56 protein-coding genes (1 of these 56 running past the window's edge) are annotated in these 57,671 nt (G+C 45.8%); 18 read left to right on the top strand and 38 right to left on the bottom strand.

What is annotated here, in order from left to right; genetic code table 11:
* On the top strand, window positions 1-276 hold the end of the coding sequence (locus ACFFUV_RS14490) for a sensor histidine kinase (RefSeq protein ID WP_390194180.1). 1,371 nt of this gene lie to the left of the window's left edge; the window shows 276 of its 1,647 coding nt (coding positions 1,372-1,647); its start codon lies beyond the left edge, outside the window; its stop codon occupies window positions 274-276.
* On the opposite strand, the gene ACFFUV_RS14485 is transcribed toward ACFFUV_RS14490, so the two are convergent.
* The 7 genes from ACFFUV_RS14485 to ACFFUV_RS14455 are packed head-to-tail and all read right to left on the bottom strand — an operon-like array spanning window position 215 to window position 7,106.
* On the bottom strand, window positions 215-619 hold the full coding sequence (locus tag ACFFUV_RS14485; RefSeq protein ID WP_390194178.1) for a hypothetical protein: 405 nt from the start codon (window positions 617-619) through the stop codon (window positions 215-217). The two genes, ACFFUV_RS14490 and ACFFUV_RS14485, sit on opposite strands and share 62 nt — an antisense overlap.
* Before the next feature lie 16 nt (window positions 620-635).
* Window positions 636-2,021, bottom strand: a complete 1,386-nt coding sequence (gene nosR, locus ACFFUV_RS14480; RefSeq protein WP_390194175.1) for a response regulator c-di-GMP phosphodiesterase, NosR family — start codon at window positions 2,019-2,021, stop codon at window positions 636-638.
* Window positions 2,018-3,646, bottom strand: coding sequence for an EAL domain-containing protein (locus tag ACFFUV_RS14475; RefSeq protein ID WP_390194171.1), 1,629 nt, complete (start codon window positions 3,644-3,646; stop codon window positions 2,018-2,020). Before ACFFUV_RS14475 ends, nosR begins: the two co-directional genes overlap by 4 nt.
* Before the next feature lie 38 nt (window positions 3,647-3,684).
* Window positions 3,685-4,989 carry a PAS domain-containing sensor histidine kinase gene (locus tag ACFFUV_RS14470; protein WP_390194166.1) on the bottom strand — a complete coding sequence of 435 codons (1,305 nt, stop codon included), beginning with the start codon at window positions 4,987-4,989 and terminating at the stop codon, window positions 3,685-3,687.
* A gap of 13 nt (window positions 4,990-5,002) precedes the next feature.
* Window positions 5,003-5,590, bottom strand: coding sequence for a chemotaxis protein CheC (locus ACFFUV_RS14465; protein WP_390194163.1), 588 nt, complete (start codon window positions 5,588-5,590; stop codon window positions 5,003-5,005).
* A complete protein-coding gene (locus ACFFUV_RS14460) occupies window positions 5,587-5,952 on the bottom strand; it encodes a response regulator (protein WP_390194161.1) in 366 nt (121 codons plus the stop codon). Before ACFFUV_RS14460 ends, ACFFUV_RS14465 begins: the two co-directional genes overlap by 4 nt.
* A gap of 23 nt (window positions 5,953-5,975) precedes the next feature.
* Complete coding sequence (locus ACFFUV_RS14455) at window positions 5,976-7,106, bottom strand: HDOD domain-containing protein (protein WP_390194158.1); 1,131 nt, start codon at window positions 7,104-7,106, stop codon at window positions 5,976-5,978.
* Window positions 7,107-7,362: 256 nt separating this feature from the next.
* Between ACFFUV_RS14455 and ACFFUV_RS14450 the strand changes: the two genes are divergently transcribed.
* From ACFFUV_RS14450 to ACFFUV_RS14405, 10 genes are all read left to right on the top strand, one after another.
* Window positions 7,363-8,694 carry a ferredoxin reductase family protein gene (locus ACFFUV_RS14450; protein WP_390194155.1) on the top strand — a complete coding sequence of 444 codons (1,332 nt, stop codon included), beginning with the start codon at window positions 7,363-7,365 and terminating at the stop codon, window positions 8,692-8,694.
* A 357-nt stretch (window positions 8,695-9,051) separates the two neighbouring features.
* On the top strand, window positions 9,052-10,194 hold the full coding sequence (locus ACFFUV_RS14445) for an amine dehydrogenase large subunit (RefSeq protein ID WP_390194152.1): 1,143 nt from the start codon (window positions 9,052-9,054) through the stop codon (window positions 10,192-10,194).
* A 1-nt stretch (window position 10,195) separates the two neighbouring features.
* Window positions 10,196-10,753, top strand: a complete 558-nt coding sequence (locus ACFFUV_RS14440) for a MauE/DoxX family redox-associated membrane protein (protein ID WP_390194151.1) — start codon at window positions 10,196-10,198, stop codon at window positions 10,751-10,753.
* Window positions 10,750-11,355 carry a thioredoxin fold domain-containing protein gene (locus ACFFUV_RS14435; protein ID WP_390194149.1) on the top strand — a complete coding sequence of 202 codons (606 nt, stop codon included), beginning with the start codon at window positions 10,750-10,752 and terminating at the stop codon, window positions 11,353-11,355. Before ACFFUV_RS14440 ends, ACFFUV_RS14435 begins: the two co-directional genes overlap by 4 nt.
* Window positions 11,356-11,375: 20 nt before the next feature.
* A complete protein-coding gene (locus tag ACFFUV_RS14430) occupies window positions 11,376-11,915 on the top strand; it encodes a methylamine dehydrogenase light chain (protein WP_390194148.1) in 540 nt (179 codons plus the stop codon).
* A complete protein-coding gene (locus ACFFUV_RS14425; protein WP_390194147.1) occupies window positions 11,908-12,345 on the top strand; it encodes a c-type cytochrome in 438 nt (145 codons plus the stop codon). The genes ACFFUV_RS14430 and ACFFUV_RS14425 overlap by 8 nt, the downstream gene beginning before the upstream one ends.
* Window positions 12,346-12,348: 3 nt before the next feature.
* Window positions 12,349-12,789, top strand: coding sequence for a c-type cytochrome (locus ACFFUV_RS14420; protein WP_390194145.1), 441 nt, complete (start codon window positions 12,349-12,351; stop codon window positions 12,787-12,789).
* 116 nt (window positions 12,790-12,905) lie between these two features.
* Entirely contained in the window at window positions 12,906-13,262 is a 357-nt protein-coding gene (locus tag ACFFUV_RS14415) for a DnaJ family domain-containing protein (protein WP_390194141.1), read from the top strand.
* Between the two features lie 252 nt (window positions 13,263-13,514).
* Window positions 13,515-14,645: a hypothetical protein gene (locus tag ACFFUV_RS14410; RefSeq protein ID WP_390194139.1), complete on the top strand. Its 1,131-nt coding sequence runs from the start codon at window positions 13,515-13,517 to the stop codon at window positions 14,643-14,645.
* 26 nt (window positions 14,646-14,671) lie between these two features.
* Window positions 14,672-15,781, top strand: a complete 1,110-nt coding sequence (locus tag ACFFUV_RS14405) for a hypothetical protein (RefSeq protein WP_390194138.1) — start codon at window positions 14,672-14,674, stop codon at window positions 15,779-15,781.
* Between the two features lie 134 nt (window positions 15,782-15,915).
* On the opposite strand, the gene ACFFUV_RS14400 is transcribed toward ACFFUV_RS14405, so the two are convergent.
* The 13 genes from ACFFUV_RS14400 to urtA form a co-directional block, all read right to left on the bottom strand.
* Complete coding sequence (locus ACFFUV_RS14400) at window positions 15,916-16,464, bottom strand: HupE/UreJ family protein (protein WP_390194137.1); 549 nt, start codon at window positions 16,462-16,464, stop codon at window positions 15,916-15,918.
* An 11-nt stretch (window positions 16,465-16,475) separates the two neighbouring features.
* Window positions 16,476-17,117 (bottom strand): urease accessory protein UreG, encoded by a 642-nt coding sequence (ureG, locus tag ACFFUV_RS14395; protein WP_390194136.1) that lies wholly within the window; start codon window positions 17,115-17,117, stop codon window positions 16,476-16,478.
* Window positions 17,118-17,119: 2 nt separating this feature from the next.
* Entirely contained in the window at window positions 17,120-17,782 is a 663-nt protein-coding gene (locus tag ACFFUV_RS14390) for an urease accessory protein UreF (protein WP_390194134.1), read from the bottom strand.
* Window positions 17,782-18,267, bottom strand: a complete 486-nt coding sequence (gene ureE / locus ACFFUV_RS14385) for an urease accessory protein UreE (RefSeq protein WP_390194133.1) — start codon at window positions 18,265-18,267, stop codon at window positions 17,782-17,784. The genes ACFFUV_RS14390 and ureE overlap by 1 nt, the downstream gene beginning before the upstream one ends.
* A 31-nt stretch (window positions 18,268-18,298) precedes the next feature.
* On the bottom strand, window positions 18,299-20,005 hold the full coding sequence (gene ureC / locus ACFFUV_RS14380) for an urease subunit alpha (protein ID WP_390194132.1): 1,707 nt from the start codon (window positions 20,003-20,005) through the stop codon (window positions 18,299-18,301).
* A gap of 17 nt (window positions 20,006-20,022) precedes the next feature.
* Window positions 20,023-20,328 (bottom strand): urease subunit beta, encoded by a 306-nt coding sequence (locus ACFFUV_RS14375; protein ID WP_390194131.1) that lies wholly within the window; start codon window positions 20,326-20,328, stop codon window positions 20,023-20,025.
* A 9-nt stretch (window positions 20,329-20,337) separates the two neighbouring features.
* Window positions 20,338-20,640, bottom strand: coding sequence for an urease subunit gamma (ureA, locus tag ACFFUV_RS14370; protein WP_390194130.1), 303 nt, complete (start codon window positions 20,638-20,640; stop codon window positions 20,338-20,340).
* A gap of 17 nt (window positions 20,641-20,657) precedes the next feature.
* Complete coding sequence (locus ACFFUV_RS14365; RefSeq protein ID WP_390194128.1) at window positions 20,658-21,509, bottom strand: urease accessory protein UreD; 852 nt, start codon at window positions 21,507-21,509, stop codon at window positions 20,658-20,660.
* 13 nt (window positions 21,510-21,522) lie between these two features.
* The gene (gene urtE / locus ACFFUV_RS14360) at window positions 21,523-22,218 is read right to left on the bottom strand and encodes an urea ABC transporter ATP-binding subunit UrtE (protein ID WP_390194126.1); all 696 of its coding nucleotides are present in this window, start codon (window positions 22,216-22,218) and stop codon (window positions 21,523-21,525) included.
* Window positions 22,212-23,051, bottom strand: coding sequence for an urea ABC transporter ATP-binding protein UrtD (urtD, locus tag ACFFUV_RS14355; protein WP_390194125.1), 840 nt, complete (start codon window positions 23,049-23,051; stop codon window positions 22,212-22,214). Before urtD ends, urtE begins: the two co-directional genes overlap by 7 nt.
* Window positions 23,048-24,133: an urea ABC transporter permease subunit UrtC gene (gene urtC / locus ACFFUV_RS14350; protein ID WP_390194124.1), complete on the bottom strand. Its 1,086-nt coding sequence runs from the start codon at window positions 24,131-24,133 to the stop codon at window positions 23,048-23,050. The genes urtD and urtC overlap by 4 nt, the downstream gene beginning before the upstream one ends.
* 2 nt (window positions 24,134-24,135) lie before the next feature.
* Window positions 24,136-25,710, bottom strand: coding sequence for an urea ABC transporter permease subunit UrtB (gene urtB, locus ACFFUV_RS14345; RefSeq protein WP_390194419.1), 1,575 nt, complete (start codon window positions 25,708-25,710; stop codon window positions 24,136-24,138).
* A 211-nt stretch (window positions 25,711-25,921) separates the two neighbouring features.
* Complete coding sequence (gene urtA / locus ACFFUV_RS14340; protein ID WP_390194122.1) at window positions 25,922-27,196, bottom strand: urea ABC transporter substrate-binding protein; 1,275 nt, start codon at window positions 27,194-27,196, stop codon at window positions 25,922-25,924.
* 234 nt (window positions 27,197-27,430) lie between these two features.
* Here urtA and ACFFUV_RS14335 point away from each other — a divergent pair, with 234 nt between their 5' ends.
* The 3 genes from ACFFUV_RS14335 (at window position 27,431) to ACFFUV_RS14325 (ending at window position 32,993) form a co-directional block, all read left to right on the top strand.
* Entirely contained in the window at window positions 27,431-30,772 is a 3,342-nt protein-coding gene (locus tag ACFFUV_RS14335; protein ID WP_390194120.1) for a hybrid sensor histidine kinase/response regulator, read from the top strand.
* Window positions 30,765-31,682 carry a response regulator gene (locus tag ACFFUV_RS14330; protein ID WP_390194118.1) on the top strand — a complete coding sequence of 306 codons (918 nt, stop codon included), beginning with the start codon at window positions 30,765-30,767 and terminating at the stop codon, window positions 31,680-31,682. The genes ACFFUV_RS14335 and ACFFUV_RS14330 overlap by 8 nt, the downstream gene beginning before the upstream one ends.
* Before the next feature lie 327 nt (window positions 31,683-32,009).
* Window positions 32,010-32,993 (top strand): hypothetical protein, encoded by a 984-nt coding sequence (locus ACFFUV_RS14325; protein WP_390194116.1) that lies wholly within the window; start codon window positions 32,010-32,012, stop codon window positions 32,991-32,993.
* Window positions 32,994-33,098: 105 nt separating this feature from the next.
* On the opposite strand, the gene ACFFUV_RS14320 is transcribed toward ACFFUV_RS14325, so the two are convergent.
* Window positions 33,099-33,401: a hypothetical protein gene (locus tag ACFFUV_RS14320; RefSeq protein WP_390194114.1), complete on the bottom strand. Its 303-nt coding sequence runs from the start codon at window positions 33,399-33,401 to the stop codon at window positions 33,099-33,101.
* A 173-nt stretch (window positions 33,402-33,574) separates the two neighbouring features.
* On the opposite strand from ACFFUV_RS14320, the gene ACFFUV_RS14315 reads away from it, so the two are divergent.
* Both ACFFUV_RS14315 and ACFFUV_RS14310 read left to right on the top strand, forming a co-directional pair.
* Complete coding sequence (locus ACFFUV_RS14315; RefSeq protein WP_390194112.1) at window positions 33,575-34,300, top strand: response regulator; 726 nt, start codon at window positions 33,575-33,577, stop codon at window positions 34,298-34,300.
* Entirely contained in the window at window positions 34,290-35,729 is a 1,440-nt protein-coding gene (locus tag ACFFUV_RS14310) for a HAMP domain-containing sensor histidine kinase (protein ID WP_390194109.1), read from the top strand. Before ACFFUV_RS14315 ends, ACFFUV_RS14310 begins: the two co-directional genes overlap by 11 nt.
* 73 nt (window positions 35,730-35,802) lie before the next feature.
* Here the strand turns inward: ACFFUV_RS14310 and ACFFUV_RS14305 are convergent, their stop codons facing one another.
* On the bottom strand, window positions 35,803-36,324 hold the full coding sequence (locus tag ACFFUV_RS14305; protein ID WP_390194106.1) for an NAD(P)H-dependent oxidoreductase: 522 nt from the start codon (window positions 36,322-36,324) through the stop codon (window positions 35,803-35,805).
* A 54-nt stretch (window positions 36,325-36,378) separates the two neighbouring features.
* Window positions 36,379-36,687: a DUF1330 domain-containing protein gene (locus ACFFUV_RS14300; RefSeq protein ID WP_390194103.1), complete on the bottom strand. Its 309-nt coding sequence runs from the start codon at window positions 36,685-36,687 to the stop codon at window positions 36,379-36,381.
* A 223-nt stretch (window positions 36,688-36,910) separates the two neighbouring features.
* Between ACFFUV_RS14300 and ACFFUV_RS14295 the strand changes: the two genes are divergently transcribed.
* Complete coding sequence (locus ACFFUV_RS14295) at window positions 36,911-37,870, top strand: LysR family transcriptional regulator (RefSeq protein WP_390194101.1); 960 nt, start codon at window positions 36,911-36,913, stop codon at window positions 37,868-37,870.
* Window positions 37,871-37,902: 32 nt separating this feature from the next.
* Here the strand turns inward: ACFFUV_RS14295 and ACFFUV_RS14290 are convergent, their stop codons facing one another.
* From ACFFUV_RS14290 to ACFFUV_RS14235, 12 genes are all read right to left on the bottom strand, one after another.
* Window positions 37,903-38,739, bottom strand: a complete 837-nt coding sequence (locus ACFFUV_RS14290; protein ID WP_390194099.1) for a helix-turn-helix domain-containing protein — start codon at window positions 38,737-38,739, stop codon at window positions 37,903-37,905.
* Window positions 38,740-38,831: 92 nt separating this feature from the next.
* Complete coding sequence (locus tag ACFFUV_RS14285; RefSeq protein WP_390194097.1) at window positions 38,832-40,265, bottom strand: 6-phospho-beta-glucosidase; 1,434 nt, start codon at window positions 40,263-40,265, stop codon at window positions 38,832-38,834.
* Window positions 40,266-40,295: 30 nt separating this feature from the next.
* Window positions 40,296-40,601, bottom strand: a complete 306-nt coding sequence (locus tag ACFFUV_RS14280) for a PTS lactose/cellobiose transporter subunit IIA (RefSeq protein WP_390194095.1) — start codon at window positions 40,599-40,601, stop codon at window positions 40,296-40,298.
* A gap of 191 nt (window positions 40,602-40,792) precedes the next feature.
* Window positions 40,793-41,098: a PTS sugar transporter subunit IIB gene (locus tag ACFFUV_RS14275; RefSeq protein ID WP_390194091.1), complete on the bottom strand. Its 306-nt coding sequence runs from the start codon at window positions 41,096-41,098 to the stop codon at window positions 40,793-40,795.
* A gap of 316 nt (window positions 41,099-41,414) precedes the next feature.
* Window positions 41,415-42,368: an alpha/beta hydrolase fold domain-containing protein gene (locus ACFFUV_RS14270; RefSeq protein WP_390194090.1), complete on the bottom strand. Its 954-nt coding sequence runs from the start codon at window positions 42,366-42,368 to the stop codon at window positions 41,415-41,417.
* Between the two features lie 94 nt (window positions 42,369-42,462).
* On the bottom strand, window positions 42,463-43,722 hold the full coding sequence (locus ACFFUV_RS14265; protein ID WP_390194087.1) for a carbohydrate porin: 1,260 nt from the start codon (window positions 43,720-43,722) through the stop codon (window positions 42,463-42,465).
* Between the two features lie 357 nt (window positions 43,723-44,079).
* Complete coding sequence (locus tag ACFFUV_RS14260; protein WP_390194084.1) at window positions 44,080-45,048, bottom strand: AraC family transcriptional regulator; 969 nt, start codon at window positions 45,046-45,048, stop codon at window positions 44,080-44,082.
* A gap of 29 nt (window positions 45,049-45,077) precedes the next feature.
* A complete protein-coding gene (locus ACFFUV_RS14255; protein WP_390194081.1) occupies window positions 45,078-47,723 on the bottom strand; it encodes a family 78 glycoside hydrolase catalytic domain in 2,646 nt (881 codons plus the stop codon).
* Between the two features lie 2 nt (window positions 47,724-47,725).
* Window positions 47,726-49,057 (bottom strand): PTS sugar transporter subunit IIC, encoded by a 1,332-nt coding sequence (locus ACFFUV_RS14250; protein ID WP_390194077.1) that lies wholly within the window; start codon window positions 49,055-49,057, stop codon window positions 47,726-47,728.
* A 309-nt stretch (window positions 49,058-49,366) separates the two neighbouring features.
* Window positions 49,367-51,283 carry a methyl-accepting chemotaxis protein gene (locus ACFFUV_RS14245; RefSeq protein WP_390194074.1) on the bottom strand — a complete coding sequence of 639 codons (1,917 nt, stop codon included), beginning with the start codon at window positions 51,281-51,283 and terminating at the stop codon, window positions 49,367-49,369.
* Between the two features lie 215 nt (window positions 51,284-51,498).
* Complete coding sequence (locus ACFFUV_RS14240; RefSeq protein ID WP_390194071.1) at window positions 51,499-52,410, bottom strand: ZIP family metal transporter; 912 nt, start codon at window positions 52,408-52,410, stop codon at window positions 51,499-51,501.
* A gap of 248 nt (window positions 52,411-52,658) precedes the next feature.
* Window positions 52,659-54,455, bottom strand: a complete 1,797-nt coding sequence (locus tag ACFFUV_RS14235; RefSeq protein ID WP_390194068.1) for a family 43 glycosylhydrolase — start codon at window positions 54,453-54,455, stop codon at window positions 52,659-52,661.
* Window positions 54,456-54,965: 510 nt separating this feature from the next.
* Here ACFFUV_RS14235 and ACFFUV_RS14230 point away from each other — a divergent pair.
* Window positions 54,966-55,922 (top strand): DMT family transporter, encoded by a 957-nt coding sequence (locus tag ACFFUV_RS14230; protein ID WP_390194065.1) that lies wholly within the window; start codon window positions 54,966-54,968, stop codon window positions 55,920-55,922.
* Between the two features lie 98 nt (window positions 55,923-56,020).
* On the opposite strand, the gene ACFFUV_RS14225 is transcribed toward ACFFUV_RS14230, so the two are convergent.
* The 3 genes from ACFFUV_RS14225 to ACFFUV_RS14215 all read right to left on the bottom strand — a co-directional run.
* Complete coding sequence (locus ACFFUV_RS14225) at window positions 56,021-56,518, bottom strand: NanQ anomerase/TabA/YiaL family protein (protein WP_390194062.1); 498 nt, start codon at window positions 56,516-56,518, stop codon at window positions 56,021-56,023.
* 185 nt (window positions 56,519-56,703) lie between these two features.
* On the bottom strand, window positions 56,704-57,120 hold the full coding sequence (locus tag ACFFUV_RS14220) for a MarR family winged helix-turn-helix transcriptional regulator (RefSeq protein ID WP_390194059.1): 417 nt from the start codon (window positions 57,118-57,120) through the stop codon (window positions 56,704-56,706).
* 3 nt (window positions 57,121-57,123) lie between these two features.
* Window positions 57,124-57,671, bottom strand: a 548-nt coding sequence (locus tag ACFFUV_RS14215) for a cation diffusion facilitator family transporter (protein ID WP_390194055.1), incomplete at its 5' end; no start/stop codon positions are given.

Below are 57,671 nucleotides of genomic sequence, written 5' to 3'. Positions count from 1 at the left end.
GTAAAAGTCACCGCAAGCCACTCCCAACACTCGGTGAATATTGTTATTGAAGATACCGGGGCTGGTATCCCTCAAGATGCGGCGTCACGCATTTATGACCCTTTTTATACCACGCTTCCCGTAGGTGAAGGGATGGGGCTTGGGCTAACTTATGTCTATGATATTGTGCACCTACATCAAGGTGATATAAACATTCAGTCAAGCCCTGATGGCACTAAGGTGACGATTGTCCTTCCGGTGGCTGAGCGTTATTCAGGTTCGATAAGTACTGGTTAATTTTTTCAATGTTTGAGGCCAAATAGTGCTGGTAAGATTTGAGTTCATCGATCCATTGCTTACTTGGCGCAGTCGCACATTCATTAAAGCGCTTGCAATCACTCTCTAACTTTTCGGCTCGTTGGCCACTCACTTTGGCTCCCACCATATAACTCGCCGCTTTTATGGTATGAAGACATAAGCGTAAGTGGTCATGTTGAGAGGATTCCAATTGTTCTGGAAAATTGACCAAGCTATAAAGGGTATTAATATATTCCTTCATCACTTCGAACAAATAATCCTCTCCGACCATCTCTTCAACTACGGAAGGCGAAAACCCGTACAGTTCTTCACAATCAGGCACGTTCGCCTCCGGTCAATTATATGAATATGGCGATGGGTAATGGCGTTTGCTTTTCAATCTCTTTGAGCTTGGCTATCGCATGAGAGCTCAAAGCTTGCCCAGCTGTTAGCATCAACTTTCCGTTTGGCAGATAGAGATCCTGTTTAAGAACCGTGCCCGCTTTGACGTCTTCCAAACTCACGCACGCGTCTATATCTAAGTTCTCCAAACCAGATTCCACAACTTTAATAAACACTTTGACCACATCTGGGTCATATTGCTCCCCACCTTGTTGACGAATGTACAACAGTGCACTGGCCGGTTTCATGCGTGTTGGGTTATTGGTCGAAGTCACAAAGAAATCGTAATTTTTCACGATTCTAAGGATTCGAGCACCAATGGGGATCGCCTCACCATGAAGGTGATCGGGCTTACCTGTGCCATCAAAATTTTCATCTTGGTGACGAATAATATCGACTAAAGGCTCAAAACGTTTGATACCACCGATAATTTCCGCTCCGACTTCAGGGTTTGATGAAGGCGCTTGGGGAATCGCGGCTTCATCATCGTCAATAACCAACTCTTGTTGCTCTTTGACCTCTCCGATAAGCCCAATTTCATGCATTAATCCCGCTAAATACACTTGTTTCACGTCCGTATCGGGTAACTGCAGCTTTTTAGCAACTTCTCGGGATATTTCAGCAATACGCTCTGCATGATCCGCTTTTAACCCTGTTCGATGCTCAATGATCGCCATCAAGGTATGTAGAATATCGTTAAAAATTGCCGAGCGATTTTTTAGTAAAACCTGCAAGTTACGATTGGCTTTAACAAGCGCTTCGGTGCGCTCTTCAACTTTCACTTCCAACTCATCATTCATCTGCTCGAGCTGCTGATTTTTGGCTGCGAGTTCACCAAGTAATCGCCGTTTTTCACGTTTTAGCTCAAACACTTCTGCCGCTTTCGCCAACGTTTGTTTGATGGCTTCATTGTCCCAGGGTTTTGCCAAATAGGTGTGAATGCCGCCTTCGTTTACGGCTTTTACCGTCGACTCCATATCACTGTACCCAGTGAGAAGGAAACGCAGTGAATCAGGACGGATTTGCCGCGCTAAAGATAAGAACTCAGCGCCATCCATTTCCGGCATACGCATATCAGAAATAATCAGTGGTGCGTCGTTTTCTTGCAAGTACGCCAACGCGTCCGAGCCACTATCAAAACTGACAACATCGTAGTCATAACGCAACACACGTGTTAGCGATTTAAGGATATCTTGCTCATCATCAAGCAGCAGCAAACGTAGCTTTTCCTTTTCAGTAACCGTCTCTTCAGAAGTTTCAAGCACCGATTCGTTGTCAGGATTCTGGTTATCGCTAGGTGGCGACTCCTTTTTGATTTGATCAGGCTGGGCGGAAGTTGTCATAGCGAAACTCCTTTATCATTCTGAGTCATGTAAGAGAGAAAGTCAGATTGGCGTAAAGGCGGGCTGATTAAAAAACCTTGAGCATGAGTACAACCCAACTGCTTTAAATACGTGAGCTGCGATTTATCCTCAACCCACTCCGCCATAATGTCGACATTGAGTGATTTCGCGCTGTCAGTAATCGAGTTAATGATGACGTCACTACTTGCGCTTGTACCAATTGAGCGCACAAAGCGCCCATCAATTTTCACCATATCAAATGGCAAATCACATAAAGACTCAAAGCCAGAAAACCCGGTGCCGAAATCATCCAGTGCCGACATCACACCAAGGTCATGCAAGCGGTCCATTTCGACTCTAACCGCATCAAAATCTTCTATTTTGTCCGTCTCAACCATTTCTATCTTTAACTGCTCAATGTATGGCTTATATTGGTCGATATAGCCAATCAGTAAATTGTGAACGAAGCCTTTTTCCAACTGTTTCGGTGTGACATTAAAACTCACTTTGATATAAATGTTCGCCTCATTAAGGCTTTTCACCAGTAACAGCGCCTGCTCGACAATCGTCACCGTCACCACGTCAACTAAGTCATGCTTAAACAATAAAGGCAGAAAGATATTAGGCCCTTGATAACTGCCGTCTTCTAATCGGCGTCGGACCAACGCTTCACATCCATCAATTTCACTGGTGGTAATATTCAATTGTGGCTGAAAAAACGCTTCAAAATGATAAGCTTCGATATCCGCTATAACATCTTTAAGTGCAATAACGTCGTCAGAGTCATCCCCGTTATCAAGCCAATACATGTTCTCGACAATCGGCCACATATGCTGTTTACGGTCAGCAATATGGAATTGATCAATACTGATGTTCTTCCAAGAACTGACTTCACTCAGCAACAGTTTGACGCGGTAATTGAGCTCTTTCCCAAACAGCAAGTTATTCACCCATGCACGAATACTTTTTAGCAGATAACGCCCATCAGACGAGTACTCAAACAGAGCGATAAATTTGTCCGCAGCCCGATACCATTTCACGGCCTGAAATGTATTCAATTTTGCAGCGCAGTCGCTTAACAACTGATTACCGACCAGTACTGACAACTGATCATTGATGCTCGACATGTCTTCAATGTCTAACATCACCACCAGCCACGGCTTAGGCTCATCCTGGTCAATTTTCGCGATCCGTCTTTCGAGTTCTACCGCCGACCAGCACCCGGTTAATTTGTCACGTTGTGAGATTTCACGATGCTCTTTCAACGTCTGACAAATGGTATCGAACAGCTTGGATTTATCCCAAGGCTTACTGACATACTTGTTCAGTGCACCCGCGTTCAGCGCTTTAGAAACACCAATAATATCAGCTTGACCAGAGAGCATAATGGTCGGGATTTCAGGAAACATGCTATTGACTTTAAGGAGAAATTCCGCGCCATCCATGTGAGGCATTCGATAGTCGGTAATGACTAATCCAATGTGGTTGCGACTTAATATGTCCAACGCCTCACTGGCGGAGGTGGCTGTGTGAATCTGAGCCACTTTATTGCGAAGTTCTCGCTCTATCGCTCTGAGAATGTGGGGCTCGTCATCAACGACCAGAATTTCGGTATAAGCGACCATTTAATGTCCTTTCTCGCTGTCTTTAGATGCACTCAGAATTAAAGATTTTCGCTTTGCTGCGCGTCTGGGTTAGAAATCGGTAATCGAATGATAAAGGTGGTGCCTACGCCAATTTCACTTTCGACTTCAATCGATCCTTTATGGGCGTGAACAATGCCGTAAGACACCGAAAGTCCGAGACCAGTCCCTGAGCCCACCGGCTTTGTGGTAAAAAACGGCTCAAAAATCGAGGAAAGGTGCTGCTCTGAAATCCCAGAACCATTGTCGGATATGCGAATTTCAACTTGGTCATCAGCAAAAGGAGCCACATATATCTTAATGATTCCTTCTTCATCAATAGCCTGACTCGCGTTAAGTAAAATGTTTAAAAACACTTGATTGAGCTGCATCGGCTGGCAAACAATTTTGGGCGTATTGGGATCGTAGTGGCACTCAACCTCAATGTGGTATTTGATTTCATTATTAATAATGCGCAGCGTCGAATCGATACCGTCAGTGATATTCACTTCAGCCCAATTAGCACTGTCGATATGTGAAAATTCCTTCAAGTTTTTGACGATCGACATCACCCGCGACGAGCCTTCTAATGATTCACTAATCAGGTCCCCCACATCCTCAACCACAAACTCCAACTGTGCACTGGCATAATGCTGCTCAAGGGTTTTCTTAAGCTCGGCATCGCTGGTGTTAGTCAGTTCACTGTTCACCAAATGAATAAAGGACATTAACTTTTTAAAGTAATCATCGAGTGTCTGCATATTAGAGGTAATAAACCCAATCGGATTATTGATTTCATGAGCTATCCCAGCCGATAACTGGCCGATTGAAGCCATTTTCTCCGATTGAAGAAGCTGTGTTTGCGCCTGCTTCAATTTGTCCATCGCTGTTTTTAATGCTTGATGTTCCGTGCGCAATTGTGCAGTCATTTTTTTGAGGTCTTTTTGCTGACTGGCGGTGATTGTCGAATCATAAACGCACAAACAAAGATGCTCTAAAGCGCCTCCCTCGCTATGAATAGGGATCAACTCCATGTCTTGATACATCGCATCTTCCGAGCCGGAAACGGGCCTAGATGTTTTAAACGGCAACACGTGCGGTGATTGCTCCCAAGAGGAAAAGCTTGGCGATTCAATCGTAAATGCGGTATCAACCTTGCGCTTGAGAAAACGCGCCGAGTCGGGAAAAAGCGTCAGTAAATTCTGTCCCAAAACTTGGTTATCTTCTGTACTCACACGAGACAGAAAGTACTGATTTGCCATCACGATCGTATAATCCCGCCGCACGATACAGAGCGCAAACGACATCTGGTTGAGCAAATCGGAAAGCATGAGTTTCGATTTCATGTTTGCTCCTAGCTCACTCTAGATACGAATCTAGGCGTTCAAGTAACTCCACAAGCCCATTGTCTGCAAAACAAATAATGGTTTCTGATTCAAACTTGACGGCTTCAATTAAAAAGGAAACCTGCAAAACCAGAGATTGTTCCCAGCGATCAAGGGGCAACGGAGTTTGAGAGGGTTGCATGATCACTGGCGGTTGAATGCGAGTATTCATTTCAATTTGCTGGCATAAACCTTTCAAACTGGCACCTGAAAGGATGTTCGACACATCAAGAATGCAGTCCTTGAGCTCACTTTCATTAATCGAGTCACCTTCGCTCACCGAACACATGTCACGGGCTAAAAGCTCACCACCATCTTTATTAAGTAAAGTAATCACCTCACCACATAACTCGCCAAAAAAAGACTGTTGGGTGTAATGAAATGTCGACTCATAATTCATTTGACGACTGAGCTCTTGCGGAGACGCCAGCATGATCTGAGGAATAGACAACGTCACATGCAAGCCAACCAATTCAGCCAGTTTGTTTGCAGCCTTGCCCATCGAGATATTGAGAAATTCTTTTAGAAAATCTTCGTGGTCTTCAGTCAGTGTAATTTTCATAGCAACCCCACCTCTTTCAGTACGTCAAGAAGTTGGTCAGCCTCCAACGGTTTTTGCAAAAAGCGAACAGCGCCAAGCTCCATCACTTTTTGCTGAGAATGGGGCTGAATATCAGCGCTTATGACAAACACAAAATTACGCGCTTGCTTGTCTTTAAGCGCAGCAAGGACATCAAAGCCATCCATCTCAGGCATCGTCAAATCAAGAAACATGACATCGGCTTTACCTTGCTCGTAGAGTTCAAGCGCTTCTTTACCATTTTGCGCTTCATGAAGCTCCTGAGTGAACTCTTCAGGCAACGCTCTAATCACAGCGCGGCGCGACATTTTAGAATCATCAACCACAGTAACCTTTATGCTCATATATTCTCTCCTCGCTCTTTCCATTACTCAGGCCAACCTTGAAAAAACTCCGCAAGTTGGTTGGGTAACGTCATACATAATTGGCGTTGCTCTTCGTGGCTTTTTTGTAACCATTGTCGACATACACAGATAATTTGCCCCGCATCAATGTCGCTGTTGTTATTTGCAACCGTCGTATCACTGGCCAACATCGTAACGGCGATATCAAGTTGATATCCCCAAAGAATCAATACGTAACTTGCAATCACTAAAGCGTCTAAATGATTCTCCTCAATGCTCGAAATCCCGCTGACTTTCTCTCTTTCGACTCCCATCTCAAGCAGGACGAGCTCTCCTAGAGAACCAAAGAGCGCCGCTAAGTAAATACACTCCTGTTGTGACTTGGGAAAGTTGAGTTTTTGACTGAGACTTCGGCATACCCCAGCCAACTGTAAATAGTGATCAACCACCGCTTGGTGACTTTCAACGGAAACATTGTGGAAGACTTTTTGCGACAACATGCAGGTAGCAATTGCACCTGTCACCACCATTCCTAAACGATTGATAGCAACCTCGACTGACATTGTCTGATTTTGAAATCCTAGATACGCTGAATTCGACAGTTGCAGTAATCGAGTCACAAGAGCTGGCTCTTCACTAACCATTCTCGAAAGCTGTTCGATTTCAAATTCAGGGTCTCTCAATGCTTGTAATATCTTACGAATTCTTGATGGCAAAACAGGGACCGACTCTAAGCCGGCCAGCTGACGTTTGGTTGCCTCACTAAATGGCAGTTGGTGTAACCGTTCAACACTGTCTAACACATAAGAAAAATCTTGTTCTGAGAATGGCTTAGGCAAAATAAAGTGCGCATTGGCAATGGCCAACTCTGGAATATTGCGCGTACTATCACCGGTCATCATGGCACGAATGGTCGCAGGGTATTTAACTGCGATTTGTTTTAGGAGTTCATCACCACGCAACTTCGGCATGAGCAAGTCACTGACCACAAGCGACGGTGGCGAACTGGCATCGATATGTTGCTCCCAGTTGATAGGATCAGATGTGACGTTGAGCGTCCAATCAGGCTTCAACCGCCTCACTAAACGGTGAGTTGCTTTGAGCATAAACTCATCATCATCGATACATAAAATTTGAAACTGCGATTGTGTCATTCGCTATTAACCCAGTGTAATCTCATATTTTACTCCAAATTGATAAGCACCTCGTTTCTCTATAACCAATATAGACGAGATTTAAAATTTTGACGTTACACCAAAGTAGTATCATCAGCTGAAAATAGATGAAAACGCAGCAACATAAACACACCAAAACAAAGGTTATTTACGTCGATTTACCTTGCATTTGCGCTACTTTACGTACAGAGACATAAACTCATAGCCAATAAGATTTGGCCTTGAGGTCACTGTCATGCGCAAACAATGGTTGTCGATCGTACTGTGTATCAGCGTACCGACGTTAGTTTGGTGGGTTTCATCTGCAGAATTCGTCACTGCAAACTCTCTCGACGTTTTTCGAATGCGAGCGGTATTGATACAGTTAACGGGCGTATTAGCTCTCACTTTTATCGCGATGTGTATGCTGCTAGCAATGCGCTTTGATTGGCTTGAGCGTGTCACACACGGGCTCGATAAAGCCTACTGTTTGCATAAGTGGATGGGAATCTGTGCGCTCATCGTGACATGCTTCCACTGGTTATTAGTAAAAAGCCCAGGAATACTTATTGGATGGGGAATCATCAGCGCGCCTTCTCGCGGTCACTCTGGTTGGCATATAAATAGTGACGCGCTACAAGCTTGGGTCAGTTCACTACGCGCCAGCGCGTTATTCAGTGGCGAAGTGGCTTTTTACACGTTACTTGTCCTCATCGCGGTCGCCTTATTATCTCGTGTTGGCTATCGCCGATTCAGGCTCACGCATAAACTGATGGCACTTGTTGCACTTTTGGTGGTGTATCACTCAGTACTATTAATCAAACGCACTTACTGGCCTGAGCTTATCACACCTTATATTGTCGTTATTGGCTGTATGATCGTTTGGATGGCACTGAGAAGCTTGTTGGGACGTATCGGAAAAAGCCATTATTACCCAGCACACGTATTGGCCGTGGAATATCATCCAGAGAATAAAACCACGCGCCTTGAGCTTCATGCGGCTAACTGGCCCGGTCACCTTTGTGGTCAATATGCGTACCTTCATTTTGCGCATGAATCGCCACATCCATTTACTATCACGTGTTGTCAGAACACACAGCACAATATTGAATTTCTAATTAAAGACCTTGGAGACTTTACTCATCGTTTGCACCAGTGTGTCCACGTCGGCGATAGACTTTTGGTTGAAGGACCTTATGGTGCGTTTTCCCTTTCCGATTCACAACCCAGTATCTGGATCGCTGGCGGCGTGGGAATTGCTGGGTTCAAAGCCGCTTTAGAACACAGAGCACAAACCCAGTGCCACAATCCGGTCAACCTCTACTACTGCACGCTAACGCCTGAACATGAGCTCATCGAAGAACTCACAGCACTTTCCGAGCAGGCAAACGTGACTTTTCAGCTTGTCGATAATCGTTCGCAACCTTTGCTCAATGTTAAAAAGCTCATTCGAGACGTGCCTGATATACGCCAATATTCCATTTGGTATTGCGGGCCTCAAGCTTTTGCCAATAGCCTAAAGCGCCACTTAAAGCGGATTGGTTTTCCATTGGGTCATTTTCATTACGAGATGTTCCAGTTGCGTTAAATGACGCCCTGCGAAACACCTTGTGATCGCGTAGCGCATCATTTAGTGAGGCGAACTTTGTGCTACACGTTTTTTACTTTCATTTCATAAACATAAATTGTGTCAACTTGCCCCACTTTGGAACCCCAAACTGAAACAGCGTGCGACTTAATGGGTCAGCCCCTAACAAAGTTAACTTACTGATATCAATAAACTTTAGCATTATTCGTCAAAATTTACCTCAGCTTAATCAACCAGTTAACAGCACCTCATGCTGAAATCGATTACAAATGTAACAAGATATAACATTGTGGTACATCCTTTGCTCTACTGGGTTGGGCTTACTTGTTCTTTCTTATAGAAAAAAAGGAATCTTATATGAGAAAAACTTCCGTCTGCCTCCTTATTTGGAGCGCATTCAACGTATCCGGTCTTGCTCACGCCGAGCAGCCGTTTGTACCTGACCAAGTGATCGTAGAAAAAGAGATAAAACCCGGGCCTAACGTGTTTGTCATCGATCAGAGTTGGAGTGGTTCAAGTATGATTACCGTATTTGGCTCTGATGACTTGTCAGCAAAAGGGAATATATCAACGGGACTCATTTCCCAATTTAACTTTTCACACGATAAATCCAAACTGTTTACCGCGTCGGTTTACCCCAAACGTATCGTATGGGGTGAGATTGAAGCTGTGGTACAAAAATTCGATGTAAAAGGACTGTCACTCGAGACTGAAATCCCATCATCCCCCAAAATGGCTCAAGTGTCTGCCACGGTCAATTCATTTGCCATTTCCGCTGACGACCAATACGCCTTTGTCCAAAATGCGACGCCGGCTGCTTCAGTGTCTGTCATCGACCTAAGCAACAATAAACAGGTTCTCGAAGTACCCACTCCCGGATGTTGGGGAATTTATGCCTCACAAAGTGCAAGCAAATTTAGTGCACTCTGCGGCGATGGCACCGTGACAACCTACCAGCTCAGTAGCGACGCAACCAGTTACCAAGCGAGTAAGAGTAAAAAGATTTTCGATACCGATAGTGATGCGCTCTTTATCACCTCGCAGCGTGATGGCAACAAACTGATGTTCACCTCCTTCAACGGTAATATGTATGTGCTTGATGACTCCGGTAAAACCGCGTCTTTAACCGAGAAATTCAATTATACCAAAGGCGTGGACGGCGGCTGGTTACCCGGTGGCTACGAAGTAATTGCTTACAACAAACCGAACAATATGATGTTTGTAACCATGCATCCAGACGGTCACGAAGGCAGCCACAAAGATGGTGCTACTGAGATTTGGGGCATCGACATGGAAAGCCATGATGTGGTCACCCGCATCGAAGCAGAAGAGCCTATCTCACTCGCGGTTTCACAAACAGAAAGCCCCGACGTATTCGCGCTCACCGACTGGGGAATTGTCACCAAATATACCTTTTCGGGCAATCAATTTGAGGGCAAAAAACAGGCGGAAATTGAGGGCGCGGGTGGGTTCACTCAAATGCTAATGGTGGACTACTAATATGTTAACCCCGTGGATATCATCGCTTCATCTCTCCCTATTAACCTTTGTGATTTTGGTCTTTACGCAAGCAGCACTCCACAAAGCATCTGATTTAAGGCGCTTTTCTGGTTATGTTGCCAACTACTCACCGAAATTAGAAAAAGTCAGCTTTGCGATAGCCAGTGGCGTACTACTGGTTGAAAGTGGTGCCATTATACTCAGTGTCACTTCTCGCTACTCACAGTTCGGCGTCGGTGTGATGTTATTGCTGCTCGCGTGTTACACCACCGCCATGATCATTAGCCTGAAAACACATCAAGGTGAGATTGATTGTGGCTGTGGCGGGACGCCGATCATCGTTTCCACAAAAACCATTGTGCGCAACAGCGTATTAGGTTGCCTGATGTTGGTTGTTTTAATGACCCATTACCTACCGTTGACCATCATTGAGCTGACGGTGTCCCTGTGCTCAGGCTTCGCTCTTTGGCTGGCTTATTTCTTAGTTGAACAACTGCTGCACAACCAAGATTCCCTGCTCAAATTAATCCGCTCTTCGCACGAAAGGAGTTCGAAATGAATACTGTCATCCTATTTGCTTTAGGGGTGCTCTCCCTATTAGTTGTGTTTTTGATCATCGCCTTTCTCGCGCTTTCACGACAAGTTGGTGTGTTATTTGAGCGCATCACTCCGGTTGGCGCCATGATTAATAATAATGGTCCTGAACTCGGTGAAACACCGGCACCAATGACGCTCACCAGTTTAAACCAAGGCATGGTGACACTGGGTGGCGCCCAAGAAAAAAGCACCTTAGTGCTGTTTGTGGCGCCAAGCTGCCCGATTTGTAAAGTGTTACTTCCTGTCATCAGTGGCTTACAGAGACAAGAGCAGTCATGGCTCCATGTTGTCCTTGCCAGTGACGGCGATGAACCGGCACAGCGCGAGCTTATTGCTCAGCATAAACTCGACAATATCCCTTACGTACTCTCGCAGCAGCTCGGATTGAATTATCGCGTCGCCAAACTGCCTTTTTCTGTCTTAATGGACGAAGACGGCACCATTGTATCGAAAGGTTTAATTAATAGCCGTGAACAATTGGAAAGCTTATTTAACGCGAAAGAATCGGGCTTTAGTTCATTACAAGACTTCTCAGAAAAGAACACCGTCTCAGTCAGTCATTAGAGTTATGGAGAACACGACTTATGAAAAAACTCAGTGAAATCATTTTTAACGCCATGGATCGGCTATCCGAAAAGAGTGTTCGTCATTCGGCTCGACACATGGGCCGTCGCAACTTTCTTTCCAAAGCAGGTAAAGTCCTGGTTGGCGCCAGTGTCCTTCCCCTACTTCCATTCGATCGCAGTTCTGGCAAAGTGTACGCCGCCGAATCTCCGACCGATGATGTGAACAGTTGTGACTATTGGCGCTACTGCGCGCTCGATGGCAACTTGTGCTCAAACTCCGGAGGCACAACCTCCACGTGCCCGCCCGGATCCGAAGCTTCTAAAGTGGCGTGGATTGGCACCTGTATGAACCCAAATGACAATAAGAGCTACCTTGTCTCATACAACGACTGCTGCGGTAAGGCCACAGTCAATACATCCACTGCGTGCCTTAATAGCGAACGAGAACGCCCGGGATATCGAATGGGACTGCATAATGACATCAACTGGTGCATGGCAAATACCAACAAAGGCTATCATTGTACGGTTGCCGCTTTAGTGGGGCTAGCCAATGAATAAACTCCCTGTGTTGCTGTTTATTGCCAGTGGTTGTGTGTCTGGTTTTGCATCTGCACAATCAGGTAAAGAGCTTTTTGGCACCTATTGTTCAGGATGCCACGGCGCAAATGCAGAAGGTATTGAGGGGCTTGCCCCCTCTTTACACAATCCTCAGCTATGGTCAAAACTGGGCGACAAGCGAAATCAATACATCGCAGGTGTGGTTACCAGTGGGTTAAGCGGCAAGTTGGTCTCACTTGATAAAACCTATCAAGGGTTCGCCATGCCACCACAAAGCTTTATTTCGTCCCAGGATTTGGTTCAGATCACTCATTACGTACTAGAGGATGTCAACCAACAACAAGGTGGCCCTGATCAAGCGCTCATTGATGAGTATAAAAAAAAGCCCTTCACCCACAGTGAATTGCATCAGCTGAGAAAGGGAGGTTAACCAATGCGAAACGCTTGGCGATGTCTTATGCTGCTGGTTAGTGTAACGAGCTTTGGTGCCAGCGCTTCGGGTAACACCCCCGAGCAAAATTATATTTTGAAATGCTCAGGGTGCCATACCATGGACGGCTCTGGTTCGATTGCAGGCGGGATTCCGCCGCTACCCGGATATTTGGGGGCATTTATGGCCGATACCGAAGGCCGCATTTATTTGATGAATGTTCCAGGCGTGGCCTCATCTGGGCTCTCTCACCAAGAGCTGGCCACATTAATGAATTATCTGAATAACAAATGGGGCGATCCCGAGCACGCCAAACCTTATACACGAAATGAGGTGGCCAATATTCTCGATAAGCCGCTTGCTGATGTGGTGAAATATCGCAGAGATATTGTCGCAAAGTTTCATCGAGAAGGGATAGAAACCGGCAGTTACCCTTGGCCATAAACGGCAACAACGACAAGAGGCGTTCCCGCCTCTTTTTTATGCGTTTCACTCAGCCATAGCATGACGCTTTCATCTTACCCATAACCGGAGTAAGCTAATTCAGCTAAGGAGGAAACATGAGTCTACTGTTTGAACAATTAGCCGAGCAGCGCATTTTGGCAGCGATGAAAGAAGGACAATTGGACAACCTTCCTGGCCATGGTCAACCGTTGATACTTGATGATGATAGCATGGTGCCCGAGCACTTAAGAATAGGCTATCGCATACTGAAAAACGCCGGTTTTATTCCACCTGAACTTGTGTATCGTCAGCAAGCGCTAGAACTGTGTGACTTGATAGCCGAGTGCGATCCACTCTCTGACGAACAGCAACAAGCGCTTGCGAAAATTCGTCAATTAGAGTTTAAAATGAAAATAAAAGGTATCGACACTCGCTTCATTCATCACTATTTACGATGCAGTATCTCACCTTAACCTTGGCGACTGATGAAAAAACACCATGCGAAAAGTTGAATTAGCATTTGCTTAATTGATCGCGCACAACAATGCCTCAAATCGGTTTAAATGATTCTTATCCTCCCATCAACCAAACGCCTAGCAAAGGCAAAAGTGGATAAAAGTACCAATAGTTAAGCCGATGCTAATATAGCGAGATTTTCTACCTATACTGCCAATAGTTCTTCCCTGCATTGCCCAATATTCGAAACGAATATTAAGGAGCGCAAGATGACAGTTTATGTTGGCACCACCAATATCGATGGTACGGGTTCCTCAAGAGATTTGAATTCAGAAAACAGTTTTGAGGTTCCTTTTGACCTAATTTCTGGTCCACCAGAAGATGAATCTTGGCCTGAAGCGACTTGGGTTGAAGGTTATATTGATCAAAATCTAAGTGTCACAGAGACCACCGAAAAATTTTGTGTTTATTGCTTTGATTACAGCGCCAACGCCAGCAACCTTTCAACATGGAACGCCCCAGGGTTGAAAGAAATTGCTATCTATGATTGCGATGACAGCTATGTTGAAATCAATAATTTCGTTGATGTTACCTATGTAACCGACTATTACGGAATCTGGGGGCCTGGGCATGATGGCTACCAAGCACTAACCATTAACGGTGCGAAAAGGGGTTATATCGATACCAGAAACTTAGAAGGTAACAGCAGAGAATGGCAATTTGTAGATGAAGATAGCCCAGATTATGGCTATTCCTTCGAAGGGTATCATGAAATGGATACCACTACCTGCTGGTCAGACATTACCATCCGCCCACACAGCAATGGCGATTCTTGGAGCAACCTCTTTGAGATCTACACCGGGTACGCTGAAGACACGGTTTATTTTTCTTCATACCAAGATGGTGACATCGATACTTCGACACAATGGACAGAATTTAAGGTCGATCTTGGCGAAGATAACGATATTTTCATTTATGGCATAGAGCATAGTGTAAGCGACGCTCAACAACGTTTTGTTGATGGTGGTGAGGGAAATGATGTGCTATTCCTGCCCCTTGATACCGACGACTTAGATTTTGTCAATTTTGAGCTTATCAGTTCAAACCATGGCAGCCTTTACCTTGACCAATCACTACTGGCGAACAACCAAACCGAGCTAGGGCTTATCATCAATGATACCTCTGTCCAATTGTCGCCAGATGTGACAGACATTGAAGTCAATACACTGAACGAGCAACAAATCGCCTATCTGGAAACCACTGCAGACTGGCAGCAATACAGTTACAACGGGGGTTATTCATTTCTCAGCAGCGAAGAGTTTGTTGCGGTGAACGTCACCGTTGATGAGCAGAGTTACACACTTCTCATGAATAACGCCGACGAGCTGATGCTGGGTTAAACGCGTAATCTGCGATTAGGAGAAAAATGATGACTATCTATGTTGGCACTACCAATACCGACGGCACGGGTTCCGCACAAAATCTCAATGCAGATAACGGCTTCTCTCCTACATTAGAGGAGCTCTATGGCCCGCCACCAGATATGCCGGTACAAGACGGTACTTGGGCTTATGGCTATATCGATGAGAGTTTAAGCCTTGTCGAAACCACGATTAAATCTTGTGTATATTGTTTTTCTTACAGGACAAATGCCGAAAATATTGCGCAATGGAATGCCCAAAATCTCAAAGAAATTGCAATGCTTGACGTCGAAGATGGCCGCGTGGATATCAGCAACTTTGTTGATGTCTGTTTTATCAACAATGCATATGGACAGAGATACGAATCAGAGTTCGATGGACATCAACGCTTATCAATCACCGATGCCAAACGCGGTTTTATCGATACTCGGAACTTGGATGGGAATCCAAGAGATTATGGTTCTGAGCCATTTGATGGTTACCACTATGGTGATACAACATCAAGCTGGGCAAATATCACCATAAAACCACACAGTAATGGAGACTCGTGGAGCAACCTGTTTGAAGTGTATACCGGATATGCCGAAGACATTGTCACCTTTACCGCTGATGAGAATGGCGATCGCGATAGCTCAACCCAATGGACCGAATTCAATGTTGATCTTGGCGAAGACAATGATCTGTTTTATTACGATTTAGTCCATAGCGTGAACGATGACCAACGTCGAATTGTCGATGGCGGTAGTGGTGATGATATGCTTTTTCTACGCGTTGATACCGACGACCTCGCTTTTGAACATTTTGAACTCATCACTTCAAACCAGAATCAATTGTTTCTCAACTCAACGTTGCTTGCTGACAACGCGTCGGACACCGGGCTGATTATTCATAACACCACTGTCCAATTCTCTTCGGACATAACGGACGTTGCAATCAATCCACTAAACCAAGCGCAGCAGGAGTATGTCAGCAGCACCAGCAACTGGCAGCAATATGGCTCCAATTATAGAGCGCTAACACTCGACAGTGATGATTTTGTTGCTGTTACCGTCTCCACTGCAGAGGATAGCTATACACTGCTAATGAATACTGCGGACGACCTTGTGCCTATATGACATTAGCCATCGAGGCGGTTACGGGTGGGAACAGCGAGTACCTGTTAATTGTTGATAATATCGAATCGCTTTTAACGGCTTAGGTTGGCATTATATTAAAAACGGGAAGCGAATGCTTCCCTTTCATTTAACAATTAGGCGTTGCTTTTCGCTGTGTTGCCATCGGCTAACCTGCGTTTTAGCGTACTTGCCGCTAACATGGTCACACTCATCACAACAATACTTGCAACCAAAGAACCCAACCCAAATTCGCTCACGGCCCCGATAGCTTCTGCACCTTGCACTAAGCCATGACACGCGCTGAATGCCGCAATCCCTAACATCGCGACCCATTTCATCACACCACCTTTACGTAGCGCATAAACCGCGAGTGGCAGTATGATTAGTGACGCCGTCACCAACCCTTCAGCTTGATGTGCGCTCGACCACTCAACACCGATAAAAAAGCCAGCAATTAACGCCGCGCCGAAACAGCCAATGATTTGAGCGGCCTTTTTGTAGCCATAACCCGCAGCAAATACACCGATTAACATCAGCGCCGCTAAATGATCAAGCCCAGTTAACGGGTGTAAAAAACCTTCAGAAAAACTGGCGTTCATCGCATGCCCAGTATGCGCAAAACTCGGTGTACTGATTAAACTCACAACCGCCACTTTGGCAAGAAAAGACGTTACTTTTTTCATATCCTTATTCCCTATTGTTCGGTGACGACAACATTGACATCACGCTGTGCCAACATGCCTTGTTGGACGATAAAATCGATAATTGTTTGCAGCCCATCGCCGCGAATTAGATTGGTAAATACGAACGGTTTATCACCACGCATTTTCTTTGCGTCACGATCCATCACGTCCAGCGAAGCATTCACCATAGGCGCGAGGTCGGTTTTATTAATAATCAGCAGATCAGACTTAGTGATTCCCGGACCGCCCTTACGCGGAATTTTATCCCCCGCACACACATCGATAACGTATAAGGTTAAGTCTGATAATTCAGGGCTAAAGGTGGCACTGAGATTATCGCCGCCACTTTCAACCAAGACCAACTCGAGCCCGGGATGGCGATGCTGAAGTTCATCAATCGCAGCAAGATTCATTGAGGCGTCTTCACGAATAGCGGTATGTGGACAACCTCCCGTTTCTACCCCCATGATGCGGTCATACTCCAAAGCGTCATGACGCATTAAAAATTCAGCATCTTCTTTGGTGTAAATATCATTGGTGACGACCGCTAAATTGTAGTGCTCGCGCATAGCAGAGCAAAGCTGGCGCAACAGTGCGGTTTTGCCTGAACCAACGGGGCCGCCGACCCCCACTCGTAAACATTGTGTGCTCATCCTTAACTCCTAAATAATCGTGAATATTGTGTCTCATGCCACGCGCTGACCATCGCAAAATTTGGTAATGTTAAGCCGATGGCATCATCATCAACTTGCAATGCGGTATCGATGGCCTGCTCAATACGTGGCATCAATTGAAGCAATACTTTTTGCGCTGAGGTTTGGCCTAATGGCACCGTTTTACACGCCGCCGTTACTTGGTTTTCAAGCCATGACCACAACCATCCGGTGAGTGACGCTTTAAGCGGAATACCAAAATGCACGCAAGCCTTGACGTAGAGGGGTAAATAGCTGAGCGAGCGAGCCTCTTCACTCAGTTCTATCTCTAAACTTTGCAACAAACGATATAAGGTTTGTCCAAGCTTCTGCTCTTCCATGACTAACTCAGACGTTTCACGGTTTGCCAGCAAAACCTGTTGCCAGTAGCGTAACTGGGTGACGTCTTCTTGTTGCCAAGCGGCATAGAAGCGTATCAGCAATGGTAAATCCAAATGGGCTTGGCCACTGATAAGGATCGGTTCAAGCCACTGACTCAAACTGGCTTCATCTTTAATCCAGCCCAGCTCTACCGCGCCTTCCAGTCCTTGGCTATAGGCAAAGGCACCAATCGGTAAGCTTGGGCTACTTAAATGCAAAATGGATAACAGCGCGGAGGTGTGCATTAGTGATGATGCTCCCCATGATGATGGTGCCCGTGGTCATGACCATGATGATGACCTCGCCCAGCAGCATAAGCACCGCTCTCTGGCGTAAATTCAGCGTCGTGGCTTTCACACTCAAGCCCCATCATTTCCACCATCTCTTGCAGCACATGATCGGGTTGAAAACGCAGCCAACGCTCACCAATCGCCATCGGAACATGACGATTTCCCATGTGATAACAAGCTTTGGCAAATGTCTCCCAATCTTGGCACCGCGCGGTGACCACCGGCTCTTGCTGCGCGACAACTTGCAGTACTTGACCACACTCAGTGTGCAGATAATCACCGTGCTGCAGCACTTCTCCGCGTGGAAGAAAAAAACCGACATCCAGCTGCGATTGGCTTAACGCGCGAAAGCGTCCTTTTTGACGTAAGGCATAGGGCAAAACGACGTTATCTAGCACCGCACCATGAAAATGCGCCGAGCGTCCAACTACTTTCAACATATTCGTCTCCTTACTGTGTTCGCACACTGACTTAAAATAATGAATAACGCTGCGCCAGCGGTAGCTCTGTCGCAGGATCGCAGGTGAGAAGTTGCCCATCCGCTTTCACTTCATAGGTTTGTGGGTCAACGCTGATGGTCGGCATATAGTCGTTGTGAATCATGTCGTGTTTACTCACACTGCGGCAGTTACTGCATGCCTCAAGGTGACGATTAAGCCCCAACGTTTGTTCAAGCTGGTTATCAATCGCAGCTTGGCTAGTAAAAGTGACGGATGTTGCCGCACCTGCGCGGCCATAGCCGCCAAACATCATTCGATAGTGAACGGGTTGCGGCGTGGGAATAGAAGCGTTCGCATCCCCCATTGGCGCGGCAGCAATAAACCCACCTTTGATGATAAGCGCTGGTTTGACCCCAAAAAAGGCAGGTTTCCACAACACAATGTCAGCCAGTTTGCCCACTTCCAGTGACCCGACTTTGTGTGAAATTCCGTGAGCAATGGCTGGATTAATGGTGTATTTGGCAATGTAACGTTTGGCGCGAAAATTATCGGCTTGGCATGCTTCATCTTCTGGCAAGAATCCTCGCTGCACCTTCATTTTGTGCGCGGTTTGCCACGTTCGGCAAATGACCTCACCGACTCGCCCCATTGCTTGAGAGTCTGACGCAATCATCGAAAAGGCGCCCAGATCATGAAGAATATCTTCAGCAGCAATGGTTTCTTTACGGATTCGAGAGTCGGCAAACGCCACATCCTCTGGGATGTTCGGATCAAGGTGATGACAAACCATCAGCATGTCTAAATGTTCATCAATGGTATTGACCGTATACGGACGCGTCGGGTTGGTCGACGAAGGCAGCACGTTTGGCTGACCACAGGCAACGATAATATCTGGCGCATGACCGCCGCCCGCGCCTTCAGTATGGTAAGTATGAATCGTGCGATTTTTAAATGCCGCAATGGTGTCTTCAACAAACCCGGATTCGTTGAGCGTATCAGTATGAATCGCCACCTGAACATCATATTGCTCCGCAATCGCTAGGCAATTATCAATGGAGGCGGGTGTGGTTCCCCAGTCTTCGTGCAATTTTAACCCACAAGCACCAGCTTCGACCTGTTCTGACAACGCTTGAGGTAAACTGGCGTTGCCTTTTCCAAGAAAACCAAAGTTCATCGGTAGCATGTCGGTGCTGCGAAACATCTGCGCCAAATTCCAAGCACCGGGCGTACAGGTCGTCGCATTGGTCCCAGTGGCTGGCCCCGTACCGCCACCAATCATCGTGGTCGTACCTGACATCAGTGCTTCTTCTATTTGCTGCGGGCAGATAAAGTGAATGTGCGCGTCGATCGCTCCTGCCGTGACGATATGCCCTTCTCCGGCAATCACTTCAGTACTGGCACCAATATTGATCGTGACATCAGGCTGAATATCAGCGTTACCTGCTTTACCAATTGCAGCGATGTGACCATCTTTAATACCAATGTCGGCTTTAACGATCCCCCAATGGTCCAATATCAGCGCGTTGGTGATCACGCAGTCCATGACCTCATCTCGGCATTTTTGGCTCTGCCCCATACCGTCACGAATGACCTTTCCGCCCCCAAATTTAACTTCATCGCCATAGGTGGTGAAATCTTGTTCTACTTGAATCCATAATTCGGTATCGGCGAGACGCACTTTATCGCCCACCGTCGGGCCATACATATCGGCGTAGGCCTGCCTTGAAATCTCTACCATCGTTGCCTCCTTGGCGCTTACAGTTGGCCCATTATCTGACCGCGAAAACCATAGACATGCCGCGACCCATCCAGTGCGACTAACTCGACACTGCGCGCTTGACCCGGCTCAAAGCGCACTGCGGTTCCCGCCGCAATGTTCAGCCGCATGCCTCGCGTTTGTTCACGGTCAAAATCAAGCGATGGGTTGGTTTCATAGAAGTGATAATGGCTACCAACTTGAATGGGTCTGTCACCATGGTTGATGACCGAAATTGTCAGCGTTTCTCGTCCTTGATTGATTGAGATTGGCGCTGCTTGCAATTGATATTCTCCAGGCTTCATCACATGCTCCTATTGAATCGGGTTATGAACGGTCACCAGTTTGGTGCCATCTGGAAAGGTGGCTTCGACTTGAACTTCATCGAGCAAATCAGCAATGCCTTCCATCACATCGGCTTGTGACAACAGATGGCGTCCTTCACTCATCAACTGAGCGACACTCTTGCCTTCGCGAGCCCCTTCCATAATCGCGGCTGAAATGTAAGCGCTGGCTTCGGGGTAATTGAGCTTGATGCCTTTCGCTAAGCGGCGTTCAGCAAGTAGCGCTGCCGTAAATAGCAACAACTTATCCTTGTCTCTTGGTGATAATTCCATGCTATGTCCTCAAAAAATTAGGTATTCCATATACGCGGTGTACACGCCGCTTTGCCGTTCAGTAGTGGACGAACACTCTGCCAGCAAGCTCTGAGCTGGGTTTGCGCTTGCTCGCTGCAATCGCCGAGATACCGCACGACAATCACCCCCAAGCGTTCAGTCACACTAAGTGTTTTTCCGGCTTGTTCGGTTAAGGTCTGAAGGTTCGATACAGCCAAGTCGATATCGTCTATCCCCACCACCATTAAAGTGCCCGACACCCAATGCCGGTCAAAGCCACTCATCGCTTTGACCAATGGGTCATCGGCAGCAAGGTACTGACGCTCAAGAAAGATGGGGTTATCTTGGTAATACAGTGCAATACGCTGCTCAACGCTACCACTGACAAACGGCAAAGCGCTTTTCGGCCTGCCTAAGCAAAAGACATCAAGCCCGGCGAACTTCGCCTCGCCATACAAATTGACCCGCGTTGATAACTTGCCGTGAGCCCCATCAAAGACAATCGTCTCCATGGGTAACCACTCGCAGCATCCATCAACAACATCAATATGCACTTGCTGTCGCTGCGCACCATCTTGGCTATCCGCGCGATAAATTTTGCCCGCTGACGGTGTGGTCACCAACGCATGGCTGTTTGGCGCGCACTCAATTTGAATGCTTAGATCGTCACCTGAAACCAACCCCCCCGGTGGATGAAGCAAATAGACATGGCAAACATCCCCTTCTGGATAGAATGGTTTTTGCACCCGCAGCGGCCCTTGAAATCGCATCTGGTGCATGCGCGTTTTCTCGCCATTGCGGTCAAACCCCAGCGATAAAAACGCTGGCCAGTGCCTTGTGGTTTGAGTCGTGAGATTGAATGTCGACATAAAACGCACCGCTCTATACCGTTAAATATTCTTTGACTAGCTTGTCATCAAGCGCGCTCATGTCACCACTTGCCACTTGACGACCGCGATCCAAAATACAAAAACGATCCGTCACTTTGCGGGCAAATGGCAGTTTCTGTTCAACCAGCAACACAGTTAGCCCGATCTCTTGATTAAGCCTGCGAATAATGTCGCCAATTTCGGCCACCACATTAGGCTGAATCCCTTCTGTGGGCTCATCTAAAATCAGCAATTTAGGGTTAATGACCAAGGCTCGGCCAATCGCCAGTTGCTGCTGTTGACCACCAGACAGATCGCCGCCACGGCGATGCAGCATTTGTTTGAGAACGGGAAAGAGTTCATAAATAAAGTCAGGGACTTGCCTACTGTTATCACCTCGCATCGGTAATCCAATGCGCAGGTTTTCTTCAACGGTTAACAACGGAAAGATCTGTCGCCCCTGTGGTACATAACCAATGCCTAAAGGCGCGCGTTTTTCTGCGGCAAAAGACGCGATGTTTTGTCCCATGTAGTTAATCTCACCGCTCTGCGCGCTGAGCAGCCCCATCACGCATTGCAGTAACGTGGTTTTGCCAACGCCATTGCGTCCCATTAGGCAAGTACACTGGCCTTCAACCACCTCCATATCCAAATCCCACAGGGTATGGCTTTGCCCATAAAACTGGTTTAACCCTTTGATAGTTAGCATGCTTCTTCCCCCAAATACACTTCAACCACTTTGGGGTTGCTTTGCACTTGCTCCATGGTTCCTTCGGCGAGGACGCTTCCTTGGTGCAATACCGTGACGTCTTTGGCTATCGAACGGACAAAATCCATATCGTGCTCAACCAACACGATGGTGCGCTCGCCTGCCAAGCTGGTTAATAATTCTCCCGTGCGATCCATCTCTTGATGAGTCATTCCTGCCACCGGTTCATCCACCAGCAATAATTTGGGGTTCTGCATCAAGAGCATACCTATCTCGAGCCACTGCTTTTGACCGTGAGAAAGAGCGCCCGCCAGGAGCATGCGCTGCGCCTCTAGCCCGATTTGCTTCAGCACATAGTCGATGTAGTCAAGCTGTGATGACGAGAGTTTAGCGAACAAGGTTGACGTCACGGTCTTCGGCCCAGCCATGGCCAGTTCTAAGTTATTAAATACCGTTTGGCTTTCAAATACGGTAGGCTTTTGAAATTTGCGACCAATCCCTGCTTGTGCAATTTCGGGCTCATTAAGGTTCAGCAAATCAATATTTTGTCCAAACCACGCACTGCCGCTGTCAGGGCGAGTTTTGCCGGTAATGATATCCATCATGGTGGTTTTACCGGCCCCATTGGGGCCAATAATGCAGCGCAACTCCCCTTCTTTGATATAAAGATTAAGATCGTCGATCGCTTTAAAACCGTCAAAACTCACCGTTAACCCTTCAAGATACAATAAGCAGCCGTGACCAACGGTTAACATAGGATTCGCTTTTGGCGTCATAAAATCATAGACGTGCTCTCGGTCGGCCAATGATTTGGCCACATCCAGTAAACTCATGCTTTGGCCTCCTTGGCTTTGATAAGCCCAACAACACCTTTCGGCAAAAACAGGGTCACCAACACAAACATCGCACCGAGGCTAAACAACCAGACCTCGGGCAGCGCAGCGGTTAAATACGTTTTGGCATAGTTGACGGCAATGGCTCCAACCACCGCCCCGTATAAAGTGGCCCGTCCGCCAAGCGCGACCCACACCACCAGTTCAATTGAATTGAGCGGCGAAAATTCTGAGGGATTGATGATGCCCACTTGCGGTACATACAGGGCCCCCGCAATGCCCGCCAGTACCGCTGAAAAGCAGAAGATGGCTAACTTGATATATTCGACCTTATAACCGGTGAAACGCGTACGCGACTCCGCATCGCGAACTGCCATCGCCACACGCCCTAACCGGCTGACGACAATAAATCGACAGCAAAGGTAGCCAAATGCCAGCGCAATACCCGAGAGCGCGAATAAGCTAACTCGCGTCGAGTGGGCTTGAAGGTCAAAGCCAAGAATGTCTTTAAAGTCGGTTAAACCGTTATTGCCGCCAAACCCCATTTCGTTACGAAAGAACGCCAACATTAACGCGTAGGTGAGCGCTTGAGTAATGATCGACAAATAGACTCCCGTAACGCGAGAACGAAACGCAAACCAGCCAAAAACAAAGGCAAGAATGCCAGGCGCTAAAACAATCATGAGTGCAGCAAACCAAAACTGGTCAAAGCCATGCCAAAACCAAGGGAGTTCTGTCCAGTTGAGAAACACCATAAAATCGGGCAGTTCGGGATTGCCATAGGTACCGCGATCGCCAATTTGGCGCATTAAATACATCCCCATGGCGTAGCCGCCTAGCGCAAAAAACGCCGCGTGACCAAGGCTTAAAATACCAAGATAACCCCACACAAGATCGACGGCGACCGCGAGCAGTGCATAGGTCAGGTATTTGCCCATTAATGTTATGGTATACGTAGAAACATGCAGTGCGCTGTCGCTCGCAACCCATAAATTCAGCGCCGGAATGACGCACAGCGCCACGGCTAAAACAATAAGAAAACTTAGGGTTGAACGATCAAATACCTTGGGTTGAATCGTCATGATTACCCCTCCGCTGAGCGCCCTTTTTGAGGAAATAATCCTCGGGGCTTTTTCTGAATAAAGAGAATGATGAACACCAGGACAAGAATTTTGGCTAAGACAGCGCCTGCCCAGGGTTCGAGTACTTTGTTCGCCACCCCAAGTGACATCCCCGCCACCAAGGTGCCCCATAAGTTGCCGACGCCGCCAAACACCACCACCATGAACGAATCGATAATGTATTGCTGACCAAGATTAGGACCAACGTTGGTCAGTTGACTAAGCGCAACCCCAGCGATGCCAGCGATGCCGGAGCCAAGGCCAAAGGTCATGGCGTCAACCCATTCGGAGCGAACCCCCATGGCGCGCGCCATACTACGGTTTTGCGACACAGCACGGACTTCGATACCGAGGCGGGTATAACGCAAGATAAGAAACAACAAGGTAAACACGATGAGACAAAAGGCGATGATATAAAGCCGATTCAAGGTCAAACTAAGCATTGGGTTAATTTCAATCACCCCCTGCATCCACTCCGGAGTTGAAACGGAGCGATTGAGAGGTGAGAAAATGGTGCGCACCGCTTGCTGTAACACCAAGCTAATCCCAAAGGTCGCCAGTAAGGTTTCAAGTGGTCGGCCGTATAAGAAGCGAATGACACAGCGTTCAATAAGAATTCCCACCAATGCTGACACCAAAAATGCCAAAGGAATCGAGACAAAGATAGACAACCCAATATGATTAGGCATTAAAGTTTGAACGACATAAGTGGTATAAGCGCCAAGCATAATCAACTCGCCATGCGCCATATTGATCACCCCCATGACCCCAAAAGTGATCGCTAAACCAATCGCGGCTAACACCAAAACCGACCCGAGACTGAGCCCAAAAAACAAGGTTTGGGTCATATCTGCTATTTTTTCTCGCTGTTCAATGCTGGCTAATGCCGAGGTAACATCGCCTGCCAGTTCGCTATCTGGGTGCTGGTTTAAGTAACGATTGAGTGCATTGCGCGCACTGGGCTGATAACTGGCTTTAAGTGTAGTAATCGCGGACTTGACGGTGCTTTGCTGCTCGCTGTTGCGTAAGTCATAAATCGCGAGTGCCATTTCACCGAGTTCATTGACCGACGCATTGGTTTCATTCACGAGGTGCGCTTTAAGTAACCCATAGCTTTGCTCATCCATCGCCCCCATGAGTTGATTGACGGCTTGCAAGCGCCGCTGCGCATCCGGATGTGAAATGTTGAGTGCAGCAATCAGCGATTTCAACTGCCCACGCAGCCGGTTATTAATGCCGATCTTTTTGATCGCTCGTGACTTAACGATCTCGGTTGAATCAGTGTCTTGAGAAAATAAAGGCGCAATCACATACTCGCGGCCTTGTTTCTGCTGAACAACCACTAAGGTATGCGCTTTCTTGTGACGATAAAGATCCCCATCGAGTAATAAGGACAGAACTTCAACGGCTCGCTCATCACCACTTTGGGCAATCAAATCAACACCTTGTCCGATTTGATTAAAGTTGGACCCTTGCAGCGCCTGTAAGCCTTGCTCAAAGTCATCGCTATTGGCCAGCACGAAACTGCCATAGAGCATTGCCATCAAGCCAATTAAATAAGCGATAAGGCGGCAACGTGTTAAACCCGGTACCGACCTAAAGCAAGTGGTTAATATCATGGAAAACCCTTTCACTTCCCTGTTGGTGTGCTAACGCCGCACCAAATGAAGAAAGTGGAGCTTCAAATGAAGCTCACACTGATTCTATTTGTCGATGCAAAACATCGTTTATCCGTGAACTGGCAAGAACTCAGTAATTTTGCCCAGAACACTTGCCTGTTTTCACGTTGTAGTTCCCACAGCTCAGCGGAGCACGCCAGTCGGAAATCAGGTCTTTTGAACCAGGCAGGAAGTCAGACCAAGCATCGCCAGCCACTAAACCACTGGTTTTCCATACCGTTTGGAACTGGCCATCATCTTGAATTTCCCCAATCAATACCGGCTTAGTAATGTGGTGATTAGGCATCATGGTTGAGTAGCCGCCCGTTAGGTTGGGGACTGAGGTGCCAATCAACGCTTGTTGCACGGCGTCAGGATCGGTGGTTCCTGCTGCTTCAACCGCTTTCACCCACATATTGAAACCGATGTACGTCGCTTCCATAGGGTCGTTCGTCACTCGGCTGTCATCTTTAGTGAATTTATGCCATTGCTCGATAAAGTCATCATTTTGCTCAGAATCGACGCTTTCAAAGTAGTTCCAGGCGGCAAGGTGCCCAACCAATGGCGACGTATCCATGCCAGAAAGCTCTTCCTCACCGACAGAGAAAGCAACCACTGGAATTTCGTCGGCGCTGACGCCTTGGTTGGCTAGCTCTTTATAAAAAGGGACGTTTGCATCGCCATTGACCGTCGAAACCACGGCGGTTTTCTTACCGGCGGAACCAAACTTCTTAATGTCTGAAACAATAGACTGCCAATCAGAATGACCAAATGGGGTGTAGTTGATCATGATGTCGTCAGCCGCAACCCCTTTATCTTTCAGATACGCTTCTAAAATTTTGTTGGTGGTACGCGGATAGACGTAATCGGTGCCAGCCAGGACCCAACGTTCAACCCCTTGATCCATCAAGTAATCGACCGCGGGAATGGCTTGTTGGTTTGGCGCAGCGCCAGTATAAAACACGTTTTTCGAGGACTCTTCACCCTCATACTGAACCGGATAGAACAACACGCTATCCAGCTCTTCAAAAACAGGCAGCACGGATTTACGAGAAACCGAAGTCCAACAGCCAAACACCGCCGAGACTTTATCTTTGGCGATCAGTTCACGCGCCTTCTCAGCAAACAGCGGCCAGTTCGATGCAGGGTCAACCACGACAGGCTCAAGCTTTTTCCCCAATAAGCCGCCTTTTTTGTTCTGCTCATCAATCAGCATTAACATGGTGTCTTTCAGTGTGGTTTCACTGATTGCCATGGTGCCTGACAGTGAGTGCAGCACACCGACTTTAATGGTATCCGCCGCCATCGCATGAGCGCTAAGTAACGATGCCGCAAGCATCGCTGTTGAGAGAAAGTTCCGTTTCATTGTTGTTCGTCCCTAGTTGTTTGTAAAAATCACAAGCTAGGCATGAGTATTGACCAAACACTCATCATGAAAAATGCGCAAATTGTGCAGATCATCTACGTAAAACTACGCATATATGAGACGCTGGTTTAACGGTATAATCGCGCGATTGGTCGCAAATACGAGAGAAGGTATTGTGCGATATCGAGATTCGCAAGGAGTGCGAATATTCGCTTTAAGGAAGAAGAATCAGACATGCAAAAAGTGCCCGTCACGCGTCGTCGATATAATAAACTGGTCGCCAACGAGCTGTTAGAAGATTTCGCGCTACGCTTTACCGCCAAACGAGCGCGCAAATGGTCTGCCAGTTGGATTGCTAATACGGCCTTGGGCATCGTTTCATTTTTAGTGCTTGAAGCATTAGGCGGAACCATTACGCTCAATTATGGCGTCGTTAACTCACTGTGGGCGATTGCTGGTGTCTCTTTTGTCGTGATCCTGAGCGGAATTCCAATCTGTTATTACGCGGCGAAATATGGCGTCGATGCTGATCTCCTCAGTCGCGGGGCGGGTTTCGGTTATATTGGCTCAACCATTGCATCGCTGATTTACGCCTCCTTTACGTTTATCTTCTTTGCTTTGGAGGCCGCGATTATGTCGATGGCCCTCGAACTGCTGTTTGGCATTCCATTATTTTGGGGGTATATCCTCAGCGCCGTCATCGTGATTCCACTGGTCACTCTCGGCATTTCCAATATCGGTCGCTTCCAAATGTGGTCTCAGCCTCTATGGCTCATGATGCAAATTATTCCGCTGTTCTACGTATTTAATCATCCTGACTCCCAAGTTGATCAATGGCTAAATTATGGCGGCCTCCACGATCATGCCCCTCAATTTGATTGGTTACTATTTGGCGCAGCCTCTGCCGTGCTGCTGTCGGTGGTTGCACAAATTGGCGAGCAAGTTGATTTTTTACGCTTTTTACCGGCGCAAACCCCTTCCAGTAAATGGCGTTGGTGGGCAGCGATGCTCATCGGTGGCCCTGGCTGGATGCTGTTTGGTGCACTCAAAATTGCGCTGGGCAGTTTTTTGGCTTGGCTGGCCATTACCCATGGTGTGTTACCTCAGTTTGCAGGTGACCCAGCGCATATGTACGTCAATGTCTTTAGCTATACGACCGACAACACCAAGCTTGCGTTGCTATGCGCGGGGCTGTTTGTCATCATCTCACAGCTTAAAATCAACGTCGCCAATGCTTATGCTGGCTCACTGGCTTGGTCGAACTTTTTTTCACGCTTAACCCACCACCACCCAGGGCGTGTGGTATGGATGATTTTTAACGTACTGATCGCTTTATTACTGATGGAGCTCGGGGTATATCAGTTAATTGAGCAAACACTCCAAGTTTATTCGGTACTCGTTCTTGCTTGGATAGGCAGCATTGTTGCCGACCTAGCGATCAATAAGCCGTTAGGTCTAAGTCCGAAACATATTGAGTTTAAGCGCTCAAAACTCTATGACATCAACCCAGTGGGATTAGGCTCGATGATCATCGCGTCGCTGTTTGGTCTCGCCGCACATTTGGGCGCTTTCAACGAACTGGTTAAAGCCTTTGCTTCCTATTTGGCTTTCGCCCTGCCGTTTATCACTGCGCCCAGTATCGCTTTGCTTACTCGCAGCCAGTTTTATTTAGTGCCCGGCAATGACATATATCGACAAGGTCAAGAGGAGCATCAATGCGTGGTGTGTGAACATACGTTTGAAGAAGAAGACATGGCGATGTGTCCAGCTTATAAGGGGTATATCTGCTCACTATGTTGCTCGCTCGATGCGCGTTGCCATGATAAGTGCCGCCCCCAAGCGACTTTTCATGCTCAGGTCAATGCCTTCCTCAAACCGTACCTGCCCCAGCATTGGATTGGTAAACTCTCTTCCTCCGTTAGCCAATTTGTGGTGGTGATGCTGATGATGAGCTTCGCAATTGCCGCTATTTTGGCCTTGGCGTATAGCCAAGTACCCAGTTTAGATGCACTGCGAATGAGCGCACTCTCAACCAGCTTATTCAAAGCGTTTGCTTTGCTGCTGATACCCATTGGGATCATCAGTTGGCTGTTTGTGCTCGCTCGTTCTAGCGGACGCTTAGCCATGAAAGAGCTGCAAGCGCATACGGATTTATTATCCAACGAGATACACGCCCACCAACATACATCGCGCGAACTTGAACGAGCCAAGAAAAAAGCCGAAACCGCGAACAATGCTAAAAGTCGATACTTAGCCAGTTTAAGTCATGAGCTGCGAACTCCGCTCAACGTACTGCTTGGGTATTCCCAACTGCTGAGCCAAGATCAAGAACTCAGCGAACAAAAGCGCCAATATGCCATGACGCTGCAACGTAATGGCAAACATTTAGGGGACTTACTCGAAAGCTTACTCGAGATATCCAAAATTGAAGCAGGCCGTTTAGAACTGCACCGCGATGAATTTAATCTTCACGCCCTGCTCGACCAACTGGTAGACATGTTTAAGATGCAGGCCGAGCAAAAACAGCTCAAATTTGAAGTCAACTTAGCCAGCCACCTGCCGATGTTTATCGCATCCGATAAGCAGCGACTGCGGCAAATTTTAATCAATTTACTCAATAACGCGGTGAAATATACAGAGACCGGTGTGATTCGCTTTGAAGTTTCTTATCGTAACCAAGTCGCGCGCTTTCATATCTCTGACTCTGGTATAGGTTTAAGTGACGAAGAGCAGCGACGAATTTTTCGACCTTTTGAACGGATTCATAGCGACCAAACCAAGCACATTAACGGTACGGGACTTGGTTTAACCATCTCCAACGCGCTGGCAGAATTAATGGGGGGTGAGATTGAGTGTCACAGTGAAAAAGGAACAGGGAGCACTTTCACCTTAAAAATGATGCTTTCTGAAGTTAACGATTACGCACCAGAGCCAGAGCTGTCAAACACTGCGGTCAGCGGCTACCATGGCCCAAGACGTAATATTCTAGTGGTTGATGATATTGAAGATCAGCGCCACCTTATCAGTAATATTCTTACTCCACTTGGCTTTAACGTATTACAAGCCAACGGCGCAGAAGCGGCATTAGCACTCGCCCAAAGCGAGGCGATCGATCTCTTTATGCTGGATATCTTCATGCCGCAAATCAATGGATGGCAACTCGCGATAAAGCTTAGGCAGCAGCATTATCCTCAGCCCATTTTAATGCTGTCAGCCAATATTCAGGAGCTAGAAACCCATAATCAGCTCTATCGATATCACAATGGCTACCTTACCAAGCCGGTATCCATTCCCGAGCTGCTAGCCAAACTCAGCCATCTTTTAGACATCAGTTGGCGTTATGATCATGCACCGACCCCGGATGTCACCAACCCCATCTGCCCGACCAAACCCCAATTGCTTGAGCTGAAAAGCTACGCAGAAATTGGCTTTATGTCGGCCTTTAGCGACCTAATCGATCAACTGGAAACCAACGGCCATCAGGGCAGCGACTTTATTGCGTTAATGCGAGAAGAGATGCAAGGCTGCCGATTTGCCGAGATCGTCGAACATATCAATGGAATGATTCATGAGTGAATACAAACAAAATAATATCATCGTCCTTGTGGTGGATGATTCGCCGGAATCCTTGGGAATGCTCAATGCCACACTCAATCAAGCCGGCCTTACGGTATTGGTCGCCCTGAGCGGGCATCAAGCGCTATCGATTGTGGATAAAGTTCAGCCGGATGTCATTTTGCTCGATGCCATCATGCCTGAACTCGACGGATTTGATACCTGCTTGAGACTCAAAGAGAAGCTCCCAGCCATTCCCATCATCTTTATGACAGGACTGAATGACTCCAAGCATGTGATTAAAGGATTTGAAGCCGGCGGCGTTGATTACATTACTAAACCGGTCGTCCCTGATGAAGTATTGGCACGAATTCGCGTACATAGCCACAATGCGCAAATCGCAAAATCAGCACAGGCAGCCTTAGATTACGCTGGTCAGTTTATCTTTTGTGTTTCCGAACAAGGTGAGTTGGAATGGGCGACGCCACATGCTCAACAACTGATTGCCAAGCTGAGCGAACAACCTGAGAGTCAACATGCGCTTCATCATACTTGGGCGATTCTACAACCCGATATCGCGACATGGCTCAACAGCCCTTCTCGCAGCCAACACTTAACGCTCAAACAGCTTGGTGCACCGCTTGAGGTAACCTTGGCCTGTGATGAAAGTCAGTCGCACGTTCTGCTGCGCGTCAATTTACCTAAGCAAGCCGGCACTGAGGAAGACTTGCGCCAAGTCTTTAATATCACTAAGCGGGAATCACAGGTATTGTATTGGCTCTCTTTTGGCAAAACCAACTGGGAAATCGCTCAGATACTGCAAATGAGCCCACGCACGGTTAATAAGCACCTTGAACAAATCTACAAAAAATTGGAAGTCGATAACCGCACTTCCGCCGTCAGCATGTCGATTCGAGTGCTTGAAAAGTAAGGCCATCACTAGCACGAAAAAGTCGACTGACGTCAAAGAACTCTGCTGCAACTTGCAAACTGACTAACTATTGCGAGACAACACTTTTTCACATCCAGTGCTGACCTAGCGCCCTGCTAACCTCGCTACAATCCTACCCATCGAGATGAAGTCAATCTCAAGCAAGAAGAAACTAACTTTAGTTTACAGGACTATAAAAGTACCAAATTCAGAGAGTTAGCCTACATTTTCATCTTATTTTGACTACTATTCTCGCCCATTTTATATCACCAGTGAATCACAGTGAGGTTTCACTGCACGTTAAGAGAATACAATAAGGACAATTTTATGGTTATTTTTGGTTCTACGAATACCGATGGCACAGGTTCCGCAGCCAACCTTAGCCAGTTCAATGGACAAATGATTGATTGGGAATTTGATAGCGTTGCCTATTACATGCATGAAAACTTCAAATTCGAGACTGAACACGTGTCTGCTTTCATTCAAAACATCTCGGACATTGGCGCTTTTGGTGTCAATGTGACCAATCACGGTCCATGGAATGGAGAAGGACTTAAAGAACTCTTCATTCGCGATACTGGGTTATATAACATCAGCGAAACCACTGAAATGAACGTTGAAGGCTTTGTTGATGTCAATATTGCATTGAGTAACGTTGACGCGTGGTGGGGCACCTTTACCCTCAATATTAACGGGGCAAAACGGGGAAATGTGGATCTCAGTAGCTTTGAACAAAACGTGGACTTGAACGTGGCGTCATACAGTAACAGCGGTAATTGGGGCAATCTCTATACCATCGCAACAGGTAACGGTGACGATACCTTAACCTTTAGCGCCAGCTCAGAGCAAAGTAACACTCATTGGACCGAATTCTCCGTGGACCTTGGCGCTGGCGATGACCGTTTTGTTCTCGATCTCCACAGTGCTGACTCAGCAGACATGACGCGGTTTATTGATGGCGGCGACGGATTTGACGAAATCGCGCTCTTTGCTGATAGCATCGCCTTGGACTTTGCCAATGTCGAGTGGCTCAACGCCGAAGATTCAACAGTCGAATTGCCGCTCACTGAGCAACAGCTTGCCTCCAATGGTGATGATACATTTGGCTTGATTGTCTCAAATGCACAGGTTGAGTTTGCTGACAGCATCATTGATATCGACGTGACGGCACTGAGTGACGCTCAATACGCCTATCTGGATGGCTTAGATATTGATCTCAGCGCCGAAGATTACTTTGCTGTCACGGCGTATGGCTCTGATGCCAGCTACCAACTGCTGATGAACAATGTCGATGATTATGCCGTCGCGTAAGAATGCGTTAATCCCTATCGCGAGCTTGCTATTTACATAACGTAGCGATTCAAATATCAGGGAGACTGGCCGTGTCTCCCTTTTATATTATCTTTGGTCCAGTGATTACTGGTTTGATGATGCTTGACCAGAGCTTGGCTGCCCTGCCATTGGACAGTGGATGCCTTGAGCCGAATTCATTTGAGCGCCATTATGATGATTCGCCATCCAAGCTTCTCGAGCTTGCGGATCATTTTGCATCTTTTCATGCCAATCTTGCATCGCTTTCCAGTCACCATGCATCATCTGCCCGCTTTGTACATTGCCCATGTCACCACGTTGACCTGCAGCATTCATATGTGCATAAACGCCTGTCGATACGACAGCGACAGCAGCAACTAAGGCCGTTTTAGTTAATGTTTTCATCATTATTCTCCCGTTTCTAACCTAAGTTGATTACAGCATGAGACGTGAAGAAATGTGTGTCGCAACGATTTTGTTTTATGACAAATATTGCCGTTTATTCGCTTTGACAAACTTTGTCACACATTTAGCAAGGTTATGTATAAGATAGAGAGAGACGAGAGCAGTATGAGGTTGAAATGGAGAGAGTTTATCGTATTTTGGTTGTCGATGATCATCAGGAAATTCGCGACTTGCTACAGCGTTTTTTACGCCAGCATGGCTTAGACGTTGTCACAGCAAGTGATGGCGTTGAAATGCACCAACGCTTAGCGGCGCACTCATTTGATCTCATGATTCTCGATCTTATGTTGCCAGGCAAAGACGGCATTACTTTGTGCCGAGAGGTTCGAAGTCAAACCAACTTGCCGATTATTATGCTGACCGCGCTTGGTGAAGACATTGACCGAATTATTGGCCTTGAGGTTGGTGCTGATGACTATATCGCCAAGCCCTTTAACCCTCGAGAGCTGCTGGCGCGGATTAAATCGGTACTGCGTCGCCATTTCGCTATTCCGAGCATCGAATCGCAAACCAATACGCCATGTGACTACTATTTTGCACAGTGGCATCTCAATGTCACGCGTCGAGAATTACTGTCACCCAAAGGCGAACTCACGCCTTTAACCTCAAGTGAGTTTGCGATGTTACTGGCCTTTGTTAGCCACCCTAACGCTGTATTAAGCCGCGACGATTTACTCAAACTGGTTCAAGGCCGAGGAGACAATGTTTACGATCGCGCCATAGACACATTAATTAGCCGCTTAAGAAAAAAAATAGAACCCGATTCTAAGCACCCAACATTCATTAAAACCATTTGGGGTGGCGGCTATCAATTTAGCTGCCAAGTGCGTCATGATAACTAACTATCTTCGCCAAAAGCTGATTTACCAAATCGGGATTATCGTGCTTGTCGGCTTTGTGATCAGTTTTGTTCTGTCACTGTATCTGCTTTCATACGACAAATCGCAAAGTCTGAATAAGCTTTCGGTTTCCCGAGCGCTGCAACGTGTGGTATCGATTGCCGATACACTAAAGCAAACGCCCGACTCACTGCACCGAACGTTGCTTGACGCCAGTGCTAGCTCAGATTTGCAACTATCACTCACGAAAACACCAAAAGTCGCCGCTCAAAATTCGTTAAGTGGGATGGAAAACGACGTCATACAAGCCTTCAATCAAGCAGGCTATCCTCAAGCAAACATCACACTGATCGCGTCGCCTGACGCGCCTTTAATGTCCCTTGATGAACAAAATATGGCAACAATGCATCAGCGAATGATGGGTACAAATTCGATGATGGATAATCGCGCTTCGAACGGGCACCACTTAATGCTGAGCCCAAGGAGTTTCAGCGCCACCATCAATGGCTCAGTACTGGTTGCCAAACAGTGGCTCAATTTTTCATCCGGCGTTGAAAAGAGTGCGGCCCATTGGTCTAGCAGTGTCTTGTTGACTTTGGTTTGCGTCATGCTGCTAACGGTATTGGTTTCACTGATGATTATCCGCCGCGCCCTTAAACCCATTCGCCAACTGGGTAACGCCGCGCAAATATTCGCGCATACCAAGCAAGTTCAAGAAGTGAACAATGACAACCTTCCTCAAGATCTCACCCCCACCATCAACGCTTTTAACCAGATGCAGCATCAAGTGACCGAATACATCGATGAGCGAACAAAACTGCTCGCCGCCATTTCCCACGATCTACGAACACCGTTGACCAGTCTACGACTAAGAGCCGAATTTCTTGAAGAGAATGAGGATCGCCAGCAAATTCTTAATAATATTGAGACCATGGATAAAATGCTCAGCGAGACACTGCGCTTTGCAAAACAAGATGCGCAACCTGAAACCTGTCAACGCACCGAGCTTTATCCGTGGTTTAACGCTATCTGCCATCACTACCAGCAGCAAGGGATTGAGATTACATTGCGCTGCCCTAACGATGCGGTGGGGTCGATTCCGGTTATAAACTTAAAACGTATGGTTGAAAATTTGCTGAATAATGCCGCTCAGTATGCTGGCAATGACGCTTCTATTTCACTCGAAGCCGTTGTAACGTCGAATAGATTATCGATCAGTGTGGTTGATACCGGTGTCGGTATTGAACCGCAGCATCACGAGCAGGCATTAAAGCCATTTGTCCGATTAGATAACGCGCGTAATACTCAGCAATCAAATATCGGGCTTGGCTTGGCGATTACTCAATCTTTAGCCAGTAAGTATGGCGGTGAGTTACGCCTAGAAGCCAATCAACCGAAAGGGTTGAAAGCCACGATTCATTTAGCGCAGTAAGGTCAATTGCCTGTCGCTTGTTCGGCTAAACAGTCCATCGGCAACGTCTCGACGAGGTTGCCGATGAACAAGGTTAACTTAAGCGCTCAGTGATGGTGGCTTTGAGTTCAGTAACGCGTTCTTCGGACAGTTCCATAGAGTCAAAGAACACTTGGGGCTTCGCGTATGACATCCCTACATACAGTGCACACGCTTTCATCGGCGTCAACACTTCCTCCATTGTGCTTTCAATCAGACCTTGCTGTGAATACATGTGCTCACTGGCACCTGCCGTCGTCACAACCAGCAACTCTTTGCCTTTGAGCGCTTCACCTCCAGGGCCAAATGCCCAGCCGAATGCCCAAACCACATTCAAGTACTCTTTCAGCATTGGGGTTAAGTTAAACCAGTGCGTTGGATACATAAACACAATGCGTTCCACACCCTTACAAGCCGCTTGCTCGGCCACAACATCAATCTTGCTCGTATCTGTACCGTAAAGTGTTTCCAAATTACGGACCGTCACATCACCAACGGACAAAGCGGCTTCTTGCAACGATTTAATTGCTTTTGACGCTTCAGGATAAGGATGAGAAACAATAACCAACGTTTTCATAGAGACTTCCCCATTTAATAATTAATGATTTTAAGTCGTTCGCTGCAACAAACATTATTTTGCGAGACCTTCAAGCAACCAAGCGTTAGCCTGTGAGCCTGCTAACCGGTGTGAAATAATCGCTTGATACGCGCTAGAGTGATACCAGGCATTGGCTTTTTCGATACTATCAAATTCAAGCATTACCACACCGCCTTGTGGCGGTTTACCCTCAACCACGTCGATATGCCCACCAGCGGCAATCAATAGTTTTCCGCCAAATACAGTCAACGTACCCGCGACTTGCTCCAAATACGGTTTGAGCGCTTCAGAGTCGGTCACTTTAGTATCAAACATGAAATAAGCCGGTTTACCACCTTGCATACAATGCCTCCTAACTAATACCCGTTTCAGAGAGGGCCATTTTTGAGTCGATTTGCACAAAACACCTCGCTTTTACCAGCAACCGTCTTCGCATCGAATTGTGCCGGCCAGCACAGAATTATGCCGCTAAACATTTGTAATGTTAATTGAGGTTATGGTTGAACATTAATCAACTTAACGTTAATAATGATGCGTATATTATTGATAGTTGGAACAGCAAGTTATGAAAATTTCCCAGCACGTACGCGCTATCGCTTCGTTCGTTGAAGCAGCAGACGCTGGAAACTTCACGGCAGCGGCGAAAAAGCTATCAATCAGCCCCGCCGCTGTCAGCAAAAATATCGCCAGCCTAGAGCAGGCGCTTGATGTTCGTTTGATGAACCGCACCACGCGTAAAGTTAACCTAACCGAAGAAGGCGAAGCCTTTTTAAGTCATGCGCGCAGTGCACTGGATACACTTGAAAATGCGGTAGACAGTTTGGTTGCGACGAAACAGGAGATCAGCGGTCACGTTAGAATTTCGACCAGCGCAGCTATTGGCAAAGAATGTCTGCTTCCGGTTCTACCTGAACTGCTCAATCGCTATCCTCATTTGTCGGTGGACGTTGACTTTGATGACCGAGTGACAGATTTGGTGCGTGACGGCTATGATATTGCCATTCGGGGCGGACATATTGTTGATTCCTCTTTAATCACCCGACCTGTCAGCCACCTCAGTACACTCTTGGTGGCCTCCCCCCACTACCTAGCGCAAAATGGTGCGCCCGAATCACCGGATGCACTCTGCGAACATAGATTAATAGCGCGCCGATTTCTCGGCGGTAAAGTCAACGTTTGGCGATTTTTAAACCAAGATGGGAGCATCATTAACTTCGAACCCACGCCTGCTGTACTGACTTTATCGGCCCCTGAAGCCTCGCTGCAAGCCGCGTTATCTGGGGTCGGTATCGCCCAAGTCGCGATGCACAATGCCATTGAATATTTAGAACGCGGCGAACTGCATATTGTTCTCGCGAGCCATTATGACCCGGGCTCTTTCGAGCTGGTTATTCAGTACCCACATCGCGCTCTTATCGCCCCGCGAGTACGTGTCACCATTGACTATCTTCTTGAGGCGTTTAAGCAAGATAAGAATTTGCATTATCCGCTCAGTCAATTAAGCCAGTATCAATATCCTGCTTAATTGATTTAATACGGCTTAAGCCAATGCTAAGCCTAATGACGGCGGGAATTTTTGAGCGCAATATCGTAGCGTGCGGCCATTGGCGTACGCTGAAAGACTTGTTTAAATTTGGTCGAGAAGTAATTGCTATCTTGAAAGCCAACATCGAACGCGATGTCAGTGACGGATTTGTCCGAATACAGTAATGCTTCCATTGCTTTACTGGTGCGAACATAATTGAGGTATTGATTGTAACGCATGCCGGTGAGGCGTTTAATATTTTGCGCCAGAACTTTCGCTGACATTTGCGCACGCTCAGCCACTGACTCCAGATCGTTAGGTTGATCAAAATGGTGGTTTAGGTGCGCGATCACCGCTAACGTTTTTTCAGCGTTGTCTCGACCGTTAATCGATAATACACGGCCACGTTTCAATTCAATCAATAACAGAGTAAACAGTGAGCGAATGCTAAGGTCAGTTTCCGGAGTGCGCACCGTCGACTCCCAATGAATTTGCTCTAGCAATGATTGAACACGCGCTAAGCTCGCATCATTGATAAACCAACTTTTTGGCTGTGCGTCACCCAGTGGTAGATAATCCAGCAGCGCTTGTGAAGCGGGTAAGCTCTTAAGATCGAAGAGCACATTATTTAAGTTTAAGCCGCTCACATTTTCATATAAGTGTTTATCACCTTGATTGACAAAACACACATAGTTTTTGCTCAGATTCATCGGCACATCGTTTAACACATGGGTGCCATAGCCTTGAGAAACAATAATAATCTCCTCAAATGAATGTGAGTGCTCTGGAAACGACTCCTGCGGCGTGCGAGATTCGATTTTGATTGGCGTGTGGGCGTTAATCGCAAAATCTTGAGTGTTCAAATTCATCATCATCCGCCTAATAGGTTGAGCTAACGGTTAGAGGGTAACCAGTGCCGACAACGTTCTGCCACACTGGTTAGGTCGGGTTTAACCTTGAGTTATAAGTCACGCCCGTTGGTGTCAATAATCTGCTTATACCAGTTAAAGCTTTTCTTCTTCGCGCGGCTAAGATCGCCAGAGCCATCATCATGCTTATTCACGTAAATAAAGCCGTAACGTTTTTTATATTCGCCGGTCGTAAACGACACACAATCGATACAGCCCCAAGGGGTATACCCCAAAAGCTCAACACCGTCTTCGACAACAGCTTTTTTCATCTCTTTGATATGTGATTCAAGATACGCTATTCGATAGTCATCATTGATTGAGCCATCACTCTCCACCTTATCAATGGCTCCAAACCCGTTTTCAACGATAAACAATGGCTTTTGATAACGCTCATAAAGCATGTTTAACGAATAACGAAGTCCCACGGGATCAATTTGCCAGCCCCAGTCCGATGCTTTAACGTAAGGATTATCGAGGCTACCTGGGAATCCGGTTAAGCCTTTGCTTTCACCTTTTTCAGTCGCCGAAACCGCAACGGACATGTAGTAACTAAAACCGACGTAATCACAACAGCCCTGGGCCAAAATGCGCTCATCATTTGGCTCCATTACAATTTCGTAGCCCTTCTTACGCCACTCTTCGCGAATATAGGCTGGATATTGTCCTCGGACATGCACGTCCCCAAACAAGAATCGGTCACGCATTGATTGATTCGCAAACATCACATCCTCTGGTGCACAGGAATATGGATAGATCGGAATAAATGCCATCATGCAACCAATTTGAAACTCAGGGTTAATTTGATGACCAAGCGCCACTACCTGCGCGCTGGCGACCAATTGGTGATGCACGACTTGATACATGGTTTGCTCAGGTTTGTCGTCATCATTGAAAATCACACCAGAGTTGGCATAACCAAACAGCGGATACGCGTAATTTTTCTGGTTGTTGATCTCGTTAAACGTCATCCAGTATTTAACTTTACCGCTGTAGCGCCTCATGACGGTATCTGCGTAATGTACGAAGAAATCAACGACCTGACGACTGCGCCAACCTCCATATTCCTTCACCAGATGGTACGGCATCTCAAAGTGCGAGAGGGTGATGACTGGCTCGATATTGTGCTTTAACAATTCGTCAAACAGATCATCGTAGAATTGCAGGCCTTTTTCATTTGGCTCGACTTCATCACCGTTTGGAAAAATACGGGACCACGAAATGGATGTACGAAAGCATTTGAATCCCATCTCCGCAAACAAAGCGATATCTTGTTTATAGCGCCCATAAAAGTCGATGGCTTCATGGTTTGGATAAAATACATCGTCTTGGACACCATCGGTCACAATGCGGTCTTTATCAACCGCACCACCGCTCAGAACATCCATAATACTTGGACCTCGACCATCTTGATCCCAGCCCCCTTCAACTTGATGGGCGGCGACGGCGCCTCCCCACAAGAAGTTATTTGGAAAAGTGTTGCTCATGAAAACTCTCTCTTTGGTTGTGCAGCATGACTAGCTAAACTTGCGATGCATGTCGATAAGCTCTTCAATCAATTCACGCGCTAACATCGATGTCATGATGTGGTCCTGAGCGTGAACCATGATCAGATTCACCGGGACTTTCCCCTGCCCTTCATCTAATCCAATCAGTTCCGTCTGCACGCCATGAGCACGTTTCGCCGCTTCTGTCGACTGCTTGAGTAATTCATCCACTTCATCCCAGTGGCCTTTTTTGGCATTGCTTAATGCTTGCATCGCTAAACTTTTAGATTCGCCAGCATTAATAATTAATTCCATTACCGTTGATTCGAGATCCATATTCACTCCGACAATAAACGCATTCCGAAAGTAATAAAATTCCAGAATTTAAAATAAGTTAAATAACCTTCTTAGTATTAATTTATCGATTAAGAAGGTTAAAGCTTGGTCAAAGAGCTTCTCATCACCAGAAGCCCTAATTATAATTTAATACAATTAATATGTGATTTTATTAATAAATAAGAAAGCAATTAACCGAGCATGGCGAGTGCATCATCAAGGATTTTATCGCCTTTCATCATGCCATAATCCATTTGATTAATGACCGCAATTGGCTTACCAACACCATCCGTTTTTACTTTAAAATCACCAAGTTTGTACTTAATTTGTGGGCCAAGAAGAAAACAATCATACTTATCAAGGTTCGCGTCAAACTCATCTAAACCAACGGCTTGAATGTCTACTTCCAGGTTTTTTGAATCGGCAGCTTGTTTCATTTTTTTGACGACCATGCTGGTAGACATACCAGCGGCGCAGCAGAGTAAAATTTTTGTCATCGTCTTTACCTTTTTTAAATTTTTATTGGCTTTTCAGCAAAATGTAACCGGTTCCAATTTATATATCAATGTCATTAAAGTCTGTGATAAAATTCTCAAAATCTTATATAAAAATGACAATATTTGGCTTATTTAACAATACTTATCAAAGTCAAATAAATCATACAAATATCAAAATAAAACCTTAAATTAAGATAAATAAATTGACTTAAAGTTAATTTATTATCCGTTAATATTTTAAGGTAAACATTATTCCAACACATATTGATTGATGGCGTTAATATCTACCCAATTAAACATTAACTGACTTCAATATTTACTTTAATTTCTCATCGAGAAACTGAATAATGACGTCCATAATCTCAGGTTGATACCAAAGAAATCCCGCATGATCTGCTCCTTTTACCACGTAACGAGTGGAGTCGACGCCGCCCTCGATTAACGCTTGATGTAAAATTTGTGTCTGACTAGGCGACACAATTGGGTCAGCATCGCCGTGCATGAGCAAAAACGGAGGCGTTGCTTTAGAAATATAAGTGATGGGGTTGGCTTTTGCGGCTTTGTCTAAGTCACTTTGTATTGAGCCGCCAGCTTGGAATGGAATCCCATTGACCAGCATGGCTTCGGGAATCGCGGGCGATTGATGTTTTTTCTGGCGTTCTTTCGAAAAATCCGCGGCAACCCGAGTGAGATCTGATAACCCATAAAGGTCAATGGCAGCTTGAACATCACTACTTTGGTCAAGGTAATCACCTTTATCAAATTCATGCATCCCATTGGTGGTTGCCGTTATTGCAGCGAGATACCCGCCAGCAGACTCGCCCATCACCGCGATACGAGAAGGATCAATACCAAACTTTTTAGCATTTGCACGCATATAGCGCACCGCAGATTTGACGTCTTCAAGCATACCTGGGAATGTCACCATCGGTACAACACGGTAATTAATACTCGCCACGACATAGCCAGCGCGAGCCATATCAACACGCTGGCCAATAAATTTGGTTTTGGGCGCGTCCATGAAACCTCCGCCCGTCACAAATAGAACCGCAGGCAAAGGCGTTTTAGAAAACGGCTGGATCACATCCATCGATAAATTGATGGGTCGACCCATATTATTAAAGGTTTGCGCATAAACAAAATCTGAATTCAGACGAATTGGCGGCACGCTCATCTCAACCGAGAGCTCCTTACTGTCTGAATTGGCAGCAATGCTCGAAAAAGCAGTAGAGAGCGTCGCTGCGAGTAAAAGTACCTGCTTAATTTTCATGATATTCATACCTTTCTTGCAAAAAATTGTCGTTATTAGAAAATCGTCTTAAGAACTAATGTCATTATTTATTGTTATTTCAAACCTTAAATGATCAGAACCAAATTTGCGCCCGATAGCCAAATACCCATTCTGATTTAGTGTCAAGATTCGTTAATTCTTGCTCGCCTCCCACATACGAGACCGTAATGTCTGTTACCGGTGCAGCCCAACGAGTTGCTTTAAGTTGAATCGCGGGTCCAAAAGCCAATTTATACATAGTGCCAGTCGCTCCATCACGACCATCTTTGTTGGTGGTATTATTGACAACCGCTTCATAATGAAGAGAAATATTATTCGTTAAAGGCTGCTTCACATTGACCGCAGCAAAAATCCCGGTCTCAGTCGCGCTGCCATACTCTCCGATACCCCCGTAGCCCGTGTCGCGAATATAAGTCATACGGTTGGCATCTTCATCACGGTCGGTGTATTCATAAATCAGCGCGGATTCAATACTCAATCCACGATAATCATAGACAGTTCCAAACATACTTAGGCGCATCGATATGTCTTTTTCCTCACTGAGTGCACTAATACGATTGGTATTAAGATATTGCGCGATGACTCCGCGTCCGGCTTGCGCTTCAATCACCGATTGCCCATCAAGCAAGCCAAAATAAGAACCAAAGGTGTACTTGCCAAATACGCTAAATGCATCACGTGGGTTATTTCTTATCGGGTCGTCAAGCTCATGAACATACGTGCCACCAAACTCGTAATTTCCTAGGCGGTAGGCGACATCGAGCAAATTTCGGGAACCTTCAGCCGCTTCGATTGCATTTTCCGATGACCAATCAATTTGGTTGTAACCAATGGTAATATCGACATTTTTTCCTAGATAACCCACACCTGAATCAACATTTACTTCACGAATGTTGTACGCCAAAATACCAATCCGCTCACCCGTGTAGCGGCGGCCCGCCCATAGCTTGGTATCTTGTGGCATAAAATCGAGCCCGCCAAACTGTACATACATCTGTGCGGTTTCCACCCCTTTGTCACCGTAGCCGACAACTTCATAAGTAAAATCAGCCCATTGACCCGGATCGACAGTATCATCCCAGCGTTTGTTAATCGCCAGTGAGACAAAATAGTCATGCCAATAATTGTTGCCGAGTTCCCCCATTTTGCCACGCGGATCTTGGTTAGGACCGGTTGGATCCATATGTAGAGCCAGGTTTTTCGGTTTTCCGAGGTCTTGCTCGAAATTACCTGCCACCATACCGTAGGCATGAAAATTAATGCTGTCATCAGCAATGGTAGAGAAAGAAGCAATAGCGGTAGCCGCTACTGCAAAACAGAACTTTTTTTTCATTTAATACACTCCGTGTTATTTATTACACTTGATATGTATTAAGCTTTATACGTTATTAAACTCTGTACTAAGTCTCAGAGTAAATGGAAAAATTGATTCATACCTAAAAATAGAAAATAACAATAAAACCATACATAATAAATAACAGTCCAGGTGGATAATAATTTCACTTGGCCAGTTATTTGAGAGTATTTTGCGACACAATGAATGGGGTTTTGATAACCTATGTTGCACATTTTATTGTCGATTATTGCGGGTAGGATGGAAGAAAAAAAGGCAAGACATTTTAAACGACATAGCTCACAAAATAAAAAACCATCAAACAAAGTTGATGGTTTTTTATTCTTATTAAAGATACTAACTCGCTAAGTCTTGAGTATCCAGTTTAATGTTATCTCGAAACTCCTTAACACTTACTTGGTATTTATCACGGAAAACCTTGTAAAAGTGTGAAGCGTTCTCGTACCCGGTCATATTAATAATTTCAATAATCGAATAATCAGTGTGCTTAAGAAGATAAACACTTTGTTCCAAGCGTTTTTGCAACAAAATCTCACTAAATGTTTTTCCTGTAAAACTCTTAAGTAAGCGACTCACTTTATAGTTAGGTTGATTAATCTTATTTGATATATCTTTCAAACTGGCCGTTCGGTAGTTATCTTCGATATACCGCAATACTGTTACCGCAAGGGATTCACAATAGTTCATACTGACATAATAATCACTAGACTCGACATTAGATAACAGTTCAGTAATCAATAAGCCAACTAAAAAGTTAACACGGATCTGTTTGAGAGAGTTGTCACCATAAATTTCATTAATAATTTTAGAAACAGAGTCCTGAATTTCTTTATTCTCACCGACTTTGAAATGAATATGTTCACCAAGTCTCTTCTTTCCGTTGATAGAAGAAAGAATAAATTCTGTGATCAAATTATCAGTATCAAATAACGAAATAAGTCGACCAAAGAATTCAGGTTCGATAATAAAATTAATAATGATGTCGTTGTCATCAGCAGCTTCAACTTCATGCTGAGCAAACTGATTCAGCAGCATGATTTCCCCTTTGTTTTGCACCACTGGCTTACCGTTGACAACTTGGTGCATTTGGCCACTGTAAACATAAACAAGTTCAATGTAGTCATGAGAATGCAACGGCACATTAACAAAACGACTCTGTTTTTCGATGTAGATATGTTTGTCTTGAAAAAACTGACGCTTAACACGCTTAGTAAATACATGATTTAATTTAAAGTCTTTCGACAAAAGAGATAATTCTCTATCAGTATACGACGTGAGTTCTTCATGAACGTTGGCATCTAACATATTTCATCTTACACCAATTGATATTCTAATTAGTGTACTAAAACAGAATTTAATTTTAGGTTCAACTCTCGAATGTCAGTTATGTCGAGTTGGATATGTTTTTCATCATATAGTTTAAAATTAATATCACAAATAGAGTTTTTATATTTCTCCGGAATAACTAGAGTACATTGACTCATATTGTGTGGAATAGATAAGGATAAATGAATTTTCTCATTCTCTTTTTTCCATTCACAGTGAATCAATCCTTTCATACTTTGATAACAACAACTGACATGCGAAATATCACTCGCAAAATACGGCTTAATCAATACCTTATTAGCACCGATCGCATCATCACAGATGTGAATACCACCTAATGATCGGTATAGCCAAGAAACATAGGAACTGAACATTGCATGGTTGCAAGACCCATTATTGTTGTCTCCAAAGAACTCTTTCAAAGCGCGGTTATTATCTTTTAACATATGACTAATACCTTGTTTTTGATATAGCCATTTATAGATCACTGCGTTAACATCTATTTTATTAGCCAGTTGGTAAATAAAACTTTGACCAAAAATTCCACACGTTAAGATATAATGATTTCTCTCAATTACATTTAATAACTCATCAATTAAGGGTTGTAGCTCAGGTTCAAGCTCAAAATAAATCGCAAATATGTAGCTTGTCTGGCTTTTATCTGCATAGCTACCATCTGGGTTACGATATAAATGCTTTATCTGCTGCTTGATGTTGTTTGCTTTTATTTGGTAACCATCGGCCTTATCCGATCGCCCAATACACTGCTCAAACTCCGCCAACAACTGGGCATGATAATAATAAAAGCAACTGGCCGTAAAAGCTCGCGCTGGAGATGATTGTTTATAATCCCCTTCGCTGGGTGTACTGCTTCCCCAATCTCCTAGGCAACATTCTGAAATAGCAGGTAAGCCAATGGACTCTAAATGAGAAAACTGCGCTTCGAGTGAGGGAATCCACTGTTCAATCAGTTGTTGATTACCGTAATGGCGGTGATGCATTTTCAGTAAGTAAGGTACCGCCAACTGCCAACCTAAAGGGCCCGCACCTTCCCCCGTACCGTTACTTTTAATCCCCATAAACGGCGCGGTTTCGGGAAAACCGCCATTATCGCGCACATCGTTAACAAAATCCGCTAGCGTTTTTTGATATAAGGTCGCGGAATCAAACATTAAGACTTGCGAATCCGCCAATGCCACCATGTCGCCACCGTACGCTAAACGCTCCCTCGCGCAATCTTCAATCACCGAATGAATGTTATTGAGCTTCGTGGTCTTTGCAATTTGATACAAATCATTGAGATAGTAATTCGAGCACTCAAAGTGCCCAACTTCACGTAATTGAGTATGGGCGTAGAACGCTTGAATATGTTCAAGCTTAGTCAGTTCGATCCCCTTAATTTCCACATAGCGAAAAGAGTGGTAACAATATTGGTTAATAAAGCGATTTTTACCAATTTGAGGCAGGCAAGCGTCTAATTGCGCTGCACGCTCAGGTGCCCCTGCGCCGCCAGGCACCACAAAGCTTTCACTCACTTGTTTTCCAACAAAACCCGCTAAGGTGGAGTCTGTATTTAAGCGCCCGTCCAAATTCCGTTCCTCGCTATAAAGAAACGAGACCTGTTGCGTACTATCAGAATAAAACTGAGCGTCGATAAAACCGCTCACCGTTTCACCAAAATCCACCATCAAATGTTTAGGTCCAAGTTCGGTGATCGCAAAGGCTTCAACGTTTTTACCAAGCGCAATTTTGTCGATAAAGCTAGGAATCAGACTTCCTTCAGGGCCTTGGCATAGAGTGGCTGGCTTGCCCGGTTGGTGGTTCAAGGTTAAATCCGCAGCCAATTCACTGGCGCGTTTCAGATCGACCCTTTCACCAAGATACATATTATTAGCAAGATAGGCACCTGGCACCACTTGCCAACTGTCGTCCGTCGAGATGACTTGCTGATGCTGAGCATGATGAATCACGATGTCAGCCAGCAGCTTAGGCTCACCAATGGCCAAGACATCACGCAGATTATATTTACCAAATAACGTCAGCGGCGCTGGATTATACCAACCATTGGCCAGTTCAACGGCAACATAGTTAGTTCCTGGTTTCAAGTAACGGGTGATATCAAACGTGTCGTAATAAACGACTTTGTCGTAGTTGCTCCAATCATTATTTAATTGATATTCAGACACGCGCTGTCCATTGATATACAGCGTGTAATAGCCAAGGCCTACGAGATGGATATAAGCACTTTCGGCTGCGTCTTCAATCTCCAGTGTTTTTTTCATCCAAACGTTATGGGTTGGTGTGTAATAGTCACTGTCGTTATTGAGAGTATGACCGTTTGAAATCCACCGCCCTTGGAATCTGCCAAAATTTCCAGTCATAAACGAGTTTGTAAAAACGCGAAAGCTTTCCGCGTCTCCATAAACCACCACCTCAACATGGTATTGGCAAGAAGGCTTAAGCGTTAAGCCTTCAACACAGTGGGTATTTTCGTTGCCAAATTTACTTTTAAAGTAAAGTGCTTTGCCTTGATGGTAAATATTTACTTCATATCGATACTGAGTAAAGTCGACTTGCCAGCTCACATTAATTGCTTGACGATCAGTAACAACCGCGTGCAATTTATCGTTAATCGTTAATTGTTTTGTACTCATAGCTAGCTCTTTGCTTCCACTTCTTTAAGCGAGGCAGCGGCTTGCGCGCGCTCTTCTTGTTGTTTCAGTTCCGCCAGTTCTTCGTTAACAGCAATCTTATCGGCAATCTTGAAGAAGAAGTACCAACCAGCAAAGCGCACGACGAACGACAACACTTGAAAAGCCGCTATTTTCCAACTTCCTTGCATAAACCCTGAGAGAATAATCGGCATACCAGCGGGAGCCGCAACACCTGCGACTGCGGGTAAGATATCGATCACGGTGAGGTAATAAGCGCCGCCAAGAATCACTGCATTTAATAGAATATATGGAATCGCGAGTGCGAAGTTCATCACCAAAGGAACGCCGTATGCCATGGGTTCACCGATGGTAAACACGGCAGGCACCACCGATATACGGCCTAGCGTTTTAAAACGCTCACTTTTCGCCATGAACGCCAACATAAAGGCCAGCGGGAATAAATCCCCCGCGGTGTACGTCATAAAGAACGCAAAACCGGTGATGTTTGGCGTTGGGTTGCCAGCAGAGAAAGCAGCCAGCTGCGCGGCATCCATCGCAAACCAGATCGGTGCCACAATGCCCAAAGTAATGGCGTGGCCATGTAAGCCAAAAAACCACAATAACTGAGCAAAAATCGATACCAAAATTACCGACCCAATCCCAGCACCGAGTGACGTCAGTGGCGCTTGAATAATGCTGTAAATGATATCGTGAATACTGCCTAACCCACCGATGGTGATGGCTGCCGACAAGACGGTGAAACCAGAAAGAATGATGATACCAGGAACCAGTGAAGAAAATGATTTGGAGATAAACTCAGGCACACTGTCTGGCATTTTTATGATCAGCCCTTTGAGGGTAATCGCGACAAAAATCCGCGAAGAGACAAAAGCAACCATAATCCCAGTAAACAGCCCCATTGAGCCTAACCATTGATTAGGTATATCAATAGCTTGCCCTAACGGCCCCATCTCACCTAAGTTATACGGCGTCAAAATAAAGAACGAGATCATTGAGATCAAGCCAGCCGTAAAACCGTCAACATTAAAGCTCTTGGCGAACGTATAAGCCACCGAGAACGCAACAATGACCGCCAGAAAGTTATTGGTAAAGTTAATGGGAATATCAAAAAATTGCGCGAGATTATGCTCGGCAATAAATTCCTGATAGGCAGGAACCGGAAACACTTTAAGTAGCGTAGCAAAAGAGCTCATGATCGTGGCAGGTAGCACCATCATCATACCGCGCATGATGGCTTGCAAGTATCGGTTTTGTCCGATCCGTTGCATCAACTGCATCATGTTATCTTGAATTATAGTTTTGTTAATTTTCATAGTGGATGACCGTATGTTGTTTCACTTGAACGTTATTCTCAAAACGAACGCATATCGGCTTAGCGGTCGCGAACTCACTGAGGCCCTACGTTGACTTAATCATAAGCAGCGCCGCGCTGGCTGATAATATCGGGCGTTGCACAATTAATTGACCATGTTTGCAAGCGCAAAGGTCGTCGAAGATTTCAAGCAAATGAACAAACTGAAGCTATGAATAAAAGACCAAAAAGCAGGCAGCGATTTGATTGGATCGCAAAAAAAACGCCCATTGAATAATGGGCGTTTTAAATAGGCTAGTCGTAGTAGACGTTACAGTTTAAAGCGTCCAACAATACTCACAAGCTGAGAGTTGACTGAGGCGATGGTTTCCATATCAGACAATGCTTTCTGTCCATTGGCATCCAATTCACCCACAATGTCATTCAACGCCGTCATATTGCGACTCAGTTCATGTGTAACACTGCTCTGCTCTTCTGCCGCCGTCGCAATTTGCGCGCTTAAGGTATTGATTTCAGCGACATAGGTTGTCATGGTTTCTAGGCTATCTGCCACTTCACCAGAGCCTTCTGCCGTTTCTTGGCAGCGCTGCTTGGTATTTTCCATTGATTCAACCACCACTTGCGTTCCTTTCAGTAGATTGGACAGTGCCACTTCCACTTCTTCGGTACTGGATTTAGTGCGGCTGGCAAGATTACGAACTTCATCCGCAACCACAGCAAATCCACGTCCCTGCTCGCCGGCACGAGCCGCTTCAATGGCAGCGTTCAATGCAAGCAGGTTGGTTTGCTCAGCAATATCACCAATGACACTCAACACTTTATTGATCTCCTGAGTTTCTTGGCTCATGCGATGGACATTTTCTGCAGCCAGTTCGACATCACTAATCAACGCAGAAACCGTATTTTGTGACTGGCGAACGGTGTTTTGAGATGCCGAACTGGTTTCATCTGCTTGTTGCGTCAATTCAGCTGTATTTGCAGCATCAGTTGCCATTGAATTCGCGGTGGCATTCATCTCTTCTATCGCAGTCACCACTTGCTCGGTTTCGGTCACGTGGTTTTGCAAAATCGATGAGTTATGCTCAGACTGCTCGCGCATCTGAGACACATTACTTTGCAGTACACCTGAGATATTCTGAATCTCTTTGATCATATCTTGCAAGCTTGCGATAAAGGTATTCACCCCTTTTGCGATTTCACCCAGCTCATCATTGGTGTCGACCTGCAAACGCTGAGTCAGATCGGCATCGCCGCTAGACAGATCTTTGATGGTTTTATTGAGTGACAGTATCGGACGATACAACACGCGAACCACCAAAAATGCGATGATAACACTGACCAGAGTGGCAATAATCGCAATAGTTATTGCGCTGTTTCTTGCACTCGTCAACTGCGCATAAGCAATTTCAGTGTTAATCCCTAACACAAAATACCATTGCTTATCCGCGACTTGGATTCGGTCCGCAAACAAGATTTTGTCGACGCCATTGAGTTGATACTCCGTGACAACCGCTTCGCCCGCAACCGCTTGGTTAGCCGCTGAAGAAAACCAAGAGTAATCGGTTGCTTTTTTACCAGTTTCAATCGCCGGTGATGTCGAAGCCAAAACGGTGGTATCTTGATTGAGGATTAAGGCAACTGAGCCATCAAGGTCGGTGGAGTTTTTCACTAAGTTACTTAAAAACTCCAACTTCATATCAACGGCCATCATCCCTTGTTTGACTTTTTGAACCACGCTGACCCAGTAAATGCTTGGATCGTCAGAGTCCGGGTAAGGATCCGTCACTGAGGGCGTTTCCGCTTTCAGTCCATCTTGATAGTAACTTTGTTCACGAATATCGCCGTTGTACTTATGATTTGGCCATGCGTCTGTTTCTTGGTTCCAGTAGGCATCACCGTTGGATTCAAACCCCACAAATGAGCTTCCGGTATTCAGTGCTGTCGCAAATTGCTCAGTCATGGCGACAATCTGCTCAGGCGTGGTAGCAGGAAAATCTTGCTGTTTATAGATATCACCAAGTCCCTTCATTCCAGCAATTTTTTCACCCAAGAATGTTTCGACCAAATCGGCACGCCCTTTAACATAGGCCTCACCCGAACTGGTGATGAGATGGGTCATGGCTTCTTTTTGCTGGGCATAAGAGATATAGCTTGAAATAGAAACGGAAAGACCAACCAACAATATCACGGCGATAAGTAGGAGCCGTTTAAATCCAAGTTGCTTCATGTGGGTATACCTTATTCACTCATTAGTTCATAAAGTATAGCGATGAATTGAAAGGTAAAAGGACAAAATACGACCTATTCGTAGTTATTTTGTCCAAAGATACCCATTGTGTGAATGTTATTCAAAAAATAAAGAAAAACCATGAGGTTATATGGCTTTCCTATCTATATGCAATCACAAACATAGTTATTGTTGATTCGAGATTTTATCGGTCATTAGCCCAAAGTCGTATCAAGTACCATCATCAGCGCAAAACCAATCATTAAGCCAATGGTCGCAACTGTTTGATGACCGCTTTGGTGAGTTTCTGGAATCACTTCATGCGAGACAACGAATAACATCGCGCCACCAGCAAGGCCCAAACCTATCGGATAAGCAATGAGGTACCCGCCGGCTAAGCTCACACCAAGCAGTGAGCCGATCGGCTCTAAAATACCGGTCGCGATAGCAATCAATACTGACGTTTTTGGTGATAACCCAGCCGCACGCAAGGTCAGTGCCACCGCTAAGCCTTCGGGAATATCCTGTAGTGCAATAGCCGTGGTTAACGGAATACCGACGGAGAAATCTCCTTGAGCATATCCAACCCCAATGGCCATCCCTTCAGGGAAATTATGCAAAGCTATGGCAAAGACAAAAAGCCAAGCGCGATTGTAGCGTTCATGGCCAGGACCACACGGACCTCCTTCCATGTGCTGATGGGGAGTGAAACGATCTAATCCCAGCATCAGCGCCACGCCAATCGCCATACCCAATATCACCACCATACCACCAACAAATCCACTGCCCGTAATGTCGGTGCCGGCTTCAACACCAGGCAGTAGCAAGGAAAAAGCAGAAGCGGCAAGCATCATGCCTGCTGCAAAACCGAGCATTGCATCAGAAAGTTTTTGCGGTATTTCCTTGATAAACAGTGCTGGAAATGTGCCGACTGCAGTCGCAACAAACCCTGCAGTACCACCAATAAACGCATACTTGCTGTACACTTGCCGCGTACCCGTGGCCGCCTCAAACACGAGTAGAGCAATAAAAATCACCGATGCCACCAACGCCGATGCGATGATGGGGTGTTGTGAGGAATGATCGCGTAGCGACCCCACCCACGACGGTGCTTGAGCTCGGTTCATTCAACTCTCCTTGGGACAATTTGCCTCTGGTAAAGTGGATTAATATACGTTGACAATGATCAGTCTACCCTATCAATGCAAATACTCACGTGGTTAGTAGCTATTAATTTGATAGGCGAAACCAAGCAACTCAAACGAGTGGAAATTTCAAATAATTCATAATGTTGGTCAACAGATGTAACAAAAAATTCCATAAAAAAATGCGACAAGTTTCCTTGTCGCATAAACAATCACCGAATTTGATCAATTTACTCAATCTCGTTGAACGTCGCATCGCGAACATCGAGCTCTGTTTGTGGGTCAACCCGCAGCTGATAAAACTGGTGACGAAGATAATAACTTGGGTAGTTATAAGACTCGTAAGACACCGCTCGGCTATCCGCTAGCCCTGCCCGGCGATAGAATGTCGCATCTTGAGCAAACAAGTCACTGCCATCACTATACTCCATATACAACACAAACCCTCGATGCCTCAAGTAATACCCGGGATGGGAGATTGAAGCAAACGAAATACCGCTACCATCGGCAAGCCCTGATACGATGCGGAATTGACTGGAATCGACAGGGTCAGGTGACGCTTCCATCCACACCCCGTTCGCGCGATACGAAAGCTTATACCCGGAAAAATCTATCGGCTCAATTTGTGTCGCTTTTGGTCTTAAAAACCGCCATTGCTGCTGAAGCCCATCTAAGTCCTCCCACTGACCCACTTCGGCATTATTTTCCAACGAAGCATTAACCGTTTCAAGCAACAACTGACTGTTTACGTTCGCCACTTTATACACGGATTGATCACCGGTTTGCGCACTCAGTTGCCACTGCTGATTGATGCCGCCATTTTCTGGCCACAATATCGCGCGCGCTCCATTGTTGATTGACGCACCGCTTACATCAGCAACTTTATCACTTGCTTGGTGAGTAAGTGTATATCGGTCATTGAGTTGATGACGAACATTCCAACGTTGTGTTACTTGTGCATCACACTCGGTTTGAACGAGTTGCGTACCATTGGTCGTTGCACCATAAAGCGGCTGTAAACAGTGCTCACTTAAACGATTTTGTAACACAAACTCGCCTTCAATGCCCGCAGTGCCGACGCCCTCGGTTGTTGGAGTGACTTTTTCAATTGCACCGCTTTGATCATAGTAAAGGCGGTCCATTGCGACGCTGCGTCGATATTCTCCGCCATCCGGTAAATCCGCGTTGTGATATACAAGATACCAGTTATTTTGATATTCAATGATCGATTGGTGGCTGGTTGGTGAACTAACATCCTCTGCATCGAGTATCACTCCTTGATGGATAAATGGGCCCATAGGATTGTTCGCCGTTGAATATTCAATCCGCTCTGGCCAACCCGCGGCATAAGATAAATAATAGATACCGTCTCTTTCATGCACATAAGGGGCTTCAGTGAAGTTAGGCACTTGATCGGTACCAATACTACTAATTTCACCATCAAGTTCAATCATGTTGTCTTTCAGTTTAACCACCTTGATGATGCCATTATTGGTCGCATTCCCCCAATACATATACGCTTGACCGTCATCACCCACAAATACTGTTGGGTCAATATCTAAGGTTTCATTCGGAGTCATGCTATCGGTGACCAGCGCCTCACCAATGGCATCGACAAAAGGCCCAGTTGGCGAATCCGAAACAGCCACTCCGATACCAAACCAACCGTCGTTATCATTATTAACCGGTACATACCAATAGTATTTATCACCGCGCTTAACCACTTCCCCTGCCCACGCATCCGCCGAAGCCCAGCTAAAGTCTTCGAGCGATAACACTTCACCATGGTCAGTCCAATTCACCAAGTCTTGAGATGAGAATACATGCCAATCGTCCATTCGATAATTGGTATCGGTCACCGATGCTTCGTCATGACCGGTGTAGATATATACCGTATCATTATCGACAATAGCAGCCGGGTCTGCGGTGTAGATATGTTTGATAATCGGGTTGTTAGCACACGCGAATAACGGGATGCAGAAGATGAACGAAGCACTTGCACTTCGCTTTAACCATTTTATGTTCATGTAAAGCTCCTTTGTATGTCAAAACAAGGATCACCACCGATCCTCGCAATGCGTTCAGACATCCAAAAGGCACAACAGCTTTACTGCACCTTGCGTATCACCTCTTACACTCAACTGATGCTATGCATCGTGTCCCTAAGTGTTGACCACATTGGCTAAGCTCATCCTTTCACGTGCGTTTACGTGCTCTGGTCCTGCGCCTGTTCGCACCGCTACTTTAGTGACCATCCTATGGGATGCACAGTGATGGGAGGCAGTTCCTCTTGAGGTTCCAATAAATAAAATTTGTAACATCATCAAAGATATAAAGCCGAGATATGTGACAAGTTTTGTTTCCATTAGTGAGTAAATCGTCAGCGTCTATTTATAAAAAATGCCCTATGTTGAACCGTTTTCGGATTCAATCCGAGACAACTTTGACTATTTCCGTTACCATCTCGCTAATTTCAAAAACGCCATTTCATTTTTGTTTTTTGATACCGTGACTCGGTTTCACTAAAGGTTGTAGTTATGTCTTCGGATTCATCACAGTTCTTTTCTCGGCCCCTGACTGTTTATTGCCTAGCTATTTTGTGTACCTTACTTTGGGGCAGCGCCTATCCTGCCATCAAAACTGGGTATGCGATGTTGCAAATCGAGGCCCATGATGTCGCGTCGCAAATGGTTTTTGCTGGTCAGCGTTTCTTATTAGCCGGCATTCTATTGCTGATTTTAGCGCGGCTGTTAGGTCGGCATCGCGGTCATTTCAGTTCACATAAAATGCGTCAAATCGTCATTTTGGGCTTAACACAAACCAGTTTCCAGTACATCTTTTTTTACATCGGTGTGGCGTTCGCAACCGGTGTTAAGGCTTCGATCATCAATTCAACTGGCACCTTTTTTAGTGTTCTTCTGGCCCATTTTATCTATCAAAATGATCGGCTGACTCATCGCAAAACACTCGGCTGCGTTATCGGCTTCTTAGGCGTGTTTATTGTGAACTTTGACCAGTCCCTGCTCGACTTTCAGTTCAGCTTAGCAGGAGAAGGCTCAGTGATGTTGGCGGCATTTATTCTCTCCGCAGCATCGATCTATGGTAAAAAAGTCTCGCAAGGCATTGATGCTATGTTGATGACGGCATGGCAACTGGCCATTGGTGGGCTTGCACTGTTATTGATTGGATTGGCGTTTGGCGGGCACTCTGGTCATTTTGATCTTGGAGGCTCAGCGCTCTTGTTGTATTTAGCGCTCCTCTCTTCTGCCGCGTTTGCAATTTGGAGTGTATTACTCAAATACAACTCGGTGGGCACCATTACGATTTTTAACTTCTTAATTCCGGTGTTCGGCAGTCTGCTCTCTGCGCTATTTCTTGGCGAGACCATTCTGGAATGGAAAAACCTCATGGCGCTTGGGTTGGTGTGTAGCGGTATTTATCTCGTAACGCGCAGCAGACGACCTAACCCCGCCCCTGCCCAGGTGAATCCCTGAACATCACTTAGGCCCAACGCGGTGTTCATGCCGCGCACAAACAAAAAGGGTTAACCGCATTGATTGCCGTTAACCCTTTTTGTTCTTTAGGCGATAGATTAGCGACTGAGTAACTCTGTTTTCAGCTTAACGACCACTTTTCTTACTTTACTTGGCGTTTCCAACGCCAAATTAGGCATATGAATGGTTTGCGGCGTGAAAATATAAAAATGACCAAGTTTCATCTGGTTATATTCCAACTCAAATTCATCGTGTTTAATGAAACAGATATCCCGCTCAGCATCGTAGTCATATTGGCTATCAAGCGCTGCTAATTGCGCATCACTGACTCTCACCCAGCCAAATTGTTCTTCGCCAGACACAAGCAGCTGAATATCGGTGTAAGTGCGATGAAATTCGGGTCCAACTTTGCTTTGTGCCGCCGTGTCATACTCCATAACGATAAAGAATGCATCATCGCCAGAAATACCTTCAAATTCGTATTTACCGAGTTCCAAATTAGCGAGGTTAGTGGCTTTTAATTGCTCTAACATCGCGACCACTTTAGGTGAAAACAACACGCCATTTTCCGAACTATCAAACTTACTCACCAACATGGTGAACGCTCCTTATGTGTAATCAAAATATCTGCTTTTAACTTCGCAGTCTAATTTGAGAATAAAATAAAAAGCTGTTTCAACTCAAGTAAAACAAGAAAACAAAGATGGAAAGTTTGTTATCGCGCCGCATCACATCCAAGACTTAAACAGGCGTAGCCAATGTGCCACTTCAAGGCATGAGTTTAAAACTCTTGATTCATTTTCTGTAAGCTCTGCATAAGAGCGTGCTCTTGATGCTCATCCAAACCTTGCGTCAAATCTTGCACCAGTTTCAGATGCAATTGGTTATGCTGACGATGCAGTATTAATCCTTGCTCAGTCAGCCTTACAACGATGGCACGGCGATCTTGGGGATGGACAGCCCGCTCAATCAACCCACTGTTAACTAACTTATCAACCTGAACCGTTAATGTTCCGGTGGTGATTCCCAGTTTTTCTGCCAACTCTTTCATGCGCATCGCGCCATGACTCCCGAGCACTTCAATAGTATGAACTTGCGCTAATGAATAGCCGGTCCCTTTCACCACTGATTGTTCCCACGAGGACATCTTGTCGTAAAACTCAATCAGCAGCTGATTTAATTTCTCTAACTCGCTCATAAACTACACGTGATTCACTTCTATGGTTAGGTGGTGGATTTTATCAAACTTACTAAGTAACTGTTTAAAATCATCAACATTTTTATCGTTTGATGACTGTAATGACATCGCTGCAGCATAGTGGTCGGCGCTGACTTTCCAAATATGAAAATCCGAGACTTGAGCATAAGGTGTAATGGCATCAAGCACTTGCTGCTTATAGGCACCATCAATGCTGGCGTCCAGTAAAACGGGCCCTGTCTGTTTAAGTAGTCCCCATGTCCATTTTGAAATCACTAATGCGCCCACGATCCCCATAATCGCATCAAGCCAATTCCAACCGATATACTTACCGACAATCAGCGCGACAATTGCCAACACCGAGGTTAGTGCGTCAGCCATAACGTGCATATAAGCCGCTCTTAAATTGTGATCGTTATGCCCATGTTGATGGTCATGGTTATGCTGGTGGTCGTGGTCGTGGTCGTGGTCGTGGTCGTGGTCGTGGTCGTGGTCGTGGTCGTGGTCGTGGTCGTGGTCGTGGTCGTGGTCGTGGTCGTGGTCGTGGTCGT

It is taken from the genome of Vibrio olivae (assembly GCF_042428525.1).
Taxonomy (GTDB): Bacteria; Pseudomonadota; Gammaproteobacteria; order Enterobacterales; family Vibrionaceae; genus Vibrio; species Vibrio olivae.
This window is presented reverse-complemented; position numbering and strand designations above follow the sequence as displayed.

Bases quoted from the DNA above. Each gene is read 5' to 3' on its own strand.
- ureG (WP_390194136.1), bottom strand. From the start codon at position 17,117: ATGAGCACACAATGTTTACGAGTGGGGGTCGGCGGCCCCGTTGGTTCA.
- ACFFUV_RS14225 (WP_390194062.1), bottom strand. From the start codon at position 56,518: ATGTTGGTGAGTAAGTTTGATAGTTCGGAAAATGGCGTGTTGTTTTCA.
- ACFFUV_RS14335 (WP_390194120.1), top strand. From the start codon at position 27,431: ATGCAAAAAGTGCCCGTCACGCGTCGTCGATATAATAAACTGGTCGCC.
- ACFFUV_RS14320 (WP_390194114.1), bottom strand. From the start codon at position 33,401: ATGATGAAAACATTAACTAAAACGGCCTTAGTTGCTGCTGTCGCTGTC.
- ACFFUV_RS14405 (WP_390194138.1), top strand. From the start codon at position 14,672: ATGATGACTATCTATGTTGGCACTACCAATACCGACGGCACGGGTTCC.
- ACFFUV_RS14415 (WP_390194141.1), top strand. From the start codon at position 12,906: ATGAGTCTACTGTTTGAACAATTAGCCGAGCAGCGCATTTTGGCAGCG.
- ACFFUV_RS14280 (WP_390194095.1), bottom strand. From the start codon at position 40,601: ATGGATCTCGAATCAACGGTAATGGAATTAATTATTAATGCTGGCGAA.
- ACFFUV_RS14470 (WP_390194166.1), bottom strand. From the start codon at position 4,989: ATGAAATCGAAACTCATGCTTTCCGATTTGCTCAACCAGATGTCGTTT.
- nosR (WP_390194175.1), bottom strand. From the start codon at position 2,021: ATGACAACTTCCGCCCAGCCTGATCAAATCAAAAAGGAGTCGCCACCT.
- ureA (WP_390194130.1), bottom strand. From the start codon at position 20,640: ATGGAATTATCACCAAGAGACAAGGATAAGTTGTTGCTATTTACGGCA.
- ACFFUV_RS14315 (WP_390194112.1), top strand. From the start codon at position 33,575: ATGGAGAGAGTTTATCGTATTTTGGTTGTCGATGATCATCAGGAAATT.
- ACFFUV_RS14240 (WP_390194071.1), bottom strand. From the start codon at position 52,410: ATGAACCGAGCTCAAGCACCGTCGTGGGTGGGGTCGCTACGCGATCAT.
- ACFFUV_RS14230 (WP_390194065.1), top strand. From the start codon at position 54,966: ATGTCTTCGGATTCATCACAGTTCTTTTCTCGGCCCCTGACTGTTTAT.
- urtA (WP_390194122.1), bottom strand. From the start codon at position 27,196: ATGAAACGGAACTTTCTCTCAACAGCGATGCTTGCGGCATCGTTACTT.
- ACFFUV_RS14220 (WP_390194059.1), bottom strand. From the start codon at position 57,120: ATGAGCGAGTTAGAGAAATTAAATCAGCTGCTGATTGAGTTTTACGAC.
- ACFFUV_RS14290 (WP_390194099.1), bottom strand. From the start codon at position 38,739: ATGAATTTGAACACTCAAGATTTTGCGATTAACGCCCACACGCCAATC.
- ACFFUV_RS14295 (WP_390194101.1), top strand. From the start codon at position 36,911: ATGAAAATTTCCCAGCACGTACGCGCTATCGCTTCGTTCGTTGAAGCA.
- ACFFUV_RS14310 (WP_390194109.1), top strand. From the start codon at position 34,290: ATGATAACTAACTATCTTCGCCAAAAGCTGATTTACCAAATCGGGATT.
- ACFFUV_RS14410 (WP_390194139.1), top strand. From the start codon at position 13,515: ATGACAGTTTATGTTGGCACCACCAATATCGATGGTACGGGTTCCTCA.
- ACFFUV_RS14325 (WP_390194116.1), top strand. From the start codon at position 32,010: ATGGTTATTTTTGGTTCTACGAATACCGATGGCACAGGTTCCGCAGCC.
- ACFFUV_RS14425 (WP_390194147.1), top strand. From the start codon at position 11,908: ATGAATAAACTCCCTGTGTTGCTGTTTATTGCCAGTGGTTGTGTGTCT.
- ACFFUV_RS14365 (WP_390194128.1), bottom strand. From the start codon at position 21,509: ATGTCGACATTCAATCTCACGACTCAAACCACAAGGCACTGGCCAGCG.
- ACFFUV_RS14445 (WP_390194152.1), top strand. From the start codon at position 9,052: ATGAGAAAAACTTCCGTCTGCCTCCTTATTTGGAGCGCATTCAACGTA.
- ACFFUV_RS14285 (WP_390194097.1), bottom strand. From the start codon at position 40,265: ATGAGCAACACTTTTCCAAATAACTTCTTGTGGGGAGGCGCCGTCGCC.
- ACFFUV_RS14400 (WP_390194137.1), bottom strand. From the start codon at position 16,464: ATGAAAAAAGTAACGTCTTTTCTTGCCAAAGTGGCGGTTGTGAGTTTA.
- ACFFUV_RS14390 (WP_390194134.1), bottom strand. From the start codon at position 17,782: ATGCACACCTCCGCGCTGTTATCCATTTTGCATTTAAGTAGCCCAAGC.
- ACFFUV_RS14375 (WP_390194131.1), bottom strand. From the start codon at position 20,328: ATGAAGCCTGGAGAATATCAATTGCAAGCAGCGCCAATCTCAATCAAT.
- ACFFUV_RS14420 (WP_390194145.1), top strand. From the start codon at position 12,349: ATGCGAAACGCTTGGCGATGTCTTATGCTGCTGGTTAGTGTAACGAGC.
- ACFFUV_RS14265 (WP_390194087.1), bottom strand. From the start codon at position 43,722: ATGAAAAAAAAGTTCTGTTTTGCAGTAGCGGCTACCGCTATTGCTTCT.
- urtC (WP_390194124.1), bottom strand. From the start codon at position 24,133: ATGACGATTCAACCCAAGGTATTTGATCGTTCAACCCTAAGTTTTCTT.
- ureE (WP_390194133.1), bottom strand. From the start codon at position 18,267: ATGTTGAAAGTAGTTGGACGCTCGGCGCATTTTCATGGTGCGGTGCTA.
- ACFFUV_RS14275 (WP_390194091.1), bottom strand. From the start codon at position 41,098: ATGACAAAAATTTTACTCTGCTGCGCCGCTGGTATGTCTACCAGCATG.
- ACFFUV_RS14270 (WP_390194090.1), bottom strand. From the start codon at position 42,368: ATGAAAATTAAGCAGGTACTTTTACTCGCAGCGACGCTCTCTACTGCT.
- ACFFUV_RS14465 (WP_390194163.1), bottom strand. From the start codon at position 5,590: ATGAAAATTACACTGACTGAAGACCACGAAGATTTTCTAAAAGAATTT.
- ACFFUV_RS14330 (WP_390194118.1), top strand. From the start codon at position 30,765: ATGAGTGAATACAAACAAAATAATATCATCGTCCTTGTGGTGGATGAT.
- ACFFUV_RS14245 (WP_390194074.1), bottom strand. From the start codon at position 51,283: ATGAAGCAACTTGGATTTAAACGGCTCCTACTTATCGCCGTGATATTG.
- ACFFUV_RS14460 (WP_390194161.1), bottom strand. From the start codon at position 5,952: ATGAGCATAAAGGTTACTGTGGTTGATGATTCTAAAATGTCGCGCCGC.
- ACFFUV_RS14235 (WP_390194068.1), bottom strand. From the start codon at position 54,455: ATGAACATAAAATGGTTAAAGCGAAGTGCAAGTGCTTCGTTCATCTTC.
- urtD (WP_390194125.1), bottom strand. From the start codon at position 23,051: ATGAGTTTACTGGATGTGGCCAAATCATTGGCCGACCGAGAGCACGTC.
- ACFFUV_RS14450 (WP_390194155.1), top strand. From the start codon at position 7,363: ATGCGCAAACAATGGTTGTCGATCGTACTGTGTATCAGCGTACCGACG.
- ureC (WP_390194132.1), bottom strand. From the start codon at position 20,005: ATGGTAGAGATTTCAAGGCAGGCCTACGCCGATATGTATGGCCCGACG.
- ACFFUV_RS14455 (WP_390194158.1), bottom strand. From the start codon at position 7,106: ATGACACAATCGCAGTTTCAAATTTTATGTATCGATGATGATGAGTTT.
- urtE (WP_390194126.1), bottom strand. From the start codon at position 22,218: ATGCTAACTATCAAAGGGTTAAACCAGTTTTATGGGCAAAGCCATACC.
- ACFFUV_RS14300 (WP_390194103.1), bottom strand. From the start codon at position 36,687: ATGCAAGGTGGTAAACCGGCTTATTTCATGTTTGATACTAAAGTGACC.
- ACFFUV_RS14250 (WP_390194077.1), bottom strand. From the start codon at position 49,057: ATGAAAATTAACAAAACTATAATTCAAGATAACATGATGCAGTTGATG.
- ACFFUV_RS14305 (WP_390194106.1), bottom strand. From the start codon at position 36,324: ATGAAAACGTTGGTTATTGTTTCTCATCCTTATCCTGAAGCGTCAAAA.
- urtB (WP_390194419.1), bottom strand. From the start codon at position 25,710: ATGCTCTATGGCAGTTTCGTGCTGGCCAATAGCGATGACTTTGAGCAA.
- ACFFUV_RS14435 (WP_390194149.1), top strand. From the start codon at position 10,750: ATGAATACTGTCATCCTATTTGCTTTAGGGGTGCTCTCCCTATTAGTT.
- ACFFUV_RS14475 (WP_390194171.1), bottom strand. From the start codon at position 3,646: ATGGTCGCTTATACCGAAATTCTGGTCGTTGATGACGAGCCCCACATT.
- ACFFUV_RS14440 (WP_390194151.1), top strand. From the start codon at position 10,196: ATGTTAACCCCGTGGATATCATCGCTTCATCTCTCCCTATTAACCTTT.
- ACFFUV_RS14255 (WP_390194081.1), bottom strand. From the start codon at position 47,723: ATGAGTACAAAACAATTAACGATTAACGATAAATTGCACGCGGTTGTT.
- ACFFUV_RS14260 (WP_390194084.1), bottom strand. From the start codon at position 45,048: ATGTTAGATGCCAACGTTCATGAAGAACTCACGTCGTATACTGATAGA.
- ACFFUV_RS14430 (WP_390194148.1), top strand. From the start codon at position 11,376: ATGAAAAAACTCAGTGAAATCATTTTTAACGCCATGGATCGGCTATCC.